This window comes from Cellulomonas fimi (assembly GCF_028527925.1).
Classification (GTDB): domain Bacteria; phylum Actinomycetota; class Actinomycetes; order Actinomycetales; family Cellulomonadaceae; genus Cellulomonas; species Cellulomonas fimi_C.
In genome coordinates, this window is sequence record NZ_JAPESW010000006.1 from 1 (window position 1) to 57,671 (window position 57,671).

Sequence of the window (57,671 nt, forward strand, 5' to 3'; positions counted from 1 at the left end):
GCGGACCCGCGCATCCTCGAGCTGGTCGAGGCGAACACCGAGCTGCTGCGCGACCCCGTCGCCGCCTCGTCGTCGCCGGTGCTGGCCGAGCTGGTCGAGCGCGCGGTGGCGGTCAAGGCGCGGGTCGCGGTAGAGGACGACGGAGGCGCCCTTGGGCGCGAAGCCGTACTTGTGCAGGTCGGCGGAGATCGAGGTGACGCCGTCGACGGCGAGGTCCCACGGCGGGACGTCGTCGCCCCACCAGGGCAGGACCCAGCCGCCGATGCACGCGTCGACGTGGCAGGCGACGCCGCGGGCCGCGGCTCCGGCTGCGACCTCGGCGACGGGGTCGACGACGCCGAACGGGTAGCTCGGCGCACTCACGACGACGAGGGCGGTGCGGTCGTCGACGGCGGCGAGGACCGCGTCGGCGTCGGGCGTGCCGCGGGCGGGGTCGACGGGGACGGGGACGACGTCGAGGTCGAGGTAGGCCGCGGCCTTGTGGAACGCGGGGTGCGCGGTCGTGGGCAGCACGAGGGTCGGTCGGTCGTGCACGCGGGTGGGGTCGGCGGCGCGCCAGGTGTCGCGCGCGGACTTGACCGCGAGCAGGCAGGACTCGGTGCCGCCGGTCGTGACGGAGCCGACGGTGCCGGGTCCGCCGTGCAGGACGTCGCGCGCGCGGGCGGCGAGGCGGCTCTCCAGGGCGGCCACGGACGTGAAGGTGGTCGGGTCGAGCCCGTTGACGGGGAGGAACAGCTCGACGGCGCGCGCGGCGACGGCGTCGAGGTCGGCGCGGCCGGAGTCGTAGACGTAGGACAGGACGCGGCCGCCGTGCGTCGGCGGGTCGGCGCGGCGCAGGTCGGCGAGGTCGGCGAGCACGTCGTCGGCAGCGCGAGCCGCCCACGCCCGCGTCACGCGGCGACCCCCGTCGCCGGCGCGTCGACGACGGCCTCGGTGAGCCGGTAGCGCGTGAGCGTCGCGACGCTCACGGCCGTGAGGACCGCGGGCAGCAGGCTGAACGCGAGCGCGATGCCCGTCACCGCCGCGGCGGGCTGGTCCGCGAGCGCGCCGCCCTCGCGCGAGACGAAGCCGGTGAGAGCGAGCGCGGCGAGGACGAGCGTCGGGCCGAGCGCGAGGCCCGCGGTCTCCGCCGCGGTCCAGACGCCGCCGAGGACGCCGGCGCGGTCGGTGCCGCGCTCGCGGGCGTCGACGGCGGCGACGTCGGGGAGCATCGCGAGGGGGAAGAGCTGCATGCCCGCGTACGCGACGCCGGCGAGGGCGACGAGCGCGTAGACCCACGGTCCGGGCGCCCACCGCATCGGCACGAGGGCGAGGGTCACCGCGACGAAGAGGCCGGACGCGGCGACGTACCCGCCGCGCTTGCCGAGCCGTCGTCCGACGCGGGTCGCGAACGGCATGACGAGCAGCGCGGGGGCGACGAGCGCGACGAACAGCACGGTCACCGCGCCCTCGTCGCCGAGGACGTAGGTCGCGACGTAGGGGGCGCACGCGAGCATCGCGCCGGTCGCGAGCGCCTGGAGCACGAACGTCGCGAGCAGCCAGCGGAAGGCGGGGATCTCGCGCAGGGCGGCGACGCCGAGGCGGAGCGCGTCGCCGCGCACGCGGGGTCGGGGCGCGACCGGAGGGCCGTCGGCGGGCGGGGTGACGGCGGCGCGCCGGGGTGCTCCCCACCACGCGCCGAGCATGCCGAGCCCGAGCACCGCACCGCAGACGACGCCCATGACGAGGTAGCCGGTGCGTCCGCCGCCGGCCGCGTCGCGCACGAGCGGCCCGCCGGCGCCGAACGCGAGGATCGCGACGGCGAGCACGGCGATGCGCGGCGCGAGGAGCCGGGTGCGTTCGGCGGAGGTCGACGCGATCTCGGCGGGCAGGGCGATGTAGGGGACCTGGAAGAGGCTGAACGCGGTCGCGGCGGCGACGAACCAGACGACCACCCAGGCGGCGGCGGGGACGCCGGCGAGGGCGGCGGGCGCGGCGAAGACGGCGGCGAACAGCGGCGGCAGCGTCAGGGCGCCCGCGAGCAGGTAGCGGCGTCGGCTGCCGTGCCGGGCGGCGGACGCGTCCGAGCGGGCGCCGACGAACGGGTCGATCACGACGTCCCAGAGCTTCGGCACGGTGACGACCAGCGACGCGAGCCCCGCGGCGACGCCGAGCGTGTCGGTGAGGTAGTACGCGAGCACCAGGCCGGGCAGCGTGCCGAAGCCGCCGGTGCCGACCGAGCCCGCGGCGTAGCCCACCACGGTGCGCCGCGGCACGTGCGCGGCGGGTGACGTCGTCGTCATGGGCGCCGATGATGCCAGGGCGGGGCCGCGGGCCGGGAGCGGCGCGCGATGCACGTCGGACGGACGGCGCGCGACGGCCGGCCGGACGGGCGTCAGACCGGGCGGACGGCGACCTCGACGTCGTCGGTGCCGTCGAGCAGGACGGGGACGGACGTCGTGGAGACGAGGTCGCCGGGTGCGAAGGCACGCGCGTCCGGGTCCGCGCCGGCCCGGACGCGGACCGTGAACCGGCGACGCGGGTCGGGCGCGGCGGTCGCGGGGACGTCGACGTCGAGGACGGTGCCGTCGGCGGGGACGTCGACGTCGCGCAGGACCCGCTCCCCCACGCGGACGGCGGGGGCGTCGGCGCGCGAGACGTCCTCGACGGACACGAGCACCGACGGCAGCGTCGTCGCGGTGCCGGTGCCGGGCAGGACGACACGCACCCGCACGCTTTCCGTGGAGCTGTCGCGCGTCATCGCTCCACGGTAGCCCGTGTGACGTATCTCACACGCACGGCCCCCGCTCCTCCTCCCCGAGGCGCGGGCCGCCCGGGCCCGCGCGCCAGGGGAAGGCACCACCATGGCCACGAAGAGCACGTCCGGGTCCGGCGGGGGCGGCGGCCGCCGGCGCACCGATCCCACCGGCGGGCCGACCGGGAGCACGCCCGAGCGTCCCGAGGAGCGGTCGTCCGTCGAGACCGGCACCACCGTCATCAGCGGCGTCGGCTTCGCCGAGAAGGCCGTCACCTACGCCAAGGTCGGCGACCTCGCGGTCTTCGAGGGTGACATCGTCCTCGGCCGGCACGCCGACCTCGAGGCGGCGCGCGCCCGGGGCGACGACGTCTCCTTCGGCGTCGCGATCACCGGCAGCCGCTACCGCTGGCCGAATGCCACCGTGCCGTACGAGATCGACCCCGCGCTGCCGAACCAGAACCGCGTGACCGACGCGATCGCGCACTGGGAGCAGCACACGCCCCTGAGGTTCGTCCAGCGGACCCCCGCGAACGCCGGCACCTACCCCAACTACGTCCGCTTCCTCGACGGCGGCGGCTGCTGGTCGGCCGTCGGGATGGTCGGGGGACGCCAGGACCTGTCCCTCGGCAGCGGCTGCACGACGGGCAACGCGATCCACGAGATCGGGCACGCGATCGGCCTCTGGCACGAGCAGAGCCGCGAGGACCGCGACAGCTTCGTCACCGTCGTCCTCGCGAACGTCGACCCCGGCTACGTGCACAACTTCGACCAGCACATCAGCGACGGCGACGACATCGGCGACTACGACTACGGCTCGATCATGCACTACCCCGCCACGGCGTTCTCGACCAACGGCCAGCCCACGATCGTGCCCGTCCAGCCCGGCGTCCAGATCGGCCAGCGGCTGCGGCTGTCCGACGGCGACATCGCCGCCGCGCGCACCCTCTACCCCACGAACCCGCAGCCGAACCTCAAGAAGCTCACCGACGACCCGGGCGGGTTCAAGAAGCCGCTCGACGACCAGGCCGGGTTCAAAAAGGTCCGCGACGACCACAAGCCGTTCGTCGACCCGCCGAAGCACCTCCTCGACCCGAAGCAGCTCCTCGACCCCAAGCACGTGTTCGACCCGCCCAAGCAGCTCACCGACCCGCCCAAGCAGCTCACCGACCCGCCCAAGCAGCTCATCGACCCGCCCAAGCAGCTCATCGACCCGCCGAAGCAGCTCATCGACCCGCCGAAGAACGCGTTCGACCCGCCCGGCGGCCTCGGCGGCGGGCTCCCGCCGATCCCGGTCCCGCAGCCCGGCGGCGGGCTCCCGTTCGCTCTCGCGACGCCCCACCACGCCGCGTCCGCGGCCGCGTACGAGCCGCCGCAGGCGTCCCCCGGGGACCAGAGCGCGGCACTCCTCGCCGCCGCGGCGCAGGCCGCCGAGGTCGCGGCCCAGGCCCTCGCGCAGGTCGCCGCCGCACTGCGCGCGCTCGGCGGCGGGCAGGCGGGGCCGGGAGCATGATCCTCATCGAGTCCCACGAGGGCGACGACCACCTCGCCCCCGTCCGCACGGAGCTCGAGCGCCGCGGCCACGACGTCGTGGTGCTCGACTCCGGGAGGTACCCCGTGGCGACCGCCGTCACGGTCGCGTACGACGACGGCGACGCACCCGCGCTCGCGGTCACGGTCGACGGCAAGGAGCACGACCTCACCGACTGCCGTGCCGCGTGGTGGCGCCGCCCGCTGCCGTACACGCTCGACCCGTCCGTGACCGACCCGGCCGCGCAGGTGTTCGCGCTCACCGAGAGCGACGAGGGCCTGCGCGGCCTGCGGGCCCTGCTCCCCGCCGTCTGGGTCAACGACCCCGACGCGGACACCCGTGCCTCGCACAAGGCGTACCAGCTGCGCGAGGCGCGCCGCGCGGGCCTCGTCACGCCGCGCACCGTCATGACCAACGACCCCGACCGGGCCCGCGCGTTCGTCGCGGCGCACGGGCCCGACCGGACCGTCTACAAGTCGTTCCTCGCCCAGGTGTCGGCATGGCGCGAGACCCGCGTCCTGCGACCCGACGAGGTCGACCTGCTCGACGCCGTACGGCACGCGCCCGTGATCTTCCAGGAGTACGTGCCCGGCGACGTCGACCTGCGCGTCACCGTCGTCGGGGACGCCGTGCACGCCGCCGCGATCCACTCCGCCCGGACCGCGTACGCGCTCGACTTCCGGCTCGAGCTCGACACCGTGCCGATGGAGCCGTACCCGCTGCCCGACCCCGTCCACGAGGCCGTGCTGCGCCTGATGCGCCGCCTCGGGCTCGTCTACGGCGCGATCGACCTGCGGGTCCGCCCCGACGGCGAGCACGTCTTCTTCGAGGTCAACCCGTCGGGGCAGTGGCTCTTCGTCGAGGAGCGCACCGGCCTGCCGCTGACCCGTGCGTTCGTCGACGTGCTCTCCGGTCTCGACCGCGCACCCGCCGACGGGTGCGTCACGTGCGAGCAGAACCGGCCCCGCACCGCACCGTCCTGACCCGCCGCGCCCCCCGTCGTGCGTCCGTCGTGCGTCCGGTCGCCGCCGTCACCCGGACGGGCGGCGACCGGACGAGCACAGCATCACCCGGATGCCAGTCATGCCCCGTGACCTGCGCGCCGATGTCTAGGAGGTGCTGGGTCCCGTACCGGTGTGGGTCACCGTGCTGCAGCTGCTCGTCGCCGGTCTCGTGGCGGGCTTCTGCGTGCTGCACTGGCTCTGGCGCCGCGGCGACGGACGCCACCCCGGTGCCGCGTGGTCGCTCATGTGGTCCGCCGACGTCGCGCTGCTCCTGCTCGTCGGCGGCCTGTTCCCGCTCGTCCCCGCCGGACTCCCCCGCGACACCGTCGAGGTCACGTACGGCCTCCTCGTAGCCGGCTTCCTGCTCATCGCGCTGCCCGCGGCGCGGGCCATCGGGCACGGCAGCCCGGTCCGGTGGTGGGTCGTCGTCGCCACCGCGCTGCTCGTCACCCGCACGGTCTCGTGGTTCCTCCCCGGGATCGAGGCGACGCTCCTCGATTCCGGCTGCCTGCTCGGCGCGATCCTCGTCGTCATCGTCTACGTGCTCGTCGCGTTCGGCCGCACCCCGATCGGGCGGCTCGGCACGCTGCTGGTCATCGCGGGCGTCGAGTCGGTCGCGATCCTCCTCGCGGGGATCCTGCTGCCCGACGAGTCGCTCAGCGCGATCCTCGCGGCCCTGTGGGCCGTCCCGCTCGCCGTCGGGCTCGAGGTGCTCGCGCTGCGCCGGCTCGTCGGTGCGCAGGACGCCGCCGCACGCCAGCACCGCATGCGCGACGCCGTCGCGAGCCTGTCCAACGCCGCGTGGTTCGCCAAGGACCCCGAGCGCCTGCTGCTGACCGCCCGCGACGCCGCCCGCGCCGTCCTCGAGGACGACACCATCGAGGGCTCGCTGCGCCCGATCGCCCGCGGCCGGTTCGTCGCCGAGCTGTACCCGGCCGAGGGCACCGACCTCGACCCGCACGCCCGCAGCTTCCTCGTCGACCTCGCGCAGATCGTCGCGGCCGCGGGTGAGCGCTACCACCTCAACGACCGGCTGCACGCGACCGCGTTCTCCGACCCGCTCACCACGCTGCCCAACCGGCGCGCGGTCGAGCAGCACCTCGTCGACGTGCTCGACCGCGCCAACGTCGAGCGGACACGTGTCGCCGTCGTCTACTGCGACGTCGACGGCTTCAAGCGCGTCAACGACGAGCTCGGCCACGCCCGGGGCGACGCCCTGCTCGCGCGCGTCGCCGACCACCTCCGCACGGTCGTCACCGGCGAGGACGTGCTCGTCGGACGGCTCGGCGGTGACGAGTTCGTCGCGATCGTCGCGCGCGCGCCCGAGGACGCCGCGCTCGTCGCGCTCGCCCGCTCGCTGCGCGAGGGCTTCGAGGACCGGTCGCACGGGGGCCGCCCCACGCGGCTCACCGTCGGCGTCGCGACCTGGGTGCCCGGCGACGTCGTCGACCCGGACGCGCTCGTCCGGCACGCCGACACCGCGATGCTCGAGGCCAAGCGCTCGCGCAGCGGGTTCCGCGTCTTCGACCGCGCGCTGCGCCGGCGCGTCGAGGCCGAGCGGCTGCAGCGCGTCGCGCTCGAGGAGGCCGTCGCCCTCGGGCAGTTCACCGCGCACTTCCAGCCCGTCGTCGACACGACGACGCTCGAGGTGCTCCAGGTCGAGGCGCTCGCACGGTGGAACCACCACGGCCACCTCGTCCTGCCGGCGGACTGGCTCGACCTCGCCGAGGAGTCGGGCCTCATCGTCCCGATCGGCCTGGCCGTGCTGCGCGAGAGCCGGCGCGCGCTCGACCGCTTCCAGATGCCCGTCGCCGTCAACGTCGCGGCCCGTCAGCTCACCGAGCCCGACGCGCTCGAGCAGTTCGAGACCGCGTGGGGCGACTCCTACTGGGAGCACCTCACGCTCGAGATCACCGAGAGCGCCCTCGTGCAGACCGTGCAGGCCGTCCCCGTGCTGTCGGAGCTGCGGGCCCGGGGCGCGCGCGTCGCCGTCGACGACTTCGGCACCGGCTACAGCTCGATCTCCCGGCTCGGGCGCCTGCCCGTCGACGTGCTCAAGATCGACCGCTCGTTCATCCGCGAGATCGACACCGAGCGCGGACGCGGGGCCGTACGCGCGATCCTCGCGCTCGCCGAGAACCACGGCCTCGACGTCGTCGCCGAGGGCGTGGAGACCGCCGCCCAGCTGACCACGCTCGTCGACCTCGGGGTGCGCCGGGTGCAGGGGAACTTCCTCGGCCGCGCCACGCCGTCGCTGCCGGTGCGCGGGCCCCGGCCCGTCACCGAGTCGATCCCCGTCGTGACGCCCGCGCGCACGCTCCGCAGCGTGCCGACGGCCCGCGTCGCTCGGTAGACGCGGGCCGTCGGGCGGTCCTTCGGGGGCGTGCGGCTCAGGCGAGGAGCGTCGGCTTCAGGTCGACGATCCGGCCGAGCAGGCCGTTGACGAACGACGGGGAGTCGTCGGTCGACAGCGCACGCGCGAGCTCGACGGCCTCGTCCACGGCGACCGCGTCGGGCACGTCGTCGTTGAAGAGCACCTCCCACGTGCCGATCCGCAGCAGCGCACGGTCGACCGCGGGCATCCGCTCGATCGTCCAGCCGTGTGCGTGGGTCGCGAGCAGCTCGTCGATCCGCTCACGGTGGGCGACGACCCCTTCGACGAGCTCGACCGAGTACTGCGGCAGCGCCGCCTCGGTGCCGGGCTCGGCGATGCGCTGCGCGAGCAGCGTCACCGGGTCGAGCCCGCGCTGGTCGGCCTCGAAGAGGACGTCGAGGGCCCGCTTGCGGGCCTTGGTGCGTGCTCCCACGTCAGTCGTTCACGCGGCCCAGGTAGCTGCCGTCGCGCGTGTCGACCTTGACCTTGGTGTTCGCCTCGAGGAACAGCGGCACCTGGATCTCGTAGCCCGTCTCGAGCGTCGCGGGCTTGGTGCCCGCCGACGAGCGGTCGCCCTGCAGGCCCGGCTCGGTGTAGGTGACCTCGAGGACGACCGACGGCGGGAGCTCGACGTACAGCGGCACGCCCTCGTTGGTCGCGACGAGCGCGCTCTGGTTCTCCAGCATGAAGTTCGCGGCGTCGCCGACGGTGGCGGCCGGGACGTGCAGCTGGTCGTACGTGTCCGTGTCCATGAACACGAAGTCGTCGCCGTCCTTGTACAGGTACTGGTAGTCGCGCTTGTCGACGTTCGCGGTCTCGACCTTGATGCCGGCGTTGAACGTCTTGTCGACGACCTTGCCGGACAGGACGTTCTTCAGCTTGGTGCGGACGAACGCGCCGCCCTTGCCGGGCTTGACGTGCTGGAACTCGACGACGGTCCACAGCTGCCCGTCGATCCGCAGCACGGTGCCGTTCTTGAGGTCGTTCGTGGTCGCCACAGTCGTCGCTTCCTGTCGTGGGTTCGGGAGGATTCGCGGTGCCGCCGGGACGCGCACGCCGACCGGCGCAGGTGCGCCTGGGCTGTCGCGTGGCCCCGGGCAGGCCGCAGACCGCCGACCATCCTACCGTGCGCGCACGTCCCGGCCCGTCGCACGTGCCACGCGGCTCGTGACGCTGCGCGCCACCCGGCGCCGGGCCGATGTCAGAGCGTGAGCGCCCACGCGGCGCCGAAGCCGACGGCCGCCGACCACAGGAGCGACGCGAGCGTGCCGATGACGAACCGCTCCGACGCCCCCGGGTTCTCGCGCAGCTCGGGGTAGCGGCCGAGGCCCTTGACCGCGACGACCACCGCGATGCCTCCCGCCTCGCCGACGAGGAAGCAGCCCGTCACGGCGAGCCGCTCGAGGATGCCCACCCAGGTCCCGCCGCGCAGCACCGCCTGCGCGCCCTCACCCTGCGGGCCGTCGGACACGGCCAGCGGCGACGGGTGCGGTCCGGCGGGCGCCGCCTGCGGGTCGGCCGTCGCGACCGCGGTGCGTGCCGGCGCGGCGGGCTGCGCCGTGCCGGCCGCCGCGTCGGTCGGCGCTGCGCCCGGCCCACCGTCCGCGGACGGCGTGGCGGTCGGGGTCGGGGTCGCCGTCGACAGCGCGTGCGCGCCCGCGTGGCCCGGACGGCCCGCGTCGTGCGACCGCGAGGCGAGGCGCAGGACGAGGGACACGACGGGCCAGCCGCCCGCCGCCGAGAGCGCGAGCGCGGCGACGACGACGGCCGCGACCAGCGGTGCGGGCATGGGACCTCCGGGGACGTCAGGGACGAGCCGGACGATCCTCCCCCACTCCCTGCGCCCAGGCCAGCAGCCGCGCGGCGGCCGGTCGCGCCGCACGCTCCTCGGCCCACAGAGCGGCGCGCAGACGCTGGCTCACGGCCTGCTGCGTGACGCCGAGCCGGGCCGCGAGCTCCTCCTGGCGGGGCGCCTCGACGCTCATCGCGTCGGCCACCGCCCACCCTGCGTCCGACCGGCGGGCGGCGACGGCCGCGACCAGCACGAGGACCGCCTCCGCGTCCCGACCGGCGCCGTCGTCGCGCCCGCGCACGGCGAGCGGGACGGTGCGGCTGCGGCTCTTGGCCGCCTCGACCGCCGCGCGCGCGAGCACGAACGCCGGTCCGCTGCCCGCGCGGGGCGAGTCGGGCAACGGCTCGTCGACCGGTCCCGCACCGATCCCGACGGTCCAGCCGCCGAGCCGCAGGACGTGCAGCGCGACGTCGACCACGGCGCCGGCGTCGTCGTAGACGCCCTGCACCTCGTCGCCGACGGTGCGTTCGAACCCGCGCAGCGGCGCCTCGCCGGTGCGGTCGTGGTGCGCGGCGAGCGCGTCGAGCAGGTGCTCGACGCGGTCGCCGTGGCGTCGGCTCCCCCGCTGGTCGATCGTGAGGACGAACATGCGACAAGTGTGCATGCTTGTAGACGAACGGACAAGCGTGCAGCCTTGTCGGCGATGGGACGCGGAGTCAGACGCGCAGCGCGACCGCCGTGAGCGCGAGGCGGTAGGAGTCGAAGCCGAACCCCGCGACCGTCCCCGTCGACACCGCGCCGACGACCGACGTGTGCCGGAACGCCTCACGCGCGTAGGGGTTCGTGATGTGCACCTCGACGAGCACCAGGCCTGCCGACGTCACCTGCGCGGCCGCGTCGCGCAGCGCGTACGAGTAGTGCGTGAACGCGGCCGGGTTCAGCACGACGTGCGCGCGCGTGTCGACGGCCTCGTGCAGCCAGCCGACGAGCTCGGACTCGTCGTCCGTCTGGCGCACGTCGGCGTCGATGCCGAGGTCCACGCACCACTTGTCGACGGACGCCGCCAGGTCGTCGAACGACGCCGACCCGTACACGTCGGGCTCACGCACCCCCAGCCGGGCCAGGTTGGGACCGTTGAGCACCAGCACGCGCGTCATCGCCCCAGCCTAGGCGACGCGCCTGGGCGCGCCGCGCCGCGACCCGCCCCTCGGACGCGTCAGAGCGACACCGCACGCGACGGTGCCGGCGCCCCCTCGCTGACCTCGGCGTACGCGGCCGCGAGCAGCGTCGGGTCCGGGCCCTCGAGCCGCACGGGACGGCCGACGTCCTCGAGCACGACGAACCGCAGCAGGTCGCCGCGCGTCTTCTTGTCCCGCCGCATCGCGGCCACCAGACGGTCCCAGCGGTCGCCGCGGTAGGACACCGGCAGCCCCAGCGACGTGAGGATCGCGCGGTGCCGCTCGACGACGTCGTCCGAGAGCCGGCCGGCCAGCCGCGCGAGCTCCGCCACGAAGACCATGCCCACCGACACCGCGGCGCCGTGCCGCCACTGGTACCGCTCGACCTGCTCGATCGCGTGGCCGAACGTGTGCCCGTAGTTGAGGATCTCGCGCAGGCCCGCCTCCTTGAGGTCCTCCCCCACGACCCGCGCCTTGACCGCCACCGCGCGCTCGACCAGCTCGGCCAGCACCGGCGACGACGAGGCGGCGACGGGGTCGCGCAGCAGCTCGGTGTTCGCCTCGACCAGCTCGAGGATGCGCGGGTCCGCGATGAACCCGCACTTCACGACCTCCGCGAGCCCGGCCACGAAGTCGTGCGGCGGCAGCGACTCGAGCGCCGCGAGGTCGCACAGGACGCCCGCGGGCGGGTGGAACGCACCGACGAGGTTCTTGCCCTCGGCCGTGTTGATGCCCGTCTTGCCGCCGACGGCCGCGTCGACCATCGCGAGCAGCGTCGTCGGGACCTGCACGACCCGGATGCCGCGCAGCCAGGTGGCCGCCACGAACCCGCCGAGGTCCGTCGTCGCACCGCCGCCGAGCGCCACGACGGCGTCCGACCGCGTGAAGTCCGCCTGCCCCAGCACGCCCCACAGGAACGCCGCGACCTGCGCGGTCTTCGCGGCCTCCGCGTCCGGGACCTCGGCCACGAACGCCTCGAAGCCAGCCGCCAGCAGGTCCTCCCGCACGGCCTCGGCCGACGTCGCGAGCGCGGCGGGGTGCACCACGAGCACCCGGCGCACCCCCTCGCCCAGCAGCGCGGGCAGCTCGCCCAGCAGGTGCCGGCCGATCACCACGTCGTACGGCTGGTCGCCGTGCACCCGGACCGTCGTGCTCATCGCTCCCCCTCCGCTGCGTCCGCCGCGTCGCCCACCCGCAGCGCCGCCAGACCGTCCTCCACCGCCACCGCCACGTCGGCGGGCCGCAGCCCGTCCGTCAGGACGCGCAGCGTCGCGACCTCCTCGTACACCGGGCGCCGCTCCTCCATGAGCACCTGCCACCGCGCCCGGGGGTTGCCGAGCAGCAGCGGTCGCGACTGGTTGAACCCCACGCGCGGCGCGGCGTGCGCGAGCGTGACGTCGAGGAAGACGACCGCGCCGCCACGGGCCCGGTACTCCGCGAGCGCCGCGCGCGTGTCCGCGTGCAGCACGGCGCCGCCGCCGAGGGCGAGCACGCCGTCGTGCTCGGCGAGCGCCGCGAGCACCGCGTCACGCTCGAGCGCGCGGAAGTGCGGCTCGCCGTCGTCGACGAAGATCTCCGCGATCGGCTTGCCGGCCGTGCGCTCGACGTCGGCGTCGGTGTCGCGCACGCTGAGCTGCCAGCGCTCCCCGAGCGCGTGCCCGACGGTCGACTTGCCGGACCCGGGTGGGCCGACGAGGACGACGCGCGGACCCGCCGCGCCGGTCCCGGGGCCCGTCGCGCGCGTCACGACAGCAGCGACGGGATCGCCGCGACGTACGCGTCGAGGTTGCGCCGCACCTCGGCGACCGAGTCGCCGCCCGTCTTCTCCAGCAGCGCGTCGGCGACCACGAGGGCGACCATCGCCTCCGCGACCACGGCCGCCGGCGGGACCGCGCACACGTCCGAGCGCTGGTGCTGCGCCTTCGCCGCCTCGCCCGTCGCGGTGTCGACCGTGTCCAGCGCGCGCGGCACCGTGGAGATCGGCTTCATCGCGGCCCGCACGCGCAGGACCTCGCCGTTCGTCATGCCGCCCTCGAGACCGCCCGCGCGGTTCGTGCGCCGGACGATGCGCCCCGACGCGTCGCGCTCGATCTCGTCGTGGGCCGCCGAGCCGCGCCGGGCCGCCGTGCGGAACCCGTCGCCGACCTCGACGCCCTTGATGGCCTGGATGCCCATGAGCGCGCCCGCGAGCCGCGCGTCGAGCCGCCGGTCCGCGTGCACGTACGAGCCGAGCCCCGACGGGAGCCCGTACACGAGCACCTCGACCACACCGCCGAGCGTGTCGCCGTCCTTGTGGCACTGGTCGATCTCGGCGACCATCGCGGCCGACGTCGCCGCGTCGAAGCAGCGCACGGGGTCGGCGTCCAGCGCCGCGACGTCGTCGGGCGTCGGCAGCGCCGCGTCGTCCGGGACCGCGACCGGGCCGATGCCGACCACGTGCGACACGAGGCGGACGCCGGCGGCCTGCTCCAGCAGGTGCGCCGCGACCGTGCCGAGCGCGACGCGGGTCGCCGTCTCCCGGGCGCTCGCACGCTCGAGCACGGGGCGCGCGTCGTCGAACGCGTACTTGCGCATGCCGACGAGGTCGGCGTGGCCCGGTCGCGGGCGCGTGAGCGGCGCGTTGCGGGCGCGGTTGAGCACCTCGGGGTCGTCGACCGGGTCCGCCGACATGACGTCGACCCACTTGGGCCACTCGGTGTTGCCGATCTCGATCGCGACCGGACCGCCCTGCGTGCGCCCGTGCCGGACGCCGCCGAGCAGGCGCACCTCGTCCTGCTCGAACTTCATGCGGGCACCGCGCCCGTAGCCGAGCCGACGGCGGGCCAGCGCCGCCTGGATGTCGGAGGAGCGGACCTCGACGTCCGCCGGGACGCCCTCGAGGATCCCGACCAGCGCCGGACCGTGGGACTCACCGGACGTCAACCAACGCAGCATGGGCCGCATCCTCCCACGTGGTGCGCACCACGAAGGGCCGGGTCCGCCTCGTGGGCGGGCCCGGCCCTTCGTGGGTGGCGTCGGTCAGCGACCGTCGACGGGGACCATCGGGTTCTTCCCCGGCACGGCACCGGGCAGGGCCGGCGCGGGTGCCGTCGGGTCGACCGGCTGAGCCGCGGCGAGCGCGTCGGGCAGCACGTAGGTCTGGCCAGTGACGACGAGCTCGAGGTCGCCCACCGCCGTCGCCGGCTTGCCGCCGCCCTCGTCGGCCTGCTTCTGGGACGTCCCGACGAGCCCGCTGACGTACATGAGCCGCGGGGTGCCGGCCTGCAGGTCGGCGAGGAACGCGAGGGTGGCGTCGTAGGTGCCGAGGACCGTGAGCGAGAACGGGATCGCGGTGAAGCCGGCGGGCGCCGCCGCGGTCGCGCCGGCCGTCTGCCCGGCCGCCGGGTCCGTCGTCTCCGAGCCCTCGGCGGGCGCGGACTCGGTGCCCTCGCCCGACGTCTCCGGGGCCGGCGTCGCCGCGGGCTCCGGGGCGACGACCGTCACGAGCTCGGGGGTGCCCGGGCTGATCGCCGTGATCGTCACGCCGCGTGCGGTCGCGATCGCGTCGAGCTGCCGGATGTAGTCGGACAGCAGCGCGTCGGCCGGCACCTGGGTGCGGATCTGGTCGAGCTCCGCCCGGTACTCGGGCAGCTTGGCGAAGTCGGCCGCGAGCTTGGCGACCCGCAGCTCGAGCATCTCGTTGAACTCGCGCGTCTGCTCCGCCTGGTCCCGCAGCTCGGACGCCGCTGCGAGCGTCGGCGAGATCGCGAGGAACCACGACGCGGCCATGATCACGAGGGCGACGAAGACCGTCCCGCCGATCCACGTGCGCTTCTTGGCGCCGCTCATGTCAGCCCTCCCCCTCGGTCTGGTCGAAGCGGTGCGTGAACGCCGCCTCCGTGAACTGCACCGTCGCGGTGACGGTGTAGTAGGTGCCGGTGTCGTCCGACGTGACCATCGCCGACGACGTCCACGGGTCCGCGAACCCGGGCACGGACGACATCCCGTCGAGCCACGCGGCGGTGTCGGGCACCGTCACCGAGCGCGCGGTGAACGTGATCTGGCCCGCGCTCACGTCCTGGAGCGGGTTGGGCGCGACCGCGGTCGCCGCCGGGTCGTTCGCGGCGACGGTCAGGGTGTCGATGCTGACGCCCGCGGGCAGCACGGCCGTCAGGGCGTCGAGGTAGGACTTCCATGCGACGTCGGCCCCCATCCCGAGGGTGCGCGCCTGCTGGGCCTGGTCGAGCGCGCCGAGGACCTGCGGGACCTCGGCGTACTTCGCCTGCTCCTGCTCGAGCCGCGTCGTCTCCGCCTGCGCGTCGGCGAGCTGGGTCGCGGCGGTGGCGCCGGAGATCAGGGCGAGCCCGAACGCACCGACGCACGCGACGAAGGTGACGGCCAGCGCGATGAGCAGCCACCGCTTGGTGGTGCGCAGGCCGCGGGCCGCGCGCACCTCCGGCGGGAGCAGGTTGACCTGCGGCAGCGTCGGGCTCAGCGCGGTGCCGCCGCCCGAGCGGGTGCGCGGCTTCTTCTCGAGGACGGTGGTCATGCTGCGACTCCATAGGCCAGACCCACGGGCAGGGCGACGAACGACTCGTGCCCGTTGAGCGACTCGCGTGCGAAGGTCTTCGCGGCGCGCAGACCGAGCAGCGGGTCGCCCATGGTGACGGGCAGCCGGCTGGCGCTCGAGAGGTACTGGCCGAGACCGGGCAGCTGAGCGCCGCCGCCGGACAGGACGACGACGTCGATCGCGGCGCCCTGGTTGTTGCCGGCGTAGTACACGAACGTGTTCCGCACGGACTCGACGAGGGTCCGCACGACCGTGCCGATGGCGTCGGACGCGTCCTGGCGGTCGCGGCCCACGGCGAAGCCCACGCCGACCTCACGCTTGACCATCTCCGCCTCCTGCGCGGTGATGCCCATGGCGCTCGCGACGGCGTTGGTGATGTTCTGCCCGCCGGTGGGCAGGGACCGCACGAGGCGCGGGGTGCCGTGCGCGGAGATGACGACGGTCGTGATGGTCGCGCCGACGTCGACGAACGCCGCGGTCGAGCGCGCGAGGTCGCCCCGGGCGAGCGCGCGGTGCAGCGCGAAGGCGTTGAGGTCGACCATGGTGGGCCGCAGGCCGGCGCCCTCGACGGCGAGGACGTTCGCGCTCACCGTGTCGCGCTGGGCGGCGACGAGCATGCCGTGCACCTGGCGCCCCTGCGGGGAGTCGTACTCGGCCGTCGGGTAGAAGTCGAGCAGCGCGTCGTCCGTGGACATCGGCAGCATCTCGTGCACCTGGTACGGCAGCGACGCCTTGATCTGCGCCAGCGGCATCCAGGGCAGGTCGAGCTCGCGCACGATGACGCGCTGGTTGCCGACGCCGATGACGACGTCCTTCGACACGAACTTCGCCTGCGCCCAGAGCTGGCGCAGCGCCTGCGAGACGGTCTCGGGCTGGACGACCTCGCCGTCGCGCACCGCACCGAGCGGGAGCTGGACCTGTCCGAACCGGACGAGGGTGGGCGGGTTCTTCCCCGTCGGGCCGCCGCTCCCGAACTCGATCTCGGCGGCACGGACACAGGACGAACCGATGTCGAGCCCGATGACACGTGTGGTGGCCACGAGGGTCCTTCCGGGAGGGCGACGATTCCTCCCTGCTATCGGCGAAGGCCCGCCCGAACTTGAGCCGTTACGCGGCACCTGTTCGGTTCGCGCGCGTCACAGGAGGCCGAGGTACGCGCCCCAGACCGTCTCGCCGACGAACACGCCGACACCGGCGCCGAGCAGCATCCAGGGACCGAACGGGATGCGGGACTTGCGGCCGGCCCTTCCCGCGATCATGAGCCCGACGGAGAAGAGCCCGCCGATGAGGTAGGCGGCGAACCAGCCGACGGCGAGCGAGCCCCAGCCGAACCAGCCCAGGTACAGGCCGAGGACGCCGGCGAGCTTGACGTCCCCGAGGCCCATGCCCGGCGGGTACACGAACCACGTGACCGCGTACACGGCGAGCAGGATCACGCCGCCGACGAGCGCACGGCCAAGCGCACCCCAGTCGGGGTCGCCGCCGGGGTTCGCGCTCGCCAGCGTCAGCAGGACCAGCGCGACCGGGTAGGACGGCAGGACGATCGCGTCGGGCAGGCGCCGGACGTCGATGTCGATGAGCGCGAGCGCGACGCTGATCGCGACGAGGTAGAGCAGCCCGGGAAGGATCCACGCGGGCCCGGTGAACCAGGCCGCGAGCGCGAAGAGCAGCCCCGTCGCGAGCTCGACCGCGGGATACCGGGCCGAGATCGGCGCCCCGCAGTCCCGGCAGCGACCGCGCAGGACGAGCCAGGAGACCACGGGCACGTTGTCGCGGGCGCGGATGCGGTGACCGCACGCCGGGCACGCGCTGGGCGGGTGCACCACGGACTGGCCGCGGGGCACCCGCCAGACGACGACGTTGAGGAACGACCCGACGAGGAGGCCGAACAGGCCGACGACGAGCGGGAGCACGGTCGGGACCGCCTCGAGGACGTCGGGTGTCATGCGGGCGCTCCGGCGTCAGGCGTTCTCACGCTTGTACAGGATCTCGATGTTGTAGTACTCGACGGCCGTGGTCGCGGACTGCACACCCCACACCGGCAGGGGCTGGTAGTACATCTCGAGGCGGTTGTCGATGGTAGCCGTGCCGCCCGCGTAGATCTGGCCGTAGTGCTCGGTGTTGTTGGCCTTGCGGATGCTGCACGGCGAGTACATCAGCACGTCGACCGTGTTCTCCACCGTCACCTGGTTGTCGAGCGAGATGCCGTCCCCGCACGACCCGGGGTTCGTGACCGCGTCGTACGGCTGGATGAGGTACAGGTGCCGCGAGTCGCCCGTCGTGGAGCGGATCCGCGTCTGGTTCGTGAAGCCCACGCCGCCCTTCGCGAAGATCGCGAGGTTCTGGTTCATGTCGATGTTGATGCCCTGGAGCGTGACCTTCATGTCGCAGTTCGACCGCACGATGGTCGGACCCGACAGCTTCCACGCGTTCGCGTACAGCCACGCACCGACGGTGTCGGCCTTGCCGTTGAGGCTCGTCGACTTGCCGTCGCGGCCGACTAGGTTCGGGCCGTTGTACCAGCCGCAGTTCGGGCTCGAGAACGTGACGACGGTCGAGAAGCCGCCCTCGTTCACCCACGCGGGGTCCGTCATGGACGCCCAGTTGATGATCGGGAACGTCGCGACGGCGGGCGGCGCGACGCTCTGGCCGCCGACGCACTTGCCCGCGGTGCTGCACACGTTCCCCGTGACGGTCCCGGACGCGCGGGCCTGCTGCCCGAGCTTGGCCGGGCCGAGCGAGATGCTGCCGTTCGACACGAGGGCGCGACCGTTGATCGTGACACCCGGGTTCGTGGCGGTGATCCCGGTGCGGGCGTGCGCGTCGACCTCGATCGTGCAGGTGTTCTCGAGGCGGATCTGGCCCTGCGCCGAGATGGAGCCGAAGTAGTGCTGGTTGTTCGAGCACGTGACGTCGCCGTTGGTGTACACGTCGGCGTCGGGCTGGCCGTCCTGCCCGTAGATGTTCGCCTGGTTGGCGAGGCGCACACCGGCGTTGCCGAAGATCGCCTTGTCGAGGTCGTTGCCGAACGAGGGGTTCAGGCGCACGAGCGTCTCGACCGTGCGCTCCGCGGGCTGCGTGCCCGCGATCGGGCCGGTGTCCGCGGTGGTCCGGATCGAGGCCTGCGCGAGGCGGGTCGACGCGAGCGCGGCGCACGGCACCGTCGCGCCCGACGCGTCGTAGTACGTCACGGTCGACGTGCGGTCGACCGAGTCGGCGCCGAGGCTCGCCGCGTCGGTCAGCGGACCGCACGGCAGCAGCCCGGGCGACGTCGACTGGATCGTGGCGATCAGGCCGTCGACCCGCGCCTCCGCGGCGGCGACGGCGACCGAGCGTGCACGGTCGCGCCCGGTCGCGCGGGTCTCGTAGACCGCCACGCTCACGATGGCGAGCGCGAGCATGCCGACGACCATCGCGACCGCCACGGCGGCGACGATCGCGATGCCGTCGTCCTCGTGGCGTCGGGCCAGCACGCGGCGCAGTCCTCGATCGGACACGTTCTCTCCCCTCACGCCGGCGGCACGGGCGTGCACTGGCCGGAGTCGTAGCCGTAGCTGGTGTTGCGACCGGTCAACGTCGTGTCGACCGGGACGTCCTTGCCGCTGCGCTCGTCGACGCCCACCACGTGGAGCTGGAGCGCGCGCTCCTTGTACGGGGTCGCGGCGCCGAGCAGCGTGAACGGTGCGGGTGCGGTGGTCAGGCGCAGGTCACGGGCGACGGTCGACCAGTCGGAGACCGCCCCGCCGAGCTGCCAGTCGACGGCCCACGAGCGCATCCGGAGCTCGGCCAGGCCGGTCCCGCTGCCGTCGTCGAGGATCTGCCACTGGACGCACTTCTCGTTGCCGTTGGACTGCGTGAAGATCCGCATGCACGTGCCCGCGTTGCTGCCGACCGCCTGGCAGGAGGCGACGAAGCCGGGCTCGTTGGCGGGGCTGAACAGCACGTTGCCGGACCGGACCTGCCGGTCGATGACGGCGACCGCCTGGCGCAGCTCGGTCACGGTCGCGGCCGACTGGCGGGCCTCGTCCGTGGTCCGCATCACGAGGATCGTCGCCGACGCCACCATGACCATGGCGAGGCCGAACACGATCATCGAGACGAGCATCTCGACGAGCGTCATGCCCGCGTCGCGGGCGTCACGGGCCCGGAGCCGGTGCAGGTGCTCACGCATTGGCGGCCACCTTGTACGTCGCCTGGGCCACCAGGCCGCCCAGCGTGCTCGAGACGCCGAACCGCCCGACCTCGACCCCGCCGCGCTGCACGGTGACGGTCAGCACGCTCGTCACGGCGCCGCTGCCGCTGATCTTGGTGGTGCACGCCGCGGCCTTGCAGTCCGTGAGGAGGTTGCCCGAGCGCGTCGCGCCGGACTGCGTCCGGTCCACGACGGGGCGCTGCACCGTGACCGAGCCCTCGTACGTCAGCGTGACGTCACCGAGGCCCGCGGGGTACGACAACGTGGTGGGCGGGATCGTCCAGGACTCCGCGCCGGGGACGCCCGTCGCGGGGGGTGCGGCGAACCCGCCGAGGTCGACGACCGCGTAGCTCGTGCCGGTCCACACGCGCAGGGTTCCTGCCCGCGCGTACGACGGGACGCGCGCACCCTGCCCCTCCTCGGCGCGCGCCGACTCGACGAGGTCGGTCACCTGGACGAGCGCCGCACCGAAGCCGGCGGGGACGCCGCTGGCACCGGCGGACGACCCGAGCACCACGTCGCCGAGCCGTCGAGTCGACGCGCCGTAGCTGCACCCCGTGAGCCCCGGTCCGGTGCCCGAGGTGCACGCCTCCGGGTTGGAGGAGGTCAGCTGGGCCGCGACGGACCGGCCGGGCACGGTCGTGCCGCCCACGCTCGCGATCGCGATGTCCCCGCCCGCGCCCCACAGGGGCGAGTACGTGATCGAGGACGTCTGCGACCCGGGCGTGAGGGACGAGGCCGCGCACGGGCGCAGGGCGGACGCGGGCCCGGTGGTCAGGCCCGTGCCGGACATCCCGGTGCAGGTCGACGCGGGGGCGCCGATGGCCGCGGCGGCCGAGCCGACGCTGCCGCCCCCGATGGTCGCCGACAGCCGGCCTGCCGGACCGGACCGGCTGACGGCGGCTGCGGTGTAGCCGGAGGTGGTCGTCGTCTGCGTCTGACCGGGGGTCGACGACGGGTCCGAGTCGACCGACGCCGCCGCGCTGCCGCCGGGGAGGTCGGTCGTGGTGGTCCCCTCGACCTTCGCCGCGGAGACGGTCTGGGCGTCGGCGTTGGCCGACGCCGTCTGCTCGATGAGGAGCGTCGAGGAGCTGCTCGGCAGGTTGAGCTCGAGACGCTCCGCGCCGAAACCGGAGATCGGCTGCGTCGAGTCGTCCGGGTTGGTGACGGTGAACCCGGCGAGGACCTGGCCGGCCTGCGCCGTGAAGTACGACTGGCACGGAGCCGCGAACGGGCTCTGCGCGGTCGAGAGGCACCCGGCGGGCGAGTACAGCACCGACTGCTCGACGACGCGGCGGGTGCCCTTCGTGACACCGCTCGACCACGTCACGAGCGCGGTCGCGGTGAACGCCTGCTGCCCCGCCCCGGTGACGGGCGCCTTCGTCACGTAGGTCGCGACCTTGTACGTCACGTTGCCGACGGTCTGGTTCTCGACCTGGCCGGAGCCGGCCCACCCGCCCCCGGGACGGTTGACGACGAGCGGCTCGTCGAACCCCGGCAGGAGCGAGGTGGGCCGGAAGCGCTGCACGCCCGCGGCCGAGACGACGAACTCGATCCCGGCGGACACGCTCGAGCCGTCGGGCTGCGTCACGGTGTCGTACGGCAGCGCGCGCAGGCGCTCGAGCGCCTGCGTCGCGAGGCTCGTGGCCGTCTGACGCTGCTTCGCGCGGGCGATCGTGCCGAGGCTCGAGACGACGAGGGCCAGCAGCGACGCCATGACGAGCACCGTGATGAACATCGCGACGATGACTTCGATGAGCGTGAAGCCGGCGTCGTGAACTGCCCGCTTCCGGAGCAGCTGGAGCGTGAGCGAGCGGATGGTGCAGCCTCCCGACCGTGCGCGGCCCGCCCAGGGATCGCGGCGGACTCCTCCTCCTCTTCGGCAGGCGCACCGCGTCACTTGAGCCACCGCTCCCCCGGCGCCGGGTGAGGTCGCCGGGGACCACGGACCGCGCGCACGGCTCAGCTGCGCACGGCGGTCGGCGTCGGGATCTCGCCGGAGTACCGCATGGTCCAGGACGCGTTCGCCCACTCCGGGAACAGCGGGGGCCGGGAGTACTGGAGCCGCGTGTCGTACTTGTAGAGCTTGGTGTACCCGTCGCTGCCCCGACCGACGATGCCGCGCCATCGCTGGGCGATCGACCCGTGCACCAGCAGCGTCCCCTTGTCACCGCCGACGTTGTACTTCTGCACGAAGAACGAGTGCAGGAGGGTCTGGATGGACCCGGCGATCTGCACGCCGCTGGCCGGGGTGACGGTGCCGCTCGTCGGGTCCGCGTAGCGGTTCGGCCAGCCCGAGACCTCGGCCTCGTTGGTCGGCTCCGCGGTGTTCCACTGCCAGGTCGACGACTGCGTCCGGCACGACCCGTCCGGCCTCCACGCGATGCACGGGCGGTACGCGTTCACGCGTCCCACGCGCGGGTGGAAGACCTCGACGGAGTTCGTCGCCACGAGCCCGAGCATGTCGCGGTCGTTGTTCGACATGCCGCCCGCGAGCACCAGGTCCCCCGTCACGACGACGGACTGCGCCGCGGCGACGGTCACGCGGCCCTTGACGACCCCCTCGACGTAGAGGTTGCCCTCACCGCAGAACTTCGTCGTCTCGACCATGTTGGTGTCGGTGACGTAGTAGTCGCCCGATCCGCTCGGGGTGAGGTCCGCGGTGGTGTAGTCGCCGAGCGGGAGCGTCTTGCCGGAGGCTCCGCCGATCTCGCCCTTGTAGCACTGGCGCGCCGCGGCGCCGGACGCGGCGACGTACACGACCATCTCGTTGGGCACGTCGACCGTGGCACCCGCCGCGGAGTTCAGCTCGGCGAGCGTGCCGCAGCTCGGCGCCGCGCCGCCGCCCGGGATCGCGATCGCGACGGGCGCCTTGTTGTTGTTGACGCTCGTCTTGTTCCACACGGTCATCCGACCGCTGCCGCCCGACGCCCCGGCGCTGAAGACGATGCGCGTCGCGCCGAAGTAGTGGCAGCCGGGCGCGGTCGCGAACTCGCCGGAGTTGTCCTTGAGGTACAGCGGGTCGTCGTACTTCGGCTTCTTGCCGTTGAAGTCGGCGACGGAGTTCGCGCGCAGGCAGTAGTCCTCCCACGACGCGTTCGTGGTGCCCGCGTTCTTGCAGTTCTGGTCCGCCGTGAACACCTGCTCGATGAACTTCGGCTTGAGCCCGTTGCGCGCCGTCCCGAGGATGGTGTCGTTCGTGAACACCTCGCCGTCGAGCACGTCACCGCCGATGAAGGTGATCTCGTTGCAGTCGGGGTCGTTCGCCGCGTTGTAGGAGGACCGCCCGGTGTGCCAGTACTTCGCGAGCGTGTTGCCGCTCTTGCCGCACGCGTCGGACGGCACGCCGTTCGGGTAGTCGGTCTTGTTGTAGGCCTGCACGTTCGCGGGGTCCGCCGACTCGAAGTCGGTGTAGTACACGTAGTCGGTCGACGCACCGCGTCCCACCGACGCCTCGATCGTCCGGTACGTGTCGTCGACGCGCCCGGTCACCCGCAGCAGGTAGGTGCCGTTGCTGCCGTTGTAGGCCCCGACGGAGTAGTGGAACAGCGGGTCCTTGACGCCCGTCGCACCGGGCACGACGGGCTGCCACCCGACGGGCGTGGACGAGGTCCAGCCGCACGCGTTCGCCGTGGCCGTCGGGCCACGCCACGCGGCGTTCGTGCAGTCGACCGTCCGGCCGTAGGCCGAGCTCCGGTTGAGGCGGCTGATGAAGTCCTCGACGCCGGACTGCGCGGCCGCCATCGCGGCGGTGTAGTCCTGGTCGCGCCGCGCCAGCCGCTGGCCGGCGATCGTGTAGCTCAGGGCGACGAACGCGAGCATGGCGAGCACGAGCATCGAGCCCACGACGAGGACGAGGGCGGCACCCTCGTCCCCCAGGCGCGCGGGACGCAGTCGGCGCAGGATCACGGGGTGTCCTTGTCCGGCCGCAGGACGGCCAGGGAGTTGGGCAGGAGGATGCGCTGGATGTACGTGGTCGGCCCGGGCCGCGAGGGGCTCTTGCTCCGGACCTTGACGGTGACCTCCACCGAGAGCACCTCGTCGAGGTCGGCTGCCGTCAGGCCGGTCGCGGGGACGGTCATCGCGGTGCCGTCGGAGCGGAAGTACTGGAAGAGCGCCGTGCTCCCGGTGTCGACCCCCGTCGCGAGACGACGCACCGTGAGCCTGTTCTTGCAGTCCGCGGGCGCGCCCACGGCCTCGGCGTTGCAGTAGGTGAATCCCGCACCCGCCGTCGGCGTGGCGGTGTCGGGGCGCTGCACCTTCTCGACGAGCACGCCCTTGTCCGGACCAGAGGTCGCCACGACGTACGTGATGCGGCTCGGCCCGCGCGCACCTGCCGCGTTGTCGAGGTTCGCGTAGAACTGCATCGTGAAGTTCCCCGCGGTGACGAACGCGTCGATGTCGCACGCGGTCGTCACGCACGCCGAGAGCTTGTTCGGCTTGACCGCGGTGCGCACCGTCTTCGACATGCGCTCGACCGAGGCCCGCGCGACGTCGACCTGGTCCTGACGGGCGATGTTCTGCGCGTTCGTGCGCTGGAACCCGATGGTGAGCGTCGCGGTCGCCGCGATGATGAAGCTGAGGATGAGCATGCTGACGAGCAGCTCGGGCAGCGACGAGCCCTCGTCGCGGTGCAGCGCACGGTATCGGTTCACGGCGTCGCCTCCGCGACCGGGACGTCGAGGGTGATCGTGCTGCCGGCTGCGGCCGTCGCCGACGGGTAGCCGGTCCCCGGTGGGGTCGCGCCGAGGTAGGCGCCGTACTGCGTGGGCCACAGGCCCGTGAGCGTCATCGTCCCGCCCGTGACGGGCATCGTCCGGGCGCCGGTCGACCCCGCGTACTCCGACGCGACCACGGTGACGTTCTGGCCGTTCAGGAGACCGTTCGGGATCTGCGCCCCGGCGGCGTCGACGAACCGCAGCTGAAGCGTGGCTGCGCGGTCGTAGGTGAAGATGACGCCGTTCGCGAGCTTGCCGCGCTCGATGAGCCCGACCGGCTTGGTCGGCGCGGTCGCGCCCGAGATGTCGACGTGCCCCGGGTCGGTCACGCGCGCGGTGTAGTTCGTGCCCGACGCCCCGGGGTTGACCTGGACGACGGCGCACCCGGACGCGTCCGTGGTCGCGCTGCGCGTCTCGGCGGTGGAGAAGACCTGGACCGTGCGCCCGACGTTGGGGGCACCCGTCGCGGTCGAGACACGCACCGCGACGAACGAGGCGTTGCCCTGGACACCGTCGTCCTTGCGGGGCGCGAGCTGGGTGTTCGAGACGACGGGCTTGACCTGGCCCATCCCGGGCCACGTGACGGTCACCGTCACGCGCAGCGTCGGGTAGGTGACGAGGTTGCCGCCGTTGCACGCGGAGTCCCCGTTGCCGACGACCGACCACGCGACGTCGCGCCGGACGGTGTACGCCGTGCCGTCGACCTTCAGGGGCTGGCCCCCGGCCTGCGCGGGCAGCGGGTGGGGGTTGACCACGGTGCCGGCGTTGGCGAGCGTGACGGGGGCGGTGGAGCTGCGCGAGAACTCGTCCCGGACGATGTCGATCTCGCGGGCCGCGAGGTTGGCGGCGGCGATCCGGTTGCGGTTGATGACGCTCTGCGCCTGGGACTGCAGCACCACGCCGATGATCGCGAGGCTCATCGCGCCGAGGATGACCATGGCGACGACGAGCTCGATCAGCGAGAAGCCGGCCTCGTCGGTGCGGGGCGCTGCGTGCTTCCTCGGGCGGGACATGCTGAGCGCCTCCTGGGCTGGCCTCGTGCTCCGGACGACTCACGACGGTGGTGCTGCGGACGACTCACGACGGTGGTGCTGCGGACGACTCAGGACGGTGATGCTGCGGACGACCCAGGGGGCGGGAGCGTCGCTCCCGCCCCCTGGGCCTTCATGCCTGCGAGATCAGGCGCACACGCCCTCTTCGAGGCCGCCCTGCGCCGAGTACTTGAAGCCCACGACGGCCTTGTCGCCCGACGGGTTCGTCACGTCGATGCACCAGTTCTGGTCGTGCGGCGTGCCGAGGTACTCGACGCCGTCGCCCAGCGCGACCTTCTTGGAGGCGTTGCCGATCGGCGCGGCCGCGCCGGCACCGGCGAGGGTGTACTTGCCACCCGAGAGCGCCACGGTCGGGTCGGTCGTGCCGTCCCAGTCGACGTAGTAGGTGGCGATCTCCTTGCCGAGCGTGGAGACGTCGGCCTTCGCCGCGGAGTCCTCGGCCTTCTTGCGCTGGTTGAGGAACACCGGGATCGCGATGGCCGCGAGGATGCCGATGATGATCATGACGACGAGGAGCTCGATCAGGGTGAAGCCCTGGTCCTTCTCCTCGATGGACTTGCGGATGCGAGCGATCACTGCTGCTCCCCTGAGGTCACGGGTGGATGAGTCGTTGTCAAGCTCAGTCCGGCCGAGGCCGGTTCATTCCTGCATCCCGGGAATCGGCGACGGCCCGCCCGGGCTTGAGCCGGACGGGCCGTCGTGGGTGCGGAATCACTCGGACGGAGCAGGAACTACTCGATGAGGCTGAAGATGCCGAAGATGGGCATGTACATCGCGATGACCATGCCACCCACGATCGCGCCGATGACGACGATCATGATCGGCTCGATCAGGCTCGTGAGCTGCTCGGTCGTGGACTCGACCTCCTGGTCGTAGAAGTCCGCGACCTTGGCGAGCATCGTGTCGAGCGCACCGGTGTCCTCACCGACCGCCATCATCTGCACGACCATCGGGGGGAACACGTCGTGCTGCGACAGCGGGCCGGCCAGCGACTCGCCGCGGCGCACGGACTCCTGCACGGCCTTCGCGGCGCGCTCGATGACGATGTTCCCGCTCGTCTCGCCGACGATCTCGAGCGCCTGCAGCAGCGGCACGCCCGCGTGGATCATGGTGCCGAAGTTCCGGGTGAACCGGGACACCGCGATCTTGCGGAAGAGGGGGCCGAAGACCGGCACCTTGAGCTTCCACGGGTCGACCCGCTCGCGGATGCCCCGGTCGTTCTTGTGCTTGCCCCACCAGATCGCGAAACCGATGAGGGCGACCACCGTGGGGATGATCGTGATCTTCAGCGCCTGCGACAGGAACATGAGGATCCGCGTCGGCAGCGGCAGGGTCCCGCCGAGGCTCGAGAACATGCCCGCGAAGATCGGCACGATGAACAGGAGCATGCCGGTCGTCGCGAGGATCGCGACCACGAACACCACGACCGGGTAGGTCATCGCGGACTTGATCTTGCCGCGCAGCTTGACCTCGGCCTCGAAGTTGTTCGCGACCGAGATGAGCGTCTGGTCGAGGAAGCCGCCGACCTCGCCCGCCTTGACCATGTTGATCATGAGCGGCGGGAAGACGTTCGGGTGCTTGCCGAGCGCGGTGGAGAACGCGACGCCGACCTCGACGTCGTTGCGGACCTGCGCGAGGACCTTCGCGAGCGGCTTGGACTCGGTCTGCTCCGCGAGGATCGCGAGCGCCCGCAGGAGCGACAGGCCCGAGTCGATCATGGTCGCGAGCTGGCGCGACATGACCGCGAGGTCCTTAAGCGAGATCTTGTTGCCGCCGAACCCGGGGATGTTGATCTCGGTGTTGAGGCCCGAGGTCGACACCTCGGAGATCGAGACGGCCGCGAGGCCCATCTCGCGCAGCCGGTTCGCGACCGCGGCCTGGTTGTTGGCCTCGACGCGGCCCTTGACGATCTTCCCGGACTTGTCCCGGACGGCGTACTCGTACGTCTTCGTGGCGGCCATCAGAAGACCTGCCCGTACGAGCCGGCGCCCATGGTGGCCTCGTCACCGAGACCGACCGAGCCCTGCGAGGCGCCGGAGAACCGGCCGGTGAGCCGGTTGTAGTCCTCGACGTGGTGGCACTTCTCGAGCCCGAGCTCGTAGCTGATCTTGCCGGTCTTCACGAGGTCGGCGAGGTGCTGGTCCAAGGTGTGCATCCCCTGCTTCGCCCCGGCCTGCATGGCCGAGTAGATCTGGTGGGTCTTGCCCTCACGGATGAGGTTGCGGATGGCGGGCGTGGCGACCATGACCTCGGTCGCGACGGCACGCCCTGGTGCGTCGGACCGCTTGCACAGCGTCTGGCAGACGACGCCCTGGATGGCGCCGGCCAGCTGCGTGCGGACCTGCGCCTGCTGGTGCGACGGGAAGACGTCGATGATGCGGTCGATCGTCTGCGCGGCGTCCTGCGTGTGCAGGGTCGCGAAGACGAGGTGACCGGTCTCGGCAGCGGTGAGCGCGACGGAGATGGTCTCGAGGTCGCGCATCTCGCCGACGAGGATGATGTCGGGGTCCTGCCGGAGCACGTGCTTGAGCGCGTTCGCGAACGAGTGCGTGTCCTCCCCCACCTCGCGCTGGTTGATGAGGGACTTCTTGTGCCGGTGGAGGAACTCGATGGGGTCCTCGACCGTCATGATGTGGTCCTCGCGCGTGCGGTTCGCGAGGTCGATGATCGCGGCGAGCGTCGTCGACTTGCCCGACCCGGTCGGGCCGGTGACGAGCACGAGGCCGCGCGGCAGGCCCGCGAACGTGCCGACCACGGCCGGGACGCCGAGCTCCTCGAGCGGCTTGATCTCGTAGGGGATCACGCGGAAGGCGGCACCGATCGACTCGCGCTGCTGGTAGATGTTCACGCGGAACCGCGCGAGGCCGCGCACGGCGTACGAGAAGTCGAGCTCGAGGTTCGCCTCGAACGTCTCGCGCTGCTTCTGCGTGAGGATCGAGTAGATGACGCGGCGCAGCGGCTCGGGCATGAGGGGCGCGTAGCCGTCCATCGGACGCAGCGACCCGGCGACGCGGACGGTCGGCGGCGCGCCCGTCGTGAAGTGCACGTCGGACGCCCCGAGCTTGACCATCTGGCCCAGCACGTCGTCGATGAGGATGTCGTCCTCGTGCCGGTCCTGCCCGACGCCGGACCGGGCGGACCGGTCGCGCGCACCCCGCGGGACGCCGTCGGAGGCAGGCTTGGTCATCGTCGGGGCCGGCGCGGCGGGCGGGGCCGCGGGCACGTGCCCGGGCGCGCCCGGCAGCGGCAGGGTCGGCTCGGCGGCCGGCTGCGGCACGAACGTCCGCGTCGCCGGACCGGGCACCGCAGGGCCGGGGACAGCCGGGCCGCCGACCGCGGACGCGGCAGGACGGCCGGGCACCGGCAGGGCCCCGCCCGCCGCCGAGAACTCCGGCTGCACCGGGCCGTGCTGGTACGCCGCCCCCGGGGCACCGACGGCGACGGGTGCCGGCGGCTGGACGGCGACCGGCGCGACCGCCGGCGGCGGGGCGGAGAGCCCGGCGGGCGGACCCGCGGGCGCGGCGGGACCCGCGTGGACCGGGCTCTGGGACGGGATCGGCGAGAACATCGGCTGCCCCGACGGGCCCGCGCCGGGAGGGCCCGCCTGGGGCCCCGCGGCGCGGTAGGGCGGCAGCGGCCGCGTCGGCTCCCCTGCGGGCGGGCGGTAGGACTCGCTCACGTCATTGCCTCCACATGGTCACCGTGTCGCGCACGGGCACCGTCACGCGGGCGCCTTCTCGGCACCTGGTCGGTTCATCGGCGGGCGGGACGCCCGACTTGAGCGGTCCGCACCCGCCGGACGGGCGGGTGCGGGTCCGCGCGTCAGGCGACGACGCGCAGGATCTCCTCGATCGAGGTCAGGCCCATCGCGACCTTCTGCCAGCCGTCGTCGCGGAGCATGAGCATGCCCTGCTTCGTCGCGGTCGCGTTGATCTCCGCCGACGACGAGTGCGCGACGGCGTGGCGCTCGATCTCCTCGGTGACCCGCATGACCTCGTGCAGCGCGATGCGGCCCTTGTAGCCGGTCTTCGAGCACGTCACGCAGCCCACCGGTCGCATGAGCTCGGGGATGGGCTCGCCCGGGACCCACGGGAACCGGGCCGCCTCGAGCTCGCCCGGCGTGGGCGTGTACGGCACCTTGCACTTGCTGCACAGCTTGCGCGCGAGCCGCTGCGCGACGACGCAGTCGAGCGCCGAGCCGACCAGGAACGGCTCGATGCCCATCTCCGTCAGACGCGTGATCGCCGACGGCGCGTCGTTGGTGTGCAGCGTCGACAGCACGAGGTGACCGGTGAGGGCCGCCTCGATCGCGATCTGGGCGGTCTCGTGGTCGCGGATCTCACCGAGCAGCACGACGTCGGGGTCGGACCGCAGGATCGAGCGCAGCGCGGACGCGAAGGTCAGGCCCGCCTTCGGGTTGACCTGCACCTGGTTGATGCCCGCGAGCCGGTACTCGACCGGGTCCTCGACGGTGATGACGTTGATCTCCGGCTTGGACACCGCGTTGAGCGTCGCGTACAGGGTCGTCGACTTCCCCGAACCCGTCGGGCCCGTGACGAGGATCATCCCGTAGGGCTTGGTGTACGACTCCTGGTACGTCGCGTAGTTGTGCTCGAGGAACGACAGGTCGCGCAGGTCCAGGCTCGCCGTCGAGTTGTCGAGGACACGCATGACGATCTTCTCGCCCCACACGGTCGGCAGCGTCGCGACGCGGAGGTCGATCTTGCGCCCGTTGTGCACGACGGACATGCGGCCGTCCTGCGGCTTGCGCTTCTCGGCGATGTCGATGTCGCTCATGATCTTCACGCGGCTGATCACGCCGCCCTGGATCTGCTTGGGCGAGCGCTGCACCTCGTGGAGCACGCCGTCGATCCGGTACCGCACGCGCAGGTCGTGCTCGGTCGGCTCGATGTGGATGTCGGACGCGCGGTCGGTGATGCCCTGCGTCACCAGCAGGTTGACGTAGCGGACGATCGGCGCGTCGTCGTCGACGAAGTCGCCCATCTTCGACAGGTCGGCCTCGGGTGCGGCGACCTCCTCCTCGAACGCCGAGGAGAGGTCCTCCATCTCGTCGTCCGCGCGGCAGAACCGGTCGATCGCGCGCGTGAGGTTGTCGTACGTGGCGATCACCGGAATGACGGGCATCCCCGCGACGGTGCGCACGTCGTCGACGGCCATGACGTTGCCGGGGTCGGCCGTGGCCAGCACGATCGCGCCGTTCTGGATCGCGACCGGCAGGACGACGTACCGCCGGCACAGCGTGCCGGGCACGAGCGACACCGCCGCGCGGTCGACGGGGTACTCGTCGAGGTCGACGTACTCCATGCCGACCTGCGACGCGAGGGCCTTGACGAGCTGCCCCTCCGTGAGGACCCCGAGCTCGACGAGCGTCCGGCCGAGCGACTGGCCACGGGTCATGGTCTCGTCGAGCGCCGCGAGGAGCTGCGCCTCCGTGACCAGGCCCTCGTCGAGCAGGATCTCGCCCAGCTGCTTCACGCGTGCCACCTCCCGGTCAGGCCCGCCTCGCGCAGGACCTCTGACCGTCCATCGGCACGTAGGCCCATGGTCCTGAGGAGTCGTGACGACTGTGACAGACCGTCGCAGGCCACCGTGCACCGGACGCCGGTGCGCCGGACGACCGGGCACGTGGTCGTCAGGCCGGCGGCGCGGCCTCCAGGCGTTCCTCGAGCGCACGCGCCATCGCGTCGACCGGTCCGGGGTGCCCGGTCATCAGACGGACCTGCTCGACCGCCTGGTGGAGCAGCATCCGCTCCCCCGGCACCGCGACACCGCCGGCTCGGGCCCACGCGACCGACAGGGCCGTGGGCCGCGGGTCGTAGGCTGCGTCGAGCAGCACGCCCGCGACGGACGCGCCCGTCAGCGCGGCGGCGATCGGGTCGGCGGCACGCGGCGGGAGCGTCGAGACGACCGCGTCGGCGCGGCCGAGCGCGGCGGCGGCCTCGTCGAGAGGACGGAACACGGGCTCCACGCCCATGCGGTGCGCGGCACGCATGAGGCCACCGGCCCGGGCGAGCGCGCGCACGTAGACGACGGGCGCGGTGCACCCGAGCTCGGCGAGCGCGGCGAGCGTCGACGCCGCCGTGGCGCCGGCACCGAGCACGGCGGCCGACCCGACCTTCTCCCCCGCCCCGAGTCCCTCGCCGAGGGCCGTGACGAGGCCGTACACGTCCGTGTTGGCGCCGACGAGCGTCCGGGCGGACCCGGAGCCCTGGAGCAGCACGGTGTTGACCGCGCCGACGACCTGCGCGAGCGGCTCGACGTGGTCGAGCAGCGGGATGACGGTCTGCTTGAGCGGCATCGTGAGGCTGAGGCCGGCCCACGTCGCGTCGAGCCCGTCGACGAACGCGGGCAGCTGCTCCTCCGTGACGTCGAACGCGTCGTACGCCCACCCGTCCAGCCCGAGCGCCGCGTAGGCGGCCCGGTGCAGGGCGGGCGACAGCGAGTGCCCGACCGGGTGCCCCAGGACCGCCGCGCGCCGCAGCGGCCCGTCACTCACTCCCGTGCTCCTCCAGCCACGCGTTGAGCTGCGCGATGTTGGCCTGGTGCTCCGCGAAGTCGTCGGTGAACAGCGTCTCGCCGGTCTCCGGGTTGACGGTCACCCAGAAGATCCACGGGCCGTCGGCCGGGTGGAGCACGGCGTCGATGGACACCTCGCCGGGCGACGCGATCGGCCCGGGCGGCAGGCCGATGCGCACGTACGTCGAGTACGCGTTGTTCGGGTCGTTGTTCTCCGCCGGGGTGGGGGCGCGCACCACGCCGAGACCGTAGGACGTCGTCGCGTCGACCTGGAGGCGCATCTGCCGGTCCAGCCGGTTCTGGATCCCGCGGGCGACCTTGGCGCGGTCCTCGGGCAGCTTGCCCTCGCGCTCGACGATCGACGCCTTGGTGAGGAGCTCCTGGCGCTGCTCGGCCGGCACGCCGCGCTCGTCGAGCTCCGCGACCATCGTGGCGACCATCGTCTGCAGCACGCTGGCCGCGGTCGCGTCGGGCGGGAGGTCGTACGTCGTCGGGAACAGCCAGCCCTCGACCTTGCCGCCGGCCTCGGCGGGCAGACCGATCGCCGCGGGGTCGGCCGCGGCGGCGCGCAGCTGGTCGACGCTCACGTCGGGCAGCTTCTCGTTGATCTTGGTGTAGATCTGCTCCGCGTTGAGCCCCTCGGGGATCGTGATGCGGAAGCTCGCGCGGCTCGCCGGGTCGAGCAGGGCCGTGATCGCGGACGCTGCGGGCAGCTCCATGCGCAGCTTGTACGTCCCGGGCTGGATGCTGCCGGCGTTCGGCTCGAGCGCCCACGCCTTGTTGAACGCCTTGACGCTCGCGACGACCTTGGCGTCGACGAGCTTCTGGCCGATCACGGCACCCGAGTCGCCCGACGCGATCGTGACCTCGGTCGAGCCGACGCCCGGACCCGGGTAGTCCTCGATCGCCTGCTCCTGGCCGCTGCCCTGGAACAGGCCGCCCATGAGCTCGGACACGACGTAGACCGCGCCCGCGACAAGCACGAGCGCGACGACCAGCACGGAGAACGACCGGCGACGACGCCGCTTGCGCTCACGCTCGGCCTTCGCCTTGCCCCGGTTGCGGCTGCGGCGCGACTCCGACGGCTGCTGCCGTGCGGCGGGGTCACCGCCGAACAGCTCGGCCGCCTGGTCGCCGCGTTCCACGGGCGCCCACCACTCGGTCTGGCTGTTGCTCACGTACGCGTCACTCCACCGTCGCTCGTCCGTCGCCCACAGGCCCCCCGTGCGCCGTGCGGCCGTGCTGGGATCGCTCGTCGTCGACCGGTTCCCCGGGACGACGTCCCGTCGCACGTTCCGCGTCCAACGCGTACTGCAGGATCACCACCGCGGCCGCCTGGTCGACGACCTGCCGGTGGCGGCGCCCGGATCGGCCGGACGCCTGCAGCGCCTGATGTGCGGTCACCGTGCTCATCCGCTCATCGACCAGACGCACCGGGACGGGTGCGACTGCCTGCGCCAACCCCACAGCGTACGCGCGCGCAGCGGCCGATGCGGCACCTTCGGCGCCCGAGAGGTGCCGGGGATGTCCGACATACACGACGGCTGCACCACGTTCCTGCACCTCGTGCACGATCCGCGCGACGTCGCTCGGCGTCCGGCGCTCCTTGCGACCGGGCACGTCGCGCGCGAGCGTGTCGACCGGCGTCGCGATGAGCCCGTCCGGGTCGCTGGCCGCCAGGCCGACGCGCACCGACCCGACGTCCACCGCGAGCCGAGGCCCGCGCGGGACGCCGGTGTCGGCGCTCATCAGGCCCGCAGCCCGTCGACGACCGACGCGAGGGCGTCGCCGAGGCGCGCCGCGTCGGTCCCGCCGCCCTGCGCGAGGTCGTCCTTGCCGCCACCGCCACCACCGAGCACGCCCGACGCGGTCCGCACGAGCGCACCCGCCCGCACCCCCGCGGCGCGCGCCGCGGCGTTGGTCGCGACGACGACGACCGGGCGGCCCTTCGCCACCGCGCCGACCGCGACGACCGCGGGCGCGGACTCACCGATGCGCGAGCGCACGTCCAGCACGAGCGTGCGGACGTCGTCGGCCGAGGCCTCCCCCGCGTCGTACGTGACGACCCGGGTGCCGTCGACGGTCTGCGCGCCGTCCGCGATCGACCCGGCGGCCGCGAGCACCTGAGCCTGGCGCAGCGTCGCGAGCTCCTTCTCCGAGTCCTTGAGCTTGCCCAGCAGCGCGGAGACGCGCTCGGTCAGCTCGTCGGGACGCGCGCCGAGCAGGCCCGAGAGCTGCCCGACGAGCGCGCGCTCCTTGGCCTGGTAGCCGTACGCGCCCGCGCCGACGAGCGCGTCGACGCGCCGCACGCCCGAGCCGATCGCCGACTCCGACAGCAGCGTGACGAGGCCGAGCTCGCCCGACCGCTTCACGTGCGTGCCTGCGCACAGCTCGAGCGACCAGCCGTCGCCGATGTCCACGACGCGCACCTCGTTGCCGTACTTCTCGCCGAACAGCGCCATCGCACCGCGACCGCGCGCCTCGTCGATCGGCATGACCGAGTCGGTGACCTCGAGGTCGTCCTGGAGGCGCTCGTTGACGCGCGCCTCGACCTCCGCCACGACCTCGGACGGCGTCGCGGACGGCGAGCGGAAGTCGAACCGCAGACGGCTCGGCGCGTTGAGCGACCCGGCCTGTGTCGCACCCTCGCCGATCGACTCGTGCAGCGCCTTGTGCACGAGGTGCGTCGCGGTGTGGGCGCGCGCGATCGCCCGGCGGCGTGCGAGGTCGATCCTCGCGGTCCCGGTCTCGCCGAACGCGACCGTGCCGTCGACCAGCCGGCCGTGGTGCACGGACAGGCCCTTGACCGGCGCCTGCACGTCGTCGACCTCGATGCGCGCGCCGCCGTCGAGCTGGATCACGCCCGTGTCGGCCTGCTGACCGCCCGCCTCCGCGTAGAAGGGCGTCACGTCGAGCACGACCTCGACCTCCGCGGGCGCGGTCGCCGCGGGCGCGGGCACGCCGTCGACCAGCAGCCCGACGACCTTCGCGCGCGCCTCCGCGTCGGTGTACCCGACGAACTGCACGGGCTTGGCCGCCTGCTCGCTGAGCGTGGAGTGCAGCTCCTGGTACGCCGCGGTGTCCGCGCGCCCCGCGCGCTTGGCGAGCGCGTCGGCACGCGCGCGCTCACGCTGCGCCTGCATGAGGGTGCGGAACGCGGTCTCGTCGACCGCGACGCCCTGCTCGGCCGCCATCTCGAGCGTGAGGTCGATCGGGAAGCCGTACGTGTCGTGCAGCTGGAACGCCTGGTCGCCCGAGAGCACGGTCGCGCCCGCGCCCTTGGCCGCCTGGACCGCGGTGTCGAGGATCGTCGTGCCCGCCGCGAGCGTGCGCCGGAACGTCTCCTCCTCCGCGTACGCGACCTGCGCGATGCGGTCGAAGTCGCGCGCGAGCTCGGGGTACGACGCGCTCATCGCGTCACGGCTCATCGGCAGCAGCACGGGCAGCGCGGGGTCGTCGACGCCCAGCAGGCGCATCGCGCGGATCGAGCGGCGCAGCAGGCGGCGCAGCACGTACCCGCGGCCCTCGTTCGACGGCGTGACGCCGTCGCCCATGAGCATGAGCCCCGAGCGCACGTGGTCGGCCACGACGCGCATGCGCACGTCGTCGTCGTGGTTCGCGCCGTAGCGGCGGCCCGACATCTCGACCGCGCCGTCGATGACGGGGCGCACCTCGTCGATCTCGTACATGTTGTTGACGCCCTGCAGCAGGTACGCGACCCGCTCGAGCCCCATGCCGGTGTCGATGTTCTTCTGCTTGAGGTCGCCGAGGATCGGGAAGTCCTCCTTGCCGCCCCCGTCGCCCCGCTCGTACTGCATGAACACGAGGTTCCAGATCTCGACGTAGCGGTCCTCGTCGACGACCGGACCACCCTCGGCACCGAACTCCGGGCCGCGGTCGACGTAGATCTCCGAGCACGGGCCGGCCGGGCCGCGTGCACCCGTCGACCAGAAGTTGTCCTTCATGCCGCGACGCTGGATGCGCTCGTCGGGCAGACCCGCGATCTTCTTCCAGAGCGCCGCGGCCTCGTCGTCGTCGTGGAAGACCGTGACCCAGATCTTGTCCGGGTCGAACCCGTAGCCGCCGTCCGCCTGCGACCCGGTGACGAGCTCCCACGCGTAGGTGATCGCCCCCTCCTTGAAGTAGTCGCCGAAGGAGAAGTTGCCGTTCATCTGGAAGAACGTGCCGTGGCGGGTGGTCTTGCCGACCTCCTCGATGTCGAGGGTCCGCACGCACTTCTGCACGCTCGTCGCGCGCGGCCACGGCGGCGTCTGCTCGCCGAGCATGTACGGGATGAACGGCACCATGCCCGCGATGACGAACAGCGTCGACGGGTCGGGCGAGATCAGGGGTGCGGACGGCACCACGGCGTGGCCTCGGCCCTCGAAGTAGTCGAGCCAACGCTGGCGGATCTCGGCGGTGCGCATGGTGTCCTCGTGAGTCGCGTCGTGCCCGTCCCGGGCGGGACGGAGTGGTGGGTGCAGCGCCCGGGGCGCCGCGCGTGTTCCCTGCCGGGAACCAGTGTGCGTCAGAAGAAGGCGTAGCCGTCGTCGTCGTCCGGGTCGTCGGTCGGACCCTCGGCCCAGCGCTTGCGCACGGCCTCCTGCGACGCCGCGCCGCGTGCCGCCCCGCCCCGCGACGCCCACGCCTCGCGCAGCGCCTCGACGCGCTCGGGCCGCTCGGCGCGCAGCCGCTCGACGTCCACGTCCCCGACGAGGTCCTGGCGCAGCTGCTCCTCGCGCTCGGCGAGGCCCGCGGCGAACTCGCGTCGCGCCGTCGCCCACGCCCCGCGGACGCGGCTCACGCCGTCGACGACCTCGGTCGCCCCGGCGGGCACGTACGCGTCCACGAGCCGCTTGCCCTGCCGCAGCACGACGACCGTGACGACGACGCCGACGCCGACCCACACGAGCCGGCGCATCAGAGGCCCTTGCGGGCGCCCGCGGACAGCCCCGCGAGCGCGCGCCGCACGCCGTAGGAGAACGCGGCCGCCTTGATCATGGGTCCGCCGACGGTCGCGGCGAACAGCGACGTGAGGGCGGAGACGTTCTCGGAGACCTGGGCCGCAGCGGTCGTCACCGTGTCGATGTGCTCGAGCTGCACGTTCGACGACGCGACGAGCGTGGCCGTCTCGTCGAGCACCGGGACCGTGTGGTCGGTGAGCTCCTTGATCGAGGCGGTCGCGCTGTCGAACGTCCGCCCGAGCTTGACGAGCGGCACCGCCAGGAACGCGACGAGACCCACGAACGCGGCGGCCGCGATGAGCCCCGCGACGTCTCCAGCCGACATGCCACCCCTCCCAGTCCGGGGCCCCGACGACCCCGCGGAAACCCTACCCACGAACGCGCCCTGCACCTGCACCGCGACCCGCTCTCGCACGTCGGCGAGCGTGCGCTCCGTGAGCCGATCGATCCCGGAGACGCGAACGCCCCGCGTGCGCGGTGCGCGCAGCGGGGCGTTCGGCGTCGCGTGGGTCAGCGCGCGTAGTACTCGACGACGAGCTGGACCTCGCAGGTCACCGGGACCTCGGCGCGCTTGGGGGCGCGGACGAGGACGGCGCTCAGCTTCTCGAGCTGGACGTCGAGGTAGCCCGGGACGGCCGGCAGGACGTCGCGGTGCGCACCGGCGGCGGCGACCTGGAACGGCGTCGTGGCCTGGCTCTTCGGCTTGACCTGGAGGGTCTGGCCCGGCTTCACGCGGAACGACGGGCGGTCGACGATCTTGCCGTCCACGAGGATGTGACGGTGCGTCACGGCCTGGCGGGCCTGCAGGATCGTGCGGGCGAAGCCCGAGCGCAGGACGAGCGCGTCGAGACGCGTCTCGAGGTTCTCGACGAGGGCCTCACCGGTCAGGCCCGGGGCCTTGCGGGCGTCCTCGTAGGCGCGGGCGAGCTGCTTCTCGCGCAGCGCGTACTGGGCGCGCAGACGCTGCTTCTCGCGCAGACGGACCGCGTAGTCCGACTCGGTGCGGCGACGGGCGCGGCCGTGCTCACCGGGCGGGTAGGGGCGCTTCTCGAAGTGCTTGACGGCCTTGGGCGTGAGGGCCAGGCCGAGGGCGCGGCTCAGGCGGACCTGGCGGCGCGAACGGGTCACACTGCTCACAGAGTTACTTCCTGTCGTCGTCTCGATCACACCCGCGAGCGGAAGGTCTTCCGGCGGGGTGGGGCCGACCTGTGGTGGTCACGACGTGACCGGTGGCTGAGGCCCCAGGATGGTCACCGTCCGGTCGATGCGGACCAGGTCCGCACCAGCACTGCTCGGTGACGAGCCTGACAAGACTACCGGCCCGCGCGCGCCGCCCCAAATCCCCGTCGCGGGCGCGCCGTCACGCCTCGTCGAGGATCGCGCGGATGCGGTCGAGGCGCTCGGTCACCTGCCGCTCGAACCCGCGGTCCGTCGGGCGGTAGTACCGCGACCCCTCGAGCTCCTCGGGCAGGTACCGCTGCGCGGCGACGCCGTGCGGCTCGTCGTGCGAGTAGACGTACCCCTTGCCGTGCCCGAGCCCCTTCGCGCCGGCGTAGTGCGCGTCGCGCAGGTGCGGCGGCACGGACCCGATGCGACCGGCCCGCACGTCCGCGAGCGCGGCGTTGATGCCGTTGTACGACGCGTTCGACTTGGGTGCGGTCGCGACGTGCACGACCGCCTCGGCGAGGACGATGCGTCCCTCGGGCATGCCGATCATCTGCACGGCCTGGGCGGCGGCGACGGCGGTCTGCAGGGCGCTGGGGTCGGCCATGCCGACGTCCTCGGCCGCGGCGATGACGATGCGCCGGGCGATGAACCGGGGGTCCTCCCCCGCGGCGACCATGCGGGCGAGGTAGTGCAGGGCGGCGTCGACGTCGGAGCCGCGCATCGACTTGATGAACGCGGAGATGACGTCGTAGTGCTGGTCGCCGTCGCGGTCGTAGCGCACCGCGGCGGTGTCGATCGCGCGCTCGACGGTCGCGAGGTCGACGAGGACGGGGGCGTCGTCCTCGTCGGGCACGGTCCCGGACAGCGCGGCGCCGGCGGCGGCCTCGAGGATCGTCAGGGCCTTGCGGGCGTCGCCTCCGGCGAGGCGCAGCAGGTGCTCCTCGGCGTCCTCGGCGAGCGAGACGGCGCCGTCGAGGCCGCGCTCGTCGTCGACGGCCCGGCGCACGAGGCGTCGCACGTCCTCGGTGCTCAGCGGCTGGAGCGTGAGCAGCAGGGAGCGGGACAGCAGCGGGGAGTTGACGGAGAACGACGGGTTCTCGGTCGTGGCGGCGACGAGCGTGACCCACCGGTTCTCGACGCTGGGCAGCAGCGCGTCCTGCTGGGCCTTGGTGAAGCGGTGGACCTCGTCGATGAACAGGACGGTCTCGCCGCCGTCGGTCGCGAGGCGGCGGCGCGCGTCGTCGATCACGGCCCGGACGTCCTTGACGCCCGCGGTCACGGCGGACAGCTCGACGAAGCGGCGGCCCGACGTGGTCGCGACGAGGTAGGCGAGCGTGGTCTTGCCGGTGCCCGGCGGGCCCCACAGCACGACGGACGACGGGGCTGCGCGGCGGGCGGCGTCGTTCGCGGGCTCGACGAGCCGGCGCAGGGGCGAGCCCGCGACGAGCAGGTGCTCCTGTCCCGCGACCTCGTCGAGCGTGCGCGGGCGCATCCGCACGGCGAGGGGTGCGCCCGGGGCGACGGCGGGGACGCCCGCGGCGGTCGCCGTCGCGGTGTCGAACAGGTCCATGCGGGCAGGGTACGCACGCGCGCCGACGTCACCCGAACCGTGCGTGCGGCACCCCAGGTCCACCTGCGACGATGGCCCGCGTGTTCGCCCGTCTCGGCCGCGCCGTCGCCCACCGCCCGCGCCTGACCGTCGTCGTCTGGCTGGTCCTGGCCGTCGCGGGGTACGCCCTCGCGGTGCTGGGCGTGCACGGCGAGAACCTCTTCGACCGGCTGTCGACGGGCGCGCCGAGCGTGCCGGGGTCGGAGAGCGTCGCGGCTCAGGACATCCTCGACGAGGCGTCGACGACGGGTCCCTCGGTGACGCTCGCGCTCAGCGGGGTCGACCCGGCGGACCCCGCGGTCGCGGAGGCGTTCGCGCCGCTGCGCGAGGACCTCGCCGGGATCGACGGCGTGGCGAGCGTGATCGACCCCCTCGCGCTCCCGAACGGCGTGCAGAACCCCGCGGCGGCACCGCTGGTCTCGCGCGACGGCGACGGGTTCCTCGTGGTCGTGGAGCTCGAGCCGGACCTCACCGACGCGCAGGAGGCGACCGCGCACGACGAGGCCGTCGACGCGCTGCAGGCCGTCCCCGACGAGCTCGCCGACGTCGCGCCCGACGCGAGCGGCATGGTCGGCAGCACGACGCTCATCGTCCGGGCCATCACGGACCAGGTGGAGACCGACCTGCGCACGGGCGAGGCGATCGCGCTGCCCGTCGCGCTGCTCGTCATGGTGCTCGTGTTCGGCGGCTTCCTCGCGGCCGGCCTGCCGATGGCCGGTGCGGTCGCGTCGATCGCGGGCGGGCTCGCGTCGCTGCTCGCGTTCTCGTACGTGCTCGACCTCGACTCGTCGGTCGTCAACGTCGTCACCGTGCTCGGGCTGGGCCTGTCGATCGACTACGGCCTGCTGATCGTGTCGCGTTTCCGCGAGGAGCTGCACCACCTGGTCGACGACGACGGCGGCGCGGGCAGCCGGCGGCGGCGCGGTGACGGCGCCGTCCTGGTCGCGGTCGAGCGGACGATGTCGACCGCCGGGCGCACCGTCACGTTCTCGGCGCTCATCGTCGCGATCGCGATCTCCGGGCTGCTGGTGTTCCGGCCGCCGATCCTGCGCGCGTTCGGCGCGGCCGGCGTGACAGTCGTCCTCATCTCGGTGCTCACCGCGCTCACGCTCGTGCCCGCGCTGCTCACGCTGCTCGGCCGCCGGATCGTGCGGCCGAGCGTCCTGTCCCGGATCCCCGGGCTGCGCGGCATCCTGCGGCGCACCGCCGACGTCGAGACCGAGGACGGCGCCTTCTCGCGGCTCGCGGCACGGGTCCAGCGGCACCCGTGGTGGGTCATGCTCGGCTCGCTCGCCGTGCTCGGGCTGCTCGCCCTCCCGCTGGCGCACATCGAGCTCCGCAACTCCACGACCGAGCTGCTGCCCCTCGGCTCCGCGCAGCGCGAGTACGTCGAGACGCTGCGCGAGAGCTACCCCGCCGCGACAACGCCGGGCGTCACGGTCGTGGCGGAGACGACGCTCGAGGACGCGGCCGCCTGGGCGCAGGAGCTCGCCGACCTCGAGGGCGTCGCGAGCGTCGACCCGCCCACGACCGTCGGCTCCTACGTCGTCGTCGGGGTCCGCCCGGACACCGACGACCCGGGCGACGCGACCGCCCGGCAGGTGGTCGAGGAGATCCGCGACCTCGACCCCGGCTTCCCGACGTGGGTCACGGGCCAGGCGGCCGGGCAGATCGACTTCACCGCCGCCGTCGCGGAGCGCGCGCTGCTCGCGGCGGGCGTCGTCGCCGTCGCGACGCTCCTGCTGCTCTTCCTCATGACCGGGTCCGTCGTCGTCCCGGTCAAGGCGCTGCTCACCAACACGCTGTCGCTCGCGGCGTCGCTCGGCGTGCTCGTGTGGGTGTTCCAGGACGGCCACCTCACCGGCGTGCTCGACTTCGCGCCCACCGGCGGGATCGAGACGTACGTCGTCGCCCTCGTCGTCGCGTTCGCCTTCGGGCTCGCGATGGACTACGAGGTGTTCCTGCTGTCCCGGATCAAGGAGCTCGTCGACGCGGGCCGCTCCAACGACGAGGCCGTCCGGCTCGGGGTGCAGCGCTCGGGCCGGATCATCACGTCGGCGGCCGCGATCGTCATCGTCGTGTTCGCGGGGTTCGTCGCGGGCAAGCTGCTCGTCATCAAGGAGGTCGGCTTCGCGCTCGCGATCGCCGTGCTCGTCGACGCGACGCTCGTCCGGCTGTTCCTCGTCCCGGCGACCATGACCGTCCTCGGCCGTGCCAACTGGTGGGCGCCGCGCTTCCTGCGCCGCGTGCACGAACGCCTGCCGCTGCACCACTGACGGCGACGTCGCGCGCCGCCGCGACGACGCGAGCCGGGTCGGACCTCGCGGCGCCTCGGGGTCAGGGCGCCGGGCGGTCCGCCCCGTGCGGACCGTAGGACGCGCACTCCAGCTCGGTGCGGAAGCCCAGCCGCTCGTAGACGCGCCGCGCACGGTCGTTGTCGGAGTACATGCCGAGCGACACGAAGGCACAGCCGGCCGCCAGTCCTTCCGCCAGCACCGTGGCCGTGAGCGCGGTCCCGATCCCGGCTCCACGCGCACCGGGGACCACACCGAGCCCGTGCAGGTGCCACGAGCGCGGTCGCCCGTCGCGGCCTCCGCGACCGGTCGCACCGACGACCCCGACGAGGCCGGCGCTCCCGTGCACGCCCCACCAGCCGGCCTCCTGCGGACCGGCGGGGTCCGCCGACGTGCTCGGGTTGGCGACCGCCAGGCACGCCTGGATCTCGGCCGCGTCGGCGTGCGGGTCCAGCCGGACGACGCGCGCGTCGGCGACCCACCCGGCCGGGACCTCGTCCGACGCGAGCCAGTCCCACGTCGAGAACGGCTCGAGCCGCAGCGCAGCGAGGACATCCGGCGCGGGTGTCACGCCTCGTGGCACGGTCAGCCAGCGTGCGCGGTCCGTGAAGCCCGCACGGTCGAGCACCGACCCGGAACCCAGTGCCCGCACCTGCGACTCGACCAGGTCCGTGACCCGGTCGCCGTCGCCCAGCGCGAACAGGCTCGGCCCCGTGCCCGACGGCGTGACGAGGAGCACGCCGTCGTCGTCGCCGACCACGTGCGCGTCGTCCCAGCGGCCGTCGCCGCCCAGCAGCGCGCGGTGCGCGCGCCACCGGGCGGGCAGCCGCGTGAGCAGCGCGCTCACGCCTCCGGCTGGTCGGGCTTGGCCTTCGGCTTCGCGTCGACGCCGGCCTCCCGACGCTGCTCGGGCGTGATCGGCGCGGGCGCCGCCGTCAGCGGGTCGTAGCCGCCGCCGGACTTCGGGAACGCGATGACCTCGCGGATCGACTCGCTCCCGGTGAGCAGCGCGACGATCCGGTCCCAGCCGAACGCGATCCCGCCGTGCGGCGGCGCGCCGAACTGGAAGGCGTCGAGCAGGAAGCCGAACTTCTCCTGCGCCTCCTCGTGCCCGATGCCCATGACCTCGAACACGCGCTCCTGCACGTCGCGGCGGTGGATACGGATCGAGCCGCCGCCGATCTCGTTGCCGTTGCAGACGATGTCGTACGCGTAGGCCAGCGCGTTGCCCGGGTCCTGCTCGAACCGGTCGAGCCACTCGGGCGTCGGGGAGGTGAACGCGTGGTGCACGGCCGTCCAGGCGCCCCCGCCCACGGCCACGTCGTCGTCCTCGCCCGTGGGCTTGAACAGCGGGGCGTCGACGACCCAGACGAGCTCCCACGCCTTCTCGTCGATGAGGCCGCCGCGGCGGCCGATCTCGAGGCGGGCGGCACCGAGCAGCGCGCGCGCCTCGGACGGCTTGCCTGCGGCGAAGAAGATCGCGTCCCCGGGCGACGCGCCGGTCGCGGCGACCAGGCCCGCGCGCTCGTCGTCGGTGATGTTCTTCGCGACCGGGCCACCGAGCTCGCCGTCCTCGCCGACCGTGACGTACGCCAGACCCTTGGCACCGCGCTGCTTGGCCCACTCCTGCCACGCGTCGAAGCCGCGGCGGGGCGTGCTCGCACCGCCGGGCTGGACGACCGCGCCCACGTAGGGCGCCTGGAACACGCGGAACGGGGTGTTCGCGAAGTACTCGGTGAGCTCGACGAGCTCCAGCCCGAAGCGCAGGTCCGGCTTGTCGGAGCCGTAGCGGGCCATCGCGTCCGCGAACGTCATGCGGCGGATGGGCGTGGGCAGCTCGACGTCGATGAGACGCCACAGCGCGACGAGGATCTGCTCCGCGAGCGCGATGACGTCGTCCTGCTCGACGAAGCTCATCTCGACGTCGAGCTGCGTGAACTCCGGCTGCCGGTCGGCACGGAAGTCCTCGTCGCGGTAGCAGCGGGCGATCTGGTAGTACCGCTCGAGCCCGGCGACCATGAGCAGCTGCTTGAAGAGCTGCGGCGACTGGGGCAGCGCGTACCACGAGCCCGGCGCGAGCCGAGCGGGCACCAGGAAGTCGCGGGCGCCCTCGGGCGTGGAGCGCGTGAGGGTCGGCGTCTCGACCTCGACGAAGCCCTGCTCGTCGAGGACGGCGCGGGCGGCCTGGTTGACCTTGGCGCGCAGGCGGATCGCGCGCGACGGCGCGGGGCGACGCAGGTCGAGGTAGCGGTGCTTGAGGCGCGCCTCCTCGCCGACGGTCTCGTCGAGCGACGACGACACCTGGAACGGCAGCGGCGCGGCCTCGTTGAGGACGACCACGTCGTGCGCGACGAGCTCGATCTCGCCGGTCGCGAGGTGCGGGTTCTCGTTGCCCTCGGGGCGGCGGCCGACCTCGCCGGTCACCTGCAGGACGTACTCCGCGCGCAGCCCGTGCGCGACCGCCTCGTCGCGGATGACGACCTGGGCGATGCCGGACGCGTCCCGCAGGTCGACGAACGCCACGCCGCCGTGATCGCGACGCCGGTCCACCCAGCCCGTGAGGGTGACGGTGGTGCCGACGTGCTCGGCTCGCAGCGAGCCGGCGTGGTGGGTGCGGAGCACGGGTGTTCCTTCGATCGACGACGGGTGGGAGCGCCGGACGGGCGCCCGCTCGATCTTAGTGGGCGCCGCACGCCCCGCGGCTCCGGCATTCCCGGCGCGCGCGACCGCCGGACCGGCCCGAGCGGACGACCAGGACGCGAGCCACGGCGGACGCGTGGGGGCGCCGCGGTCAGAAGAGCGTCGGCTGCGCGACCCCGGGGACCGCGACCTCGGGCGTCACGCGGGGCAGGGAGCCGACGGGGTAGGCGCCGTCGCGCATCGCGGCGCGGCCGGCCCGGTGGCCCGACGGGTCGCCGAAGCCGTGCCGCACGAGCAGCGGCGAGACGCGGTCGCGCAGCCACCGGCCGTACCCGTCGGGCGTGTAGGCGCCCGCACCGAACAGCTCCTCGTACCGCCGGACGAGCTCCGGGCGGTACCGGGCCAGCCAGGCCAGGAAGAGCGGCTTGACCGAGCCGCGCAGGTGCAGCGGCAGGACCGTGACGCCGGAGGCGCCGGCGTCCGCGAGCGCGGCCAGGAGCGCGTCGAGGTGCTCGGTGGAGTCGGTCAGCCAGGGCAGCACCGGCGCGACCATGACCCCGCACGGCAGGCCGGCCTCGCGCACGGCGCGGATCAGCTCGAGCCGCGCCCGCGGCGTCGGGGTCCCCGGTTCGAGCTCGGCCTGGAGCTGCTCGTCGAGCACCGCGAGGGAGACGCCGATCCCGACCTGCACGTGGCGGGCGGCGTCGGCCAGCAGCGGCAGGTCACGCCGCAGCAGCGTGCCCTTGGTGAGGACCGACAGCGGCGTGCCGTGGTGGACGAGCGCGTCGACGATGCCGGGCATGAACCGGTAGCGACCCTCGACGCGCTGGTAGGGGTCGGTGTTCGTGCCCATCGCGACGTGCTCGCGCCGCCAGGACGGCCGGGCGAGCTCGGCGCGCAGCACGTCGACGACGTTGGTCTTGACGACGATCTGCGTCTCGAAGTCGCGGCCGGCGCCGAGGTCGAGGTACTCGTGCGTCGGGCGTGCGAAGCAGTACGTGCACGCGTGCAGGCATCCGCGGACCGGGTTGACGGTCCACCGGAACGGCATCTGCGAGGCAGCGGGCACCTTGTTGAGCGCGCTGCGGCAGTGCACCTCGTGGAACGTGACGCCCGCGAACTCCGGGGTGCGGACGGTGCGCACGAGGTTGGCGAGCGCGAGGCCGGGCAGCGCGGACGCGTCGTCCGTCGGTGCCACCCGCTGCCCGTCCCATCGCACGACGTCAGTCGAACACGTGTTCGAGCCGACGTCAACCGGCGCCGTCGACACAGCTGTCGCACGGCCGCCGCCGAGGTGCGCGGACGCTCGCGCTCCGCTGCCAGGTCTGTACCGGAAAAGCCGGGTTCGCCCCTTGACCCGCGCGCCGCCCGTCGCGAGACTTTCGACGAGGCGCTGTGGAAGCGCTCTCAGAGCATGAACCGCTGCGACCACCGTCGCCCCGCCCGCGCCCGCGCGCCGCGGCGGAGCGCCGGTGACACGAGTCACCTCGTCCTCCTCGGCATCCACGACGTCCGGCACCGGAGCCGGCCGCACGACACACGCGTCGACGCGGCCGGCTCCCGTGCGTCCCGTCGCGCCGCACCGCGGCGCCCACCATCCCGCCACGTCTCCAGAAACGGACGCACTCCCATGCACCAGCACCGGTCCAGCGCCGCCGTCAGCCGCGAGCGACCGCCCGGCCACCGTCACGACGCGGTACGCCTCCGCGCTGCCCTCACGTCGACCGGGATCCTCGCGCTCCTCGTCGTCGCCCCCGTCGCGCCTCCTGCCACGGCGGCCGCGACGGCCACGGCGGACGACGCGCGTCTCACCGGCACCTACGAGCGTCTGCACGCCGACCCCCCGCTCGCCACGCCCGCCGAGCCGACCACCCTCCGCGCACCCGCAGACGTCGGCGCGCCGCCCGCGAGCGAGGACGCCGCGTCCGGCTCCCCGTCGGCTGCCGCCACGCCCGACCCGACCCACGACCTCGTCCGGCTCGCCGACGGCACGGGCGTCCAGGTCGACGGCGACACCGACCTCTTCGACGGCGTGGCGCCCGGCCAGCGCGTCCGTGTGACCGGCACGCCGTCGGCGGACGCGCCCGACGTCGCCGAGGCGAGCGCGAGCTTCGAGGGCACGGCGGTGCGCACGCTCTCGGCCGCGCCCGGCACCGCCGCCGTCGCCGAGCGCACGCTCGCCGTCGTCCTGCTCCGCCTCGGGCCCACGGGCACCGAACCCGTCTCCGCGGACGACGCGCGCCGCGCCTTCTTCACCGCGCCCGACTCGGTCGCGGCCTACTTCCGCGAGAGCTCGTGGTCACAGCTCGAGCTGCGCGGGCGCGACCGGCCGGACGGCGACGTCTACGGCTACCTCGAGATCCCCGCCGGCACCGGCTGCTGGGGCGAGGCGTCGGCCGGGTCGGACGCCGCGCAGGCGGCCGGGCTCGACCTGACCGGCTACGACCACGTCGCGTTCGTGCTCGACTCCCCCGACCGCGGCTGCTGGTACGGCGGGTGGGCGTACATCGGCGGTCAGGTGTCCGTGAACCTCTGGGCGGGCGACACGGGCACGCGCGCGGTCGCGCAGCACGAGCTCGGCCACAACCTCGGTCTCAACCACGCGAACGCCCTCGTGTGCACCGCCGCCGACGGCCGGCCCACGTCCGTCGAGGAGCCCGGCGGCTGGTGCGCCGTGCAGGAGTACGGCGACCCGTTCGACTCCATGGGCAACACGTGGAACCAGATGCAGTTCTCCGCGACCTACAAGGCCCGGCTCGGGTGGATCCCCCCGTCGCGCGTCACGACCGTCACCGAGTCCGGGACGTACGTGCTCGCGGCGTCCGAGGTCCCGACCGACCAGCCACAGGACCTGCGCGTCCCGCTGCCGTCCGGCGACCACTACGAGCTGGACCTGCGCCAGCCGTACGGCCTCGCCTGGGACACCAAGGTCAGCCTCTACCCGGCGCTCATGAACGGCGTCGAGATCCGCCGCGCCACCGAGGCGGGCACCGCGCTCGTCGACACCACGCCCGGCAACGGGTACGACGACGCCGCGCTGCAGGTCGGCCGTACGTTCACGGACGCGGCGGCCGGCGTCTCGATCCGGACGGAGTCGGTCGGGCCCGCGGGTGCCGTCGTGCGCGTCGACCTCGGCACGGTCTCCGGCGGGTACGCGAGCACCTACCCGACGATGACGCTGCGCGGCACGAGCACCGAGTGGGCGGCGGTGCCGATGGCGCTCGTCGCGGACCACACCTGGCGGCTCACGATGCCGTTCGGTGCACACCCCGACGAGGCGCTGCAGCTCGACGTCGACGGCAGCGGCGCGGTCGTCTTCGGGGACGCGGACGGCGACGGGATCACCGAGCCCGGCGGGCCCCACACCCCGATGACGCAGGGTCCCGCGATCTACGAGGTCACTTTCCGCGACGACACGCTCGCGTACTCGGTCGTGCGCGTCTGGTGACCGGGGCGAGCCGCGGCGCACGACGCCGCCGCGGCCCGTCCCGCGCACCGTCGCCGTCCGTCCGCACGTCACGCCGACGCACGGACGTCGCGTGACGCGTCAGCCCTCGGCCGGCACCACGCGGGGCCACAGGTCGTCCGCCGGCGGCGCCCACGACGCGGCGTCGGCGGGCACCTGCTCGCCCGAGCGGATGTCCTTGACCTGGTCGCCCTCGTCGCCGTCCGGCTGCCCGAGGAACCACACGAACGGGATGCCGCGACGGTCGGCGTGCCGGATCTGCTTGCCGAACTTCGCCGCCGACGGCGCGACCTCGACGGGGATCCCGCGTGACCGCAGCGCGGTCGCGACGGCGTCGGACCGCGACCGGTCAGCCTCGTCGGTCACGGCGACCAGCACGGCCGACGGCACCGACCGCGTCGCCCGGACCAGCCCTGCCCCGAGCAGGCGCGACACCAGGCGCGACACACCGATCGACAGACCGACGCCGGGATACGTCGTCGCACCGTCGGACGCGAGGGTGTCGTAGCGCCCGCCCGAGCAGATCGACCCGAGCGGCTCGTGCCCGACGAGCACCGTCTCGTACACGGAGCCCGTGTAGTAGTCGAGCCCGCGCGCGATCTTGAGGTCCGCGACGACGACGCCCGGCGCACGCTGCGCCGCCGCGCGCACGAGCGCGCCGAGCTCGGCGAGGCCCTCGTCGAGCAGCGCGTGCTCGACGCCGTGCCGCGCGGCGACCGCGCGGACGGTGTCGACGACCGACTCGTCGTCGCCCTGCACGGACGCGAGGTCGAGGCACGCCTGCGCCTGCTCGGGGCTCGCGCCCGCCTCGGCGACGAGCAGCTCCGCGACCGCGGGGCCGCCGATCTTGTCGAGCTTGTCGATGCCGCGCAGCACCGCGTCGACGTCGGTCAGCCCGAGCCCGCGGTAGAAGCCCTCCGCGACCTTGCGGTTGTTCACCAGGATCCGCACCGGCGGCAGGCCGATCTCGCGCAACGCGCCGAGTGCGTCGGCCATGACGAGCGGCAGCTCGACCTCGGAGTGGTACGGCAGGTCACCCGCCGCGACGACGTCGATGTCCGCCTGGACGAACTCACGGAACCGGCCGTCCTGGGGGCGCTCACCACGCCACACCTTCTGGATCTGGTAGCGCCGGAACGGGAACGCGAGGTGCCCGGCGTTCTCGAGCACGTACCGCGCGAACGGCACCGTGAGGTCGAAGTGCAGCCCCAGCCGGCCGCCGCGGTCCGGGTTCTCCGGGTCCTCGTGCAGCCGCGACAGGACGTAGACCTCCTTCGAGGTCTCCCCCTTGCGCAGCAGCTGGTCGAGCGGCTCGACCGCGCGCGTCTCGATGCCCGCGAACCCGTGCAGCTCGAACGTCCGCCGCAGGACGTCGAGCACGTGCTGCTCGACGATGCGCCCGTCGGGCAGCCACTCGGGGAATCCGGACAGGGGTGTGGGTCGCGCCATGGGGTGGAAGTCTTCCAGACCTGTCGCGGGGGTCGCGCCCGCGTTCCGCGGCAGGAACGGTGACCCGCCCGCAGCGCAGGAGGTGTCCGGTGCGGCGACGCGGTCAGCCGCGCGCGAGGAACGGGTTCGTCGCGAGCTCGGTCGCCATGTCGCTCGTCGGCCCGTGCCCCGGGACGACGACCGCACGCGGGTCGAGCCGTGCGACGACCTCGCGCAGCGTGCGCGCCATGGTCGGCCCGTCCCCGCCCGGCAGGTCGGTGCGGCCGATCGTCCCCGCGAACAGCACGTCGCCGGTGAGCACGACCGGCTGCTCGTCACCCGCGTCGAGCAGGTACAGCGTCGAGCCCTCCGTGTGCCCGGGTGCGTGGCGCGCGACCGCCGTGACCTCGCCGACCTGCCACGTGACGTCGTCGCTGCGCGCGTCGGTCCTGTCGACGCCGAACGGCTCGAGCCGCGTCGGCCGGTGGTAGGCGTGCACGTCCACCCCGGCCGCCGTGAGCGCCTGGCCGAGCGGACCCGACGGGTCGTGCGCCGCACCGCCGAGCACCCCGAGCGTGCCGAACGGGTCCGCGAGCCGGTACGCGTCGGCGGCGTGCACGCGGACCGGGACGTCGAGCGCGTCCGCGAGCGCGCCGGCGTCCCAGGTGTGGTCCGCGTGGCCGTGCGTGACGAGCACCGCGACCGGCCGCAGGCCACGCGCGGCGACCTCGGCGGCCACCGGGCCCGCGACGCCCGCGCCCGGGTCGACCACGACGCACGTGCCGTCCTCGGCGACGACGACGGTGCACCGGGCCGCGAACACGGGGGCCACGAAGGAGAGGAGATGCATGCCCCGCACGGTAGCCCGCGACGCCCGCGGCGCGTCCGCGCGTCGGTCGTTGCCTCGACCCGGGTCCGTGCTGCCTAGACTGTCCGGGGTTCCTTCGTGCGGTGCGGCAGGTCGACGCCTGTCGTGCCGCACCGTCGACGCGAGGAGTGTGCGTGTCCAGCAAGCGCGAGCGCGAGTACGAGCGCCGCCGGTACGAGAAGTGGCAGGAGCGTCAGGCGCAGGCGCGGGCGCGCCATCGCCGTCAGCGCGTGATCGCGGGATCCGTCGTCGGGGTGCTGGTCCTCGGCCTCGGCATCGGTGCCGCGGTCGCCCTCACGCGCGACGACGCGCCGCCGACGGCCGACGCGAGCACTCCCCCGGCCACGACCCCCGATCCCGGCGCGACGGCGCGCACCGGCAACGGCGGTGTCGTGCCCGACCCCGCCGCGGCCGAGGGGCGCACGTGGACCGGCGAGCTCGCGCTCTCGCAGGGCACGATCGGGTTCGAGCTCGACGGTGCCGCCGCGCCGCAGGCCGTCGCGAACTTCGTGACGCTCGCCGGCGAGGGCTACTTCGACGGGACGACGTGCCACCGCCTCACCACGCAGGGCATCTACGTGCTGCAGTGCGGCGACCCGACGGCCACCGGCACCGGCGGCCCGGGCTACTCGTGGGGCCCGATCGAGAACGCGCCGGCCGACGACCTCTACCCCGCGGGGACGATCGCCATGGCCCGCCAGGGCGGCAACGGCGAGTCCATGGGCAGCCAGTTCTTCCTCGTGTACGAGGATTCGCAGATCCCGTCGGACTCGGCGGGTGGATACACCGTGTTCGGCCACATCACGTCCGGCCTGGACGTGCTGCAGGCCATCGCTGACGCGGGCACCGTGGAGGGGTCCGAGACCCCGGTGGACGCCGTCACCATCGAGGGAGTGGAGACCCAGTGACCGAGACCCCCGCATCGACCTCCTCGCCGGAGGAGCCGACGCCCACTCCCCCGACCTCCGCTCCCGCCGTCGACCAGGGCGACGCACCGACGACGGACTCCGCACCCGCGGACACCATCACCGCCGACGAGGCCACGACGACGGACGACTCGACCGACGCCGGCACCGGGAGCGACACCGGCGACGCAGCCGAGGCGGACGACCTGACAGCCGGTTCCGCACCGGGCCCCGACACGGTCGACGCGGTGGCCGCGACCAATGCCACCGACGAGGCAGCGGAGGTCGGTACCGACGCGCCTGGCACCGTCGAGGCAGCCACGGCGACCGATGAGCCCGGCACCGACGAGGCCACCACGGCGACCGACGAGCCCGGCACCGTCGTGGCGACTGCCGCGTCCGACGAGCCGAGCCCGGTGGACGCAGCCGAGGCGACCGGCTCGGCCGACGCCGCGGACGCCGACGAGGTGACCGCGGCGGAGACGACCTCGGCCGCGACCGCCGACGAGATCGCCACCGCCGAGGCGGCCGACGAGGCGACCACGACGCAGGACGCCGACGAGGCGAGCACGCCGGAGGACGTCGACCGGTCGAGCACGACGGACGACGGCGGGACGGCCGAGACGGCCGAGACGGCTGACGAGACCCCGGTCACGCCGTCGCCCGCGGCGACCGTGCCGGCACCGCGTCCGACGCCCGCGTCGGCGCGCCCCGGCCCGCGCCCGCGTCCGGTGCCGCACCCGCCCGCGAGGCCGCGGGCGAGCGCGTGGTCGGGCAGTTCCCGGGCGCGTCCAGCGAGGAGGCGCTCGCCCTCTACGTGCGCCGCTACCTCGACCTCCAGGCGAAGGTCACGCTGTTCGAGGCGCGGCTGCAGGCGACGGACCTGTCGGTCAAGGAGATCGACCAGACGCTCACGCGCCTCACGGAGGAGCTCAAGGAGCCGGCGGCGGTCGGCGACCTCGACGGTCTGCGCGCGCGCCTGGACTCGCTGCGCGGCGTCGCCGCCGAGCGTCGGGCCGCGGCGGACGCCGAGCGGCAGGCCGCACGTCAGGCTGCCCTCGAGGCGCGCACGGCGATCGTCGAGCAGGCGGAGAAGATCGCGGCCACGGACCCCGCCCGGATCCAGTGGCGGCCCGCCGGCGAGCAGCTGCGCACGCTCCTCGAGGAGTGGAAGACCGCGCAGCGCAGCGGACCGCGCCTGGACCGTCCGACGGAGGAGTCGCTGTGGAAGCGGTTCAGCCACGCCCGGACGACGTTCGACCGTGAGCGCCGGCACTTCTTCGCCGAGCTCGAGGCGCGCAACGCGGGCGCCAAGGCCGCGAAGGAGCAGCTGGTCGCCGAGGCCGAGCGGCTGCAGGACAGCACGGACTGGGGGCCGACCGCGGGTGCGTTCCGCGACCTGATGACCCGCTGGAAGGCGGCCGGTCGGGCCAGCCGGGCGGACGACGACGCGCTGTGGGCCCGGTTCCGTGCGGCGCAGGACGCGTTCTTCGCGGCACGCGACGCGCACTCCGCGGCGACGGACACCGAGTTCCGCGCCAACCTCGAGGTCAAGGAGGCGCTGCTCGTCGAGGCGGAGGCGCTCGTGCCGGTGCGCGACCTCAACGCGGCGAAGCAGGCGATCCGCTCGATCCAGGACCGCTGGGAGGCCGCGGGCAAGGTGCCGCGTGCCGACATCCAGCGCGTCGAGGGCCGCCTCCGGGCGGTCGAGTCCGCGATCCGCGACGCGGAGCAGGCGCAGTGGCGTCGCACGAACCCGGAGACGCGCGCACGCGCCGAGGGTGCGGCCGCGCAGCTCGAGCAGGCGATCGCCGGGCTCGAGGCCGACCTCGAGCGCGCGAAGGCCGCGGGCGACGCACGCCGGATCGCCGACGCGCAGGCCGCGCTCGACGCACGCCGGTCGTGGCTCGAGCAGGTCCAGCGGGCCGCGGAGGACGCGCGCGGCTGACCCGTCGCGACGCACCGTCGTCCACAGCCGGAGCCGGGCCGCCCCACGGGGTGGTCCGGCTCCGTCATGCTGGCGCGCGTGCCGAGCCTCGCCGACCTCCGCCCGCACGAGCGGCCACTGCCGACCGTCGTCCGCCGGCGCGACGTCGGAGCCGCCGCCTGGTGCGCGCTGGTCCGCGACGGTGTGCTCCGCCCCGTGTGGTGGGACGTCGCGGTCGTCGCCGACCTCCCCCTGTCCCCCGCGCTGCGGGGCGCGTCGCTGGTGGACGAGGTACCGCGCGGCGTCGTCGTGGGGCGCCGCAGCGCGGCCTGGGTCCACGCCGGCGGCCGGGCCCCCGAGAAGGTCGAGCTCCTCGTCGGCAGCGGCCGCCGCCGGGTCGCGCCGAGCGGTCGGCGGACGTCGGCGGAGGCCGACCTGAGGCCGTGGGACGTCGAGCTCGTCGGGGGCGTCCGTGTCACGACGGTCCACCGCACCGGGACCGACGTCGCACGCTTCGTGGAACCGGCCCGGGCACGCCCGCTGCTGCTCGATCTCGTGCACGCCGGCTTCGACCCCGGGGCGGCGCTGCGCGACCTCCACGCGCTGCGGGGCCGGCGCGGTGTGCGGCAGGCGCGCGACGTGCTGCGCAGCCTGGCCGACGCGTCAGGCGCGGATGACGGGCTCCTCGGCAGCCTTCGACCCGGTGATGCGGTACACGTCGAACACGCCCTCGACCTTGCGGACGGCGGCCAGCACGGAGGCGAGGTGCGACGGCTCGGCCATCTCGAACACGAACCGCGACAGCGCGACCCGGTCGCGTGAGGTCGACACGGACGCCGACAGGATGTTGACGTGGTGGTCCGACAGGACGCGCGTGACGTCGGACAGCAGGCGGCTGCGGTCGAGCGCCTCGACCTGGATCTGCACGAGGAACAGCGTCGAGCTCGTGTGGCTCCACTCGACGTCGACCATGCGCTCCGGCTGCGACCGCAGGGCGTCGACGTTCACGCAGTCCGACCGGTGCACGCTGACGCCGGCGCCGCGCGTCACGAACCCGACGATGTCGTCGCCCGGCACGGGGGTGCAGCACTTGGCGAGCTTGACCCAGATGTCGTCGACACCCTTGACGACCACACCCACGTCGCCCGTCCGCACCCGACGGGCCGTCGGCCCGGGACGTGCGGCCTCCGCGAGGTCCTCCTCGGCCGCCGGCTCGCCGCCGAGCGAGTGGACCAGCCGCTGCACGACGGTCGCCGCGGACACCTGGCCCTCGCCGATCGCGGCGTACAGCGCGGACACGTCCTGGTAGCGCATCTCGTTCGCGAGGGCGACGAGCGACTCGTGGGACAGCAGGCGCTGGATCGGCAGGTTCTGCTTGCGCATCGCCTTCGCGATGGCGTCCTTCCCGTGCTCGATCGCCTCCTCGCGGCGCTCCTTGGAGAACCACTGGCGGATCTTGTTGCGGGCGCGCGGGCTCTTGACGAACCCGAGCCAGTCGCGCGACGGCCCGGCCGTCTCCGACTTGGACGTGAAGACGTCGACGACGTCGCCGTTCTCGAGCGCGGAGTCGAGCGGCACGAGCCGCCCGTTGACGCGCGCGCCCATCGTCCGGTGGCCGACCTCGGTGTGCACGGCGTACGCGAAGTCGACGGGCGTCGAGCCGGACGGCAGCGCGATGACGTCGCCCTTGGGCGTGAAGACGTAGACCTCGGAGCCGGCGATCTCGAAGCGCAGCGAGTCGAGGAACTCGGTCGGGTCGGCGGTCTCCTTCTGCCAGTCGACGAGCTGGCGCAGCCAGACCATGTCGTTGCCCGCGGCGTCGGTCTGCCCGCCCGCGGCGTTCTTCGCCGTCTCCTTGTACTTCCAGTGCGCGGCGACGCCGTACTCCGCACGCCGGTGCATGTCGTGCGTCCGGATCTGGATCTCGACGGGCTTGCCGCCGGGGCCGATCACGGTCGTGTGCAGCGACTGGTAGAGGTTGAACTTGGGCATCGCGATGTAGTCCTTGAACCGGCCGGGGACGGGGTTCCATCGCGCGTGCAGGGCGCCGAGCGCCGCGTAGCAGTCCCGCACCGTGTCGACCAGGACGCGCACGCCGACCAGGTCGTAGATGTCGGCGAAGTCGCGGCCGCGCACGATCATCTTCTGGTAGATCGAGTAGTAGTGCTTCGGCCGGCCCGTGACGGTGGCCTTGATCTTCGCGCTGCGCAGGTCGGCGCCGACCTGCTCACGGACGACGGCCAGGTACTCCTCACGGGCCGGGGCGCGCTCGGCGACCAGGTGCACGATCTCGTCGTAGAGCTTGGGGTAGAGCGTCGCGAACGACAGGTCCTCGAGCTCCCACTTGATCGTGTTCATGCCGAGCCGGTGGGCCAGCGGCGCGTAGATCTCGAGCGTCTCGCGGGCCTTCTTCTCGGCCGAGGTCGAGGCGACGAACTTCCAGGTGCGCGCGTTGTGCAGGCGGTCGGCGAGCTTGATGACGAGCACGCGGATGTCGCGCGACATCGCGACGACCATCTTGCGGACCGTCTCGGCCTGCGCGGCGTCGCCGTAGGTGACCTTGTCGAGCTTGGTGACGCCGTCGACGAGCATCGCGACCTCGGGGCCGAACTCGCGACGCAGCTGGTCGAGCGAGTACTCGGTGTCCTCGACGGTGTCGTGCAGGAGCGCGGCGGCGAGCGTCGACGGCGTCATCCCGAGCTCGGCGAGGATCGTCGCGACGGCGACGGGGTGCGTGATGTACGGGTCGCCGCTCTTGCGCAGCTGCCCCCGGTGCGCCTTCTCCGCGACGACGTACGCCTGCTCCACCACGGCCAGGTCGGCCTTGGGGTGGTTGGTGCGCGCGGCCTGCAGCACCGGCTCGAGCGCCGGGAACGCGGGCCCTGACCGCTGGCCGAACCGCACGAGGCGCGACCGCACGCGGCTCGACGCGCTGGCACCGTTGTCGGCCGCCACCTCGGGCGCGGCGGTCTCGGGCGCTCGTACGTCGTCGCTCATGCCACCCCTCCCGCGGTCGTCGCCCCCTGGGACGTCTCGGCGGCCAGAGGCGGGACGTCCGACCCGCGGGGACCGGTTCGCAGCAGTCTACGTCCGCTCGCACGCGCGTACGGACACAGGCCCGCGAGCGTCACCGCGACGGACGAGGTCAGGGCACCTGCACGAGCGCGTCGACGGGGAGGTCGCCGAGCCGCGCGCGGCCGTCGAGACCGAGCAGCTCGACGAGGAACGACAGCCCGACGACCTCGGCGCCGCACCGCTGCAGCAGCGCGACGGTCGCCGCAGCCGTGCCACCCGTGGCCAGGACGTCGTCGATCACGAGCACCCGCGCCCCCTCGGGGACGGTGAACGGGTGGATCTCGACCGACGCGTGCCCGTACTCGAGCTCGTAGTGCTCGACCGCGGTCGGCCCCGGCAGCTTGCCCGCCTTACGGACGGGAAGCACCCCGGCGCCGAGGGCGGTCGCGACGGGCGCCGCGAGCAGGAACCCGCGGGCTTCCATGCCGGCGACCAGGTCCACTCCGTCCGGCGCGTCGGCGGCGATCGCGTCGACGACACCCGCGAACGCGGGGCCGTCCGCCAGCAGCGGTGTGATGTCCCTGAACAGGACACCTGCCTTCGGGTAGTCCGGCACGCGGCGGACGAGCTCGTCGACGCGCGCGAGCAGCTCCGCACGGCCCGCGGGGGCGCCCGAGAGCGCCCCCGCGGTCGACCCGTCGATCGAGGTCATCACCGGCGCCGCTTCGGCTGCGCGGCGACACCCTGGTGCGCGCCCGGGCGCAGCTGACCGGCGGAGTGGATGGTCGCCGCGGCGAGCGCCTCGGCATCCTCGTCATCCGCCGCACCGGTCGCGCGGCGGCCGCGTGCGGCGAGCACCTTGCGGGTGTGCTCGCGGATCGCCGGCTCGCGCTCGCGGAGCGTCACCTCGACCGGCGTCGCGAGGAAGATCGACGAGAACGTGCCGATCAGCATGCCGACGAACAGCGCCAGCGCGATGTCACGCAGCGTGCCCGCCCCGAGGACGAACGCGCCCACGAAGAGGATCGACGCCACGGGGAGCAGCGCCACGACGGACGTGTTGATCGACCGCACGAGCGTCTGGTTGACCGCGAGGTTCGCCTTCTCCGCGTAGGTGAAGCGGCTCTGGTCGAGCGTGTCGGCCGTGTTCTCGCGCACCTTGTCGAACACGACCACGGTGTCGTAGATCGAGTACCCGAGGATCGTGAGGAAGCCGATGACCGTCGCCGGCGTCACCTCCCAGCCGACGCCCGCGTAGACGCCCGCGGTGATGATCAGGTCGTGGAACAGCGCGATGAGCGCCGCGACCGCCATCCGCCAGTTGCGGAAGTAGATCGTCATGACGACCGTCACGAAGAGCAGGAAGACCAGGATGCCGGTGATCGCCTTGCGCGAGATGTCGGCACCCCACGACGGGCCGATGAACGACGTCGTCACCTGGCCCTCGGGGACGCCGTACGCCTCGGCCAGCGCGCCCTGCACCTCTTCGACGTCCGCGTTGCTCAGCTCGGCCGTCTGGATCCGCAGGCTCTGGCCGCCGACGGTCGTCACCTTCGGCGACTCACCCGGGGCGACCTGCTGCACGGTCTCGATCGCGAGCTGCTGGTCGAGGTTCTCGACGTTCGAGACGACGAACTCGGAGCCGCCGCGGAACTCGATCCCCGGGTTGAGACCGGGCTTGATGAGCAGCACGGCGGAGACCGCCACGAGGATCGCGGAGATCGTGT

General features: G+C 73.5%; 48 protein-coding genes (1 of these 48 running past the window's edge). 7 read left to right on the forward strand and 41 right to left on the reverse strand.

Annotated elements, in window-relative coordinates; translation table 11 throughout:
- From OMK64_RS04405 to OMK64_RS04415, 3 genes are all read right to left on the reverse strand, one after another.
- A partial coding sequence (locus tag OMK64_RS04405) for a pyridoxal phosphate-dependent decarboxylase family protein (protein WP_272726781.1) occupies positions 1–894 on the reverse strand: 894 nt, incomplete at its 3' end.
- Positions 891–2,282, reverse strand: coding sequence for an MFS transporter (locus OMK64_RS04410; RefSeq protein ID WP_272726783.1), 1,392 nt, complete (start codon positions 2,280–2,282; stop codon positions 891–893). The genes OMK64_RS04405 and OMK64_RS04410, both read right to left, overlap by 4 nt.
- 92 nt (positions 2,283–2,374) lie before the next feature.
- Positions 2,375–2,740, reverse strand: a complete 366-nt coding sequence (locus OMK64_RS04415; RefSeq protein ID WP_272726785.1) for a hypothetical protein — start codon at positions 2,738–2,740, stop codon at positions 2,375–2,377.
- 103 nt (positions 2,741–2,843) lie between these two features.
- Here OMK64_RS04415 and legP point away from each other — a divergent pair, with 103 nt between their 5' ends.
- The 3 genes from legP to OMK64_RS04430 all read left to right on the forward strand — a co-directional run bounded on the left by legP (position 2,844) and on the right by OMK64_RS04430 (position 7,622).
- On the forward strand, positions 2,844–4,247 hold the full coding sequence (legP, locus tag OMK64_RS04420; RefSeq protein ID WP_272726788.1) for a Dot/Icm T4SS effector Zinc-dependent metalloprotease LegP: 1,404 nt from the start codon (positions 2,844–2,846) through the stop codon (positions 4,245–4,247).
- The gene (locus OMK64_RS04425) at positions 4,244–5,248 is read left to right on the forward strand and encodes an MvdC/MvdD family ATP grasp protein (protein WP_272726790.1); all 1,005 of its coding nucleotides are present in this window, start codon (positions 4,244–4,246) and stop codon (positions 5,246–5,248) included. The genes legP and OMK64_RS04425 overlap by 4 nt, the downstream gene beginning before the upstream one ends.
- A gap of 133 nt (positions 5,249–5,381) precedes the next feature.
- Positions 5,382–7,622 (forward strand): putative bifunctional diguanylate cyclase/phosphodiesterase, encoded by a 2,241-nt coding sequence (locus OMK64_RS04430; protein WP_272726792.1) that lies wholly within the window; start codon positions 5,382–5,384, stop codon positions 7,620–7,622.
- A gap of 37 nt (positions 7,623–7,659) precedes the next feature.
- On the opposite strand, the gene nusB is transcribed toward OMK64_RS04430, so the two are convergent.
- From nusB to OMK64_RS04580, 30 genes are all read right to left on the reverse strand, one after another.
- Complete coding sequence (gene nusB, locus OMK64_RS04435) at positions 7,660–8,076, reverse strand: transcription antitermination factor NusB (protein WP_272726795.1); 417 nt, start codon at positions 8,074–8,076, stop codon at positions 7,660–7,662.
- 1 nt (position 8,077) lies between these two features.
- Positions 8,078–8,641: an elongation factor P gene (efp, locus tag OMK64_RS04440; protein ID WP_272726797.1), complete on the reverse strand. Its 564-nt coding sequence runs from the start codon at positions 8,639–8,641 to the stop codon at positions 8,078–8,080.
- Positions 8,642–8,844: 203 nt separating this feature from the next.
- Entirely contained in the window at positions 8,845–9,432 is a 588-nt protein-coding gene (locus OMK64_RS04445) for a hypothetical protein (RefSeq protein WP_272726799.1), read from the reverse strand.
- A gap of 16 nt (positions 9,433–9,448) precedes the next feature.
- Positions 9,449–10,084 (reverse strand): hypothetical protein, encoded by a 636-nt coding sequence (locus OMK64_RS04450; RefSeq protein ID WP_272726801.1) that lies wholly within the window; start codon positions 10,082–10,084, stop codon positions 9,449–9,451.
- 67 nt (positions 10,085–10,151) lie between these two features.
- On the reverse strand, positions 10,152–10,592 hold the full coding sequence (locus tag OMK64_RS04455) for a type II 3-dehydroquinate dehydratase (RefSeq protein ID WP_272726803.1): 441 nt from the start codon (positions 10,590–10,592) through the stop codon (positions 10,152–10,154).
- A gap of 59 nt (positions 10,593–10,651) precedes the next feature.
- Positions 10,652–11,770, reverse strand: coding sequence for a 3-dehydroquinate synthase (gene aroB / locus OMK64_RS04460; protein ID WP_272726805.1), 1,119 nt, complete (start codon positions 11,768–11,770; stop codon positions 10,652–10,654).
- Positions 11,767–12,360: a shikimate kinase gene (locus OMK64_RS04465; protein ID WP_272726807.1), complete on the reverse strand. Its 594-nt coding sequence runs from the start codon at positions 12,358–12,360 to the stop codon at positions 11,767–11,769. The genes aroB and OMK64_RS04465 overlap by 4 nt, the downstream gene beginning before the upstream one ends.
- Complete coding sequence (gene aroC, locus OMK64_RS04470; protein WP_272726809.1) at positions 12,357–13,547, reverse strand: chorismate synthase; 1,191 nt, start codon at positions 13,545–13,547, stop codon at positions 12,357–12,359. Before aroC ends, OMK64_RS04465 begins: the two co-directional genes overlap by 4 nt.
- Positions 13,548–13,631: 84 nt before the next feature.
- Complete coding sequence (locus tag OMK64_RS04475; protein WP_272726812.1) at positions 13,632–14,441, reverse strand: hypothetical protein; 810 nt, start codon at positions 14,439–14,441, stop codon at positions 13,632–13,634.
- A gap of 1 nt (position 14,442) precedes the next feature.
- On the reverse strand, positions 14,443–15,141 hold the full coding sequence (locus OMK64_RS04480; protein ID WP_272726815.1) for a PilN domain-containing protein: 699 nt from the start codon (positions 15,139–15,141) through the stop codon (positions 14,443–14,445).
- Positions 15,138–16,202: a type IV pilus assembly protein PilM gene (pilM, locus tag OMK64_RS04485; protein ID WP_272726817.1), complete on the reverse strand. Its 1,065-nt coding sequence runs from the start codon at positions 16,200–16,202 to the stop codon at positions 15,138–15,140. The genes OMK64_RS04480 and pilM overlap by 4 nt, the downstream gene beginning before the upstream one ends.
- Before the next feature lie 96 nt (positions 16,203–16,298).
- Positions 16,299–17,108: a prepilin peptidase gene (locus OMK64_RS04490; RefSeq protein WP_272726819.1), complete on the reverse strand. Its 810-nt coding sequence runs from the start codon at positions 17,106–17,108 to the stop codon at positions 16,299–16,301.
- Between the two features lie 15 nt (positions 17,109–17,123).
- Complete coding sequence (locus OMK64_RS04495; protein ID WP_272726821.1) at positions 17,124–18,659, reverse strand: hypothetical protein; 1,536 nt, start codon at positions 18,657–18,659, stop codon at positions 17,124–17,126.
- A gap of 11 nt (positions 18,660–18,670) precedes the next feature.
- Entirely contained in the window at positions 18,671–19,333 is a 663-nt protein-coding gene (locus OMK64_RS04500) for a PulJ/GspJ family protein (RefSeq protein ID WP_272726823.1), read from the reverse strand.
- Positions 19,326–21,386 carry a type IV pilus modification PilV family protein gene (locus OMK64_RS04505; RefSeq protein WP_374694057.1) on the reverse strand — a complete coding sequence of 687 codons (2,061 nt, stop codon included), beginning with the start codon at positions 21,384–21,386 and terminating at the stop codon, positions 19,326–19,328. The genes OMK64_RS04500 and OMK64_RS04505 overlap by 8 nt, the downstream gene beginning before the upstream one ends.
- Positions 21,317–23,263 (reverse strand): pilus assembly PilX family protein, encoded by a 1,947-nt coding sequence (locus tag OMK64_RS04510; protein WP_272726827.1) that lies wholly within the window; start codon positions 23,261–23,263, stop codon positions 21,317–21,319. The genes OMK64_RS04505 and OMK64_RS04510 overlap by 70 nt, the downstream gene beginning before the upstream one ends.
- Entirely contained in the window at positions 23,260–24,009 is a 750-nt protein-coding gene (locus OMK64_RS04515) for a type IV pilus modification PilV family protein (protein WP_272726829.1), read from the reverse strand. Before OMK64_RS04515 ends, OMK64_RS04510 begins: the two co-directional genes overlap by 4 nt.
- A complete protein-coding gene (locus OMK64_RS04520; protein ID WP_272726831.1) occupies positions 24,006–25,085 on the reverse strand; it encodes a type II secretion system protein in 1,080 nt (359 codons plus the stop codon). Before OMK64_RS04520 ends, OMK64_RS04515 begins: the two co-directional genes overlap by 4 nt.
- 165 nt (positions 25,086–25,250) lie before the next feature.
- Entirely contained in the window at positions 25,251–25,700 is a 450-nt protein-coding gene (locus tag OMK64_RS04525) for a type II secretion system protein (protein WP_272726833.1), read from the reverse strand.
- A 155-nt stretch (positions 25,701–25,855) separates the two neighbouring features.
- Positions 25,856–27,088, reverse strand: a complete 1,233-nt coding sequence (locus OMK64_RS04530) for a type II secretion system F family protein (protein ID WP_272726985.1) — start codon at positions 27,086–27,088, stop codon at positions 25,856–25,858.
- The gene (locus OMK64_RS04535; protein ID WP_272726835.1) at positions 27,085–28,803 is read right to left on the reverse strand and encodes a PilT/PilU family type 4a pilus ATPase; all 1,719 of its coding nucleotides are present in this window, start codon (positions 28,801–28,803) and stop codon (positions 27,085–27,087) included. The genes OMK64_RS04530 and OMK64_RS04535 overlap by 4 nt, the downstream gene beginning before the upstream one ends.
- A 143-nt stretch (positions 28,804–28,946) precedes the next feature.
- The gene (locus tag OMK64_RS04540) at positions 28,947–30,620 is read right to left on the reverse strand and encodes a GspE/PulE family protein (protein WP_272726837.1); all 1,674 of its coding nucleotides are present in this window, start codon (positions 30,618–30,620) and stop codon (positions 28,947–28,949) included.
- Between the two features lie 157 nt (positions 30,621–30,777).
- Positions 30,778–31,641, reverse strand: coding sequence for a shikimate dehydrogenase (locus OMK64_RS04545; RefSeq protein WP_272726839.1), 864 nt, complete (start codon positions 31,639–31,641; stop codon positions 30,778–30,780).
- A complete protein-coding gene (gene mltG / locus OMK64_RS04550) occupies positions 31,634–32,839 on the reverse strand; it encodes an endolytic transglycosylase MltG (RefSeq protein WP_272726841.1) in 1,206 nt (401 codons plus the stop codon). The genes OMK64_RS04545 and mltG overlap by 8 nt, the downstream gene beginning before the upstream one ends.
- Before the next feature lie 7 nt (positions 32,840–32,846).
- The gene (gene ruvX, locus OMK64_RS04555) at positions 32,847–33,410 is read right to left on the reverse strand and encodes a Holliday junction resolvase RuvX (RefSeq protein WP_272726843.1); all 564 of its coding nucleotides are present in this window, start codon (positions 33,408–33,410) and stop codon (positions 32,847–32,849) included.
- Positions 33,410–36,088: an alanine--tRNA ligase gene (alaS, locus tag OMK64_RS04560; protein ID WP_272726845.1), complete on the reverse strand. Its 2,679-nt coding sequence runs from the start codon at positions 36,086–36,088 to the stop codon at positions 33,410–33,412. The genes ruvX and alaS overlap by 1 nt, the downstream gene beginning before the upstream one ends.
- Positions 36,089–36,189: 101 nt before the next feature.
- A complete protein-coding gene (locus tag OMK64_RS04565) occupies positions 36,190–36,582 on the reverse strand; it encodes a hypothetical protein (RefSeq protein WP_272726847.1) in 393 nt (130 codons plus the stop codon).
- Positions 36,582–36,950, reverse strand: a complete 369-nt coding sequence (locus OMK64_RS04570) for a DUF948 domain-containing protein (protein ID WP_272726849.1) — start codon at positions 36,948–36,950, stop codon at positions 36,582–36,584. The genes OMK64_RS04565 and OMK64_RS04570 overlap by 1 nt, the downstream gene beginning before the upstream one ends.
- Positions 36,951–37,135: 185 nt before the next feature.
- Positions 37,136–37,762 carry a 30S ribosomal protein S4 gene (gene rpsD / locus OMK64_RS04575; protein ID WP_272726851.1) on the reverse strand — a complete coding sequence of 209 codons (627 nt, stop codon included), beginning with the start codon at positions 37,760–37,762 and terminating at the stop codon, positions 37,136–37,138.
- Between the two features lie 223 nt (positions 37,763–37,985).
- Positions 37,986–39,362, reverse strand: a complete 1,377-nt coding sequence (locus OMK64_RS04580) for a replication-associated recombination protein A (protein WP_272726853.1) — start codon at positions 39,360–39,362, stop codon at positions 37,986–37,988.
- A gap of 71 nt (positions 39,363–39,433) precedes the next feature.
- On the opposite strand from OMK64_RS04580, the gene OMK64_RS04585 reads away from it, so the two are divergent.
- On the forward strand, positions 39,434–41,677 hold the full coding sequence (locus OMK64_RS04585; RefSeq protein ID WP_272726855.1) for an MMPL family transporter: 2,244 nt from the start codon (positions 39,434–39,436) through the stop codon (positions 41,675–41,677).
- A gap of 61 nt (positions 41,678–41,738) precedes the next feature.
- Here the strand turns inward: OMK64_RS04585 and OMK64_RS04590 are convergent, their stop codons facing one another.
- From OMK64_RS04590 to OMK64_RS04600, 3 genes are all read right to left on the reverse strand, one after another.
- Positions 41,739–42,542 (reverse strand): GNAT family N-acetyltransferase, encoded by an 804-nt coding sequence (locus OMK64_RS04590; protein WP_272726857.1) that lies wholly within the window; start codon positions 42,540–42,542, stop codon positions 41,739–41,741.
- Positions 42,539–44,317 (reverse strand): aspartate--tRNA ligase, encoded by a 1,779-nt coding sequence (aspS, locus tag OMK64_RS04595; RefSeq protein ID WP_272726859.1) that lies wholly within the window; start codon positions 44,315–44,317, stop codon positions 42,539–42,541. Before aspS ends, OMK64_RS04590 begins: the two co-directional genes overlap by 4 nt.
- Before the next feature lie 169 nt (positions 44,318–44,486).
- Positions 44,487–45,554: an Rv2578c family radical SAM protein gene (locus OMK64_RS04600; protein ID WP_272726861.1), complete on the reverse strand. Its 1,068-nt coding sequence runs from the start codon at positions 45,552–45,554 to the stop codon at positions 44,487–44,489.
- A gap of 411 nt (positions 45,555–45,965) precedes the next feature.
- On the opposite strand from OMK64_RS04600, the gene OMK64_RS04605 reads away from it, so the two are divergent.
- Entirely contained in the window at positions 45,966–47,783 is a 1,818-nt protein-coding gene (locus tag OMK64_RS04605; protein ID WP_272726863.1) for a zinc-dependent metalloprotease family protein, read from the forward strand.
- A gap of 99 nt (positions 47,784–47,882) precedes the next feature.
- On the opposite strand, the gene hisS is transcribed toward OMK64_RS04605, so the two are convergent.
- Positions 47,883–49,250, reverse strand: coding sequence for a histidine--tRNA ligase (gene hisS / locus OMK64_RS04610; RefSeq protein WP_272726865.1), 1,368 nt, complete (start codon positions 49,248–49,250; stop codon positions 47,883–47,885).
- A 103-nt stretch (positions 49,251–49,353) separates the two neighbouring features.
- Positions 49,354–50,079, reverse strand: coding sequence for an MBL fold metallo-hydrolase (locus tag OMK64_RS04615; RefSeq protein WP_272726867.1), 726 nt, complete (start codon positions 50,077–50,079; stop codon positions 49,354–49,356).
- Positions 50,080–50,231: 152 nt separating this feature from the next.
- On the opposite strand from OMK64_RS04615, the gene OMK64_RS04620 reads away from it, so the two are divergent.
- Positions 50,232–51,005, forward strand: a complete 774-nt coding sequence (locus OMK64_RS04620) for a peptidylprolyl isomerase (protein ID WP_272726869.1) — start codon at positions 50,232–50,234, stop codon at positions 51,003–51,005.
- A gap of 763 nt (positions 51,006–51,768) precedes the next feature.
- The gene (locus OMK64_RS04625; protein WP_272726871.1) at positions 51,769–52,950 is read left to right on the forward strand and encodes a DUF349 domain-containing protein; all 1,182 of its coding nucleotides are present in this window, start codon (positions 51,769–51,771) and stop codon (positions 52,948–52,950) included.
- Between the two features lie 642 nt (positions 52,951–53,592).
- Here the strand turns inward: OMK64_RS04625 and OMK64_RS04630 are convergent.
- The 3 genes from OMK64_RS04630 to secF all read right to left on the reverse strand — a co-directional run.
- Positions 53,593–55,926, reverse strand: coding sequence for a RelA/SpoT family protein (locus OMK64_RS04630; protein WP_272726873.1), 2,334 nt, complete (start codon positions 55,924–55,926; stop codon positions 53,593–53,595).
- A 148-nt stretch (positions 55,927–56,074) separates the two neighbouring features.
- Positions 56,075–56,656 (reverse strand): adenine phosphoribosyltransferase, encoded by a 582-nt coding sequence (locus tag OMK64_RS04635; protein WP_272726875.1) that lies wholly within the window; start codon positions 56,654–56,656, stop codon positions 56,075–56,077.
- Positions 56,656–57,671: the 3' portion of a protein translocase subunit SecF gene (gene secF / locus OMK64_RS04640; protein WP_272726877.1), read on the reverse strand. The gene runs 85 nt beyond the window's last position; 1,016 of the gene's 1,101 nt are visible here — the last part of the coding sequence; the start codon falls outside the window, past its right edge — the gene reads right to left on this strand; it ends in the stop codon at positions 56,656–56,658. Before secF ends, OMK64_RS04635 begins: the two co-directional genes overlap by 1 nt.

Bases quoted from the DNA above. Each gene is read 5' to 3' on its own strand.
- OMK64_RS04410 (WP_272726783.1), bottom strand. From the start codon at position 2,282: ATGACGACGACGTCACCCGCCGCGCACGTGCCGCGGCGCACCGTGGTG.
- OMK64_RS04415 (WP_272726785.1), bottom strand. From the start codon at position 2,740: ATGACGCGCGACAGCTCCACGGAAAGCGTGCGGGTGCGTGTCGTCCTG.
- legP (WP_272726788.1), top strand. From the start codon at position 2,844: ATGGCCACGAAGAGCACGTCCGGGTCCGGCGGGGGCGGCGGCCGCCGG.
- OMK64_RS04425 (WP_272726790.1), top strand. From the start codon at position 4,244: ATGATCCTCATCGAGTCCCACGAGGGCGACGACCACCTCGCCCCCGTC.
- OMK64_RS04445 (WP_272726799.1), bottom strand. From the start codon at position 9,432: ATGCCCGCACCGCTGGTCGCGGCCGTCGTCGTCGCCGCGCTCGCGCTC.
- OMK64_RS04450 (WP_272726801.1), bottom strand. From the start codon at position 10,084: ATGTTCGTCCTCACGATCGACCAGCGGGGGAGCCGACGCCACGGCGAC.
- OMK64_RS04455 (WP_272726803.1), bottom strand. From the start codon at position 10,592: ATGACGCGCGTGCTGGTGCTCAACGGTCCCAACCTGGCCCGGCTGGGG.
- aroB (WP_272726805.1), bottom strand. From the start codon at position 11,770: ATGAGCACGACGGTCCGGGTGCACGGCGACCAGCCGTACGACGTGGTG.
- aroC (WP_272726809.1), bottom strand. From the start codon at position 13,547: ATGCTGCGTTGGTTGACGTCCGGTGAGTCCCACGGTCCGGCGCTGGTC.
- OMK64_RS04475 (WP_272726812.1), bottom strand. From the start codon at position 14,441: ATGAGCGGCGCCAAGAAGCGCACGTGGATCGGCGGGACGGTCTTCGTC.
- OMK64_RS04480 (WP_272726815.1), bottom strand. From the start codon at position 15,141: ATGACCACCGTCCTCGAGAAGAAGCCGCGCACCCGCTCGGGCGGCGGC.
- OMK64_RS04490 (WP_272726819.1), bottom strand. From the start codon at position 17,108: ATGACACCCGACGTCCTCGAGGCGGTCCCGACCGTGCTCCCGCTCGTC.
- OMK64_RS04500 (WP_272726823.1), bottom strand. From the start codon at position 19,333: ATGCGTGAGCACCTGCACCGGCTCCGGGCCCGTGACGCCCGCGACGCG.
- OMK64_RS04520 (WP_272726831.1), bottom strand. From the start codon at position 25,085: ATGTCCCGCCCGAGGAAGCACGCAGCGCCCCGCACCGACGAGGCCGGC.
- ruvX (WP_272726843.1), bottom strand. From the start codon at position 33,410: ATGAGCGCCGACACCGGCGTCCCGCGCGGGCCTCGGCTCGCGGTGGAC.
- alaS (WP_272726845.1), bottom strand. From the start codon at position 36,088: ATGCGCACCGCCGAGATCCGCCAGCGTTGGCTCGACTACTTCGAGGGC.
- OMK64_RS04565 (WP_272726847.1), bottom strand. From the start codon at position 36,582: ATGCGCCGGCTCGTGTGGGTCGGCGTCGGCGTCGTCGTCACGGTCGTC.
- OMK64_RS04570 (WP_272726849.1), bottom strand. From the start codon at position 36,950: ATGTCGGCTGGAGACGTCGCGGGGCTCATCGCGGCCGCCGCGTTCGTG.
- OMK64_RS04580 (WP_272726853.1), bottom strand. From the start codon at position 39,362: ATGGACCTGTTCGACACCGCGACGGCGACCGCCGCGGGCGTCCCCGCC.
- OMK64_RS04585 (WP_272726855.1), top strand. From the start codon at position 39,434: ATGGCCCGCGTGTTCGCCCGTCTCGGCCGCGCCGTCGCCCACCGCCCG.
- OMK64_RS04605 (WP_272726863.1), top strand. From the start codon at position 45,966: ATGCACCAGCACCGGTCCAGCGCCGCCGTCAGCCGCGAGCGACCGCCC.
- hisS (WP_272726865.1), bottom strand. From the start codon at position 49,250: ATGGCGCGACCCACACCCCTGTCCGGATTCCCCGAGTGGCTGCCCGAC.
- OMK64_RS04615 (WP_272726867.1), bottom strand. From the start codon at position 50,079: ATGCATCTCCTCTCCTTCGTGGCCCCCGTGTTCGCGGCCCGGTGCACC.
- OMK64_RS04630 (WP_272726873.1), bottom strand. From the start codon at position 55,926: ATGAGCGACGACGTACGAGCGCCCGAGACCGCCGCGCCCGAGGTGGCG.
- OMK64_RS04635 (WP_272726875.1), bottom strand. From the start codon at position 56,656: ATGACCTCGATCGACGGGTCGACCGCGGGGGCGCTCTCGGGCGCCCCC.